52 protein-coding genes (2 of these 52 running past the window's edge) are annotated in these 55679 nt (G+C 73.2%); 30 read left to right on the top strand and 22 right to left on the bottom strand.

Annotation, left to right across the window (positions count from 1 at the left end):
* Together ACXET9_RS10400 and ACXET9_RS10395 are read right to left on the bottom strand one after the other, a co-directional pair.
* Window positions 1–565 carry the 5' portion of an alpha-ketoacid dehydrogenase subunit beta gene (locus tag ACXET9_RS10400; RefSeq protein WP_457886516.1) on the bottom strand. The gene continues 428 nt to the left of window position 1, outside the view, so only the first 565 of its 993 coding nucleotides appear in the window; its start codon is at window positions 563–565; the stop codon falls past the left edge of the window.
* The gene (locus ACXET9_RS10395) at window positions 562–1695 is read right to left on the bottom strand and encodes a thiamine pyrophosphate-dependent dehydrogenase E1 component subunit alpha (RefSeq protein WP_457886593.1); all 1134 of its coding nucleotides are present in this window, start codon (window positions 1693–1695) and stop codon (window positions 562–564) included. Before ACXET9_RS10395 ends, ACXET9_RS10400 begins: the two co-directional genes overlap by 4 nt.
* A gap of 302 nt (window positions 1696–1997) precedes the next feature.
* Between ACXET9_RS10395 and ACXET9_RS10390 the strand changes: the two genes are divergently transcribed.
* Window positions 1998–3008: a CPBP family glutamic-type intramembrane protease gene (locus tag ACXET9_RS10390; RefSeq protein WP_457886515.1), complete on the top strand. Its 1011-nt coding sequence runs from the start codon at window positions 1998–2000 to the stop codon at window positions 3006–3008.
* A gap of 51 nt (window positions 3009–3059) precedes the next feature.
* Here the strand turns inward: ACXET9_RS10390 and ACXET9_RS10385 are convergent, their stop codons facing one another.
* Window positions 3060–4358, bottom strand: a complete 1299-nt coding sequence (locus tag ACXET9_RS10385) for a Gfo/Idh/MocA family oxidoreductase (protein ID WP_457886514.1) — start codon at window positions 4356–4358, stop codon at window positions 3060–3062.
* A 124-nt stretch (window positions 4359–4482) separates the two neighbouring features.
* Window positions 4483–5865: an MFS transporter gene (locus ACXET9_RS10380; RefSeq protein ID WP_457886513.1), complete on the bottom strand. Its 1383-nt coding sequence runs from the start codon at window positions 5863–5865 to the stop codon at window positions 4483–4485.
* 334 nt (window positions 5866–6199) lie between these two features.
* Between ACXET9_RS10380 and trpB the strand changes: the two genes are divergently transcribed.
* A complete protein-coding gene (gene trpB, locus ACXET9_RS10375; protein ID WP_457886512.1) occupies window positions 6200–7540 on the top strand; it encodes a tryptophan synthase subunit beta in 1341 nt (446 codons plus the stop codon).
* A gap of 14 nt (window positions 7541–7554) precedes the next feature.
* On the opposite strand, the gene ACXET9_RS10370 is transcribed toward trpB, so the two are convergent.
* Complete coding sequence (locus ACXET9_RS10370) at window positions 7555–8661, bottom strand: histidinol-phosphate transaminase (RefSeq protein ID WP_457886511.1); 1107 nt, start codon at window positions 8659–8661, stop codon at window positions 7555–7557.
* A gap of 146 nt (window positions 8662–8807) precedes the next feature.
* Between ACXET9_RS10370 and ACXET9_RS10365 the strand changes: the two genes are divergently transcribed.
* The 3 genes from ACXET9_RS10365 to ACXET9_RS10355 all read left to right on the top strand — a co-directional run bounded on the left by ACXET9_RS10365 (window position 8808) and on the right by ACXET9_RS10355 (window position 11090).
* Window positions 8808–9200 (top strand): phage holin family protein, encoded by a 393-nt coding sequence (locus ACXET9_RS10365; protein ID WP_457886510.1) that lies wholly within the window; start codon window positions 8808–8810, stop codon window positions 9198–9200.
* A 67-nt stretch (window positions 9201–9267) separates the two neighbouring features.
* Window positions 9268–10686: an adenylosuccinate lyase gene (gene purB / locus ACXET9_RS10360; protein ID WP_457886509.1), complete on the top strand. Its 1419-nt coding sequence runs from the start codon at window positions 9268–9270 to the stop codon at window positions 10684–10686.
* A gap of 2 nt (window positions 10687–10688) precedes the next feature.
* Complete coding sequence (locus ACXET9_RS10355) at window positions 10689–11090, top strand: metal-sensitive transcriptional regulator (RefSeq protein ID WP_457886508.1); 402 nt, start codon at window positions 10689–10691, stop codon at window positions 11088–11090.
* 31 nt (window positions 11091–11121) lie between these two features.
* On the opposite strand, the gene ACXET9_RS10350 is transcribed toward ACXET9_RS10355, so the two are convergent.
* On the bottom strand, window positions 11122–11898 hold the full coding sequence (locus ACXET9_RS10350; protein WP_457886507.1) for an SDR family oxidoreductase: 777 nt from the start codon (window positions 11896–11898) through the stop codon (window positions 11122–11124).
* A 63-nt stretch (window positions 11899–11961) separates the two neighbouring features.
* Between ACXET9_RS10350 and ACXET9_RS10345 the strand changes: the two genes are divergently transcribed.
* Complete coding sequence (locus ACXET9_RS10345; RefSeq protein WP_457886506.1) at window positions 11962–12813, top strand: CPBP family intramembrane glutamic endopeptidase; 852 nt, start codon at window positions 11962–11964, stop codon at window positions 12811–12813.
* Window positions 12814–12850: 37 nt separating this feature from the next.
* Here the strand turns inward: ACXET9_RS10345 and ACXET9_RS10340 are convergent, their stop codons facing one another.
* The 10 genes from ACXET9_RS10340 to mshD form a co-directional block, all read right to left on the bottom strand.
* A complete protein-coding gene (locus ACXET9_RS10340; protein ID WP_457886505.1) occupies window positions 12851–13174 on the bottom strand; it encodes a rhodanese-like domain-containing protein in 324 nt (107 codons plus the stop codon).
* Between the two features lie 25 nt (window positions 13175–13199).
* Entirely contained in the window at window positions 13200–14552 is a 1353-nt protein-coding gene (locus tag ACXET9_RS10335; protein ID WP_457886504.1) for a permease, read from the bottom strand.
* Window positions 14549–15439, bottom strand: a complete 891-nt coding sequence (locus ACXET9_RS10330) for an ABC transporter ATP-binding protein (protein ID WP_457886503.1) — start codon at window positions 15437–15439, stop codon at window positions 14549–14551. The genes ACXET9_RS10335 and ACXET9_RS10330 overlap by 4 nt, the downstream gene beginning before the upstream one ends.
* Window positions 15440–15762: 323 nt before the next feature.
* Window positions 15763–16548: a phosphate ABC transporter ATP-binding protein PstB gene (gene pstB / locus ACXET9_RS10325; protein ID WP_457886502.1), complete on the bottom strand. Its 786-nt coding sequence runs from the start codon at window positions 16546–16548 to the stop codon at window positions 15763–15765.
* 123 nt (window positions 16549–16671) lie between these two features.
* Window positions 16672–17889: a phosphate ABC transporter permease PstA gene (gene pstA / locus ACXET9_RS10320; protein ID WP_457886501.1), complete on the bottom strand. Its 1218-nt coding sequence runs from the start codon at window positions 17887–17889 to the stop codon at window positions 16672–16674.
* A gap of 5 nt (window positions 17890–17894) precedes the next feature.
* On the bottom strand, window positions 17895–18935 hold the full coding sequence (gene pstC, locus ACXET9_RS10315; protein WP_457886500.1) for a phosphate ABC transporter permease subunit PstC: 1041 nt from the start codon (window positions 18933–18935) through the stop codon (window positions 17895–17897).
* Window positions 18936–19055: 120 nt separating this feature from the next.
* Window positions 19056–20204, bottom strand: coding sequence for a phosphate ABC transporter substrate-binding protein PstS (pstS, locus tag ACXET9_RS10310; protein WP_457886499.1), 1149 nt, complete (start codon window positions 20202–20204; stop codon window positions 19056–19058).
* 337 nt (window positions 20205–20541) lie between these two features.
* Entirely contained in the window at window positions 20542–21222 is a 681-nt protein-coding gene (locus tag ACXET9_RS10305; protein WP_457886498.1) for a DUF4190 domain-containing protein, read from the bottom strand.
* A 167-nt stretch (window positions 21223–21389) separates the two neighbouring features.
* Complete coding sequence (locus tag ACXET9_RS10300; protein WP_457886497.1) at window positions 21390–22334, bottom strand: NUDIX hydrolase; 945 nt, start codon at window positions 22332–22334, stop codon at window positions 21390–21392.
* 2 nt (window positions 22335–22336) lie between these two features.
* Complete coding sequence (gene mshD / locus ACXET9_RS10295; protein ID WP_457886496.1) at window positions 22337–23260, bottom strand: mycothiol synthase; 924 nt, start codon at window positions 23258–23260, stop codon at window positions 22337–22339.
* A gap of 127 nt (window positions 23261–23387) precedes the next feature.
* On the opposite strand from mshD, the gene ACXET9_RS10290 reads away from it, so the two are divergent.
* From ACXET9_RS10290 to ACXET9_RS10265, 6 genes are all read left to right on the top strand, one after another.
* Entirely contained in the window at window positions 23388–24137 is a 750-nt protein-coding gene (locus ACXET9_RS10290; protein WP_457886495.1) for a hypothetical protein, read from the top strand.
* Window positions 24138–24358: 221 nt separating this feature from the next.
* Window positions 24359–25024 carry an FABP family protein gene (locus ACXET9_RS10285; RefSeq protein WP_457886494.1) on the top strand — a complete coding sequence of 222 codons (666 nt, stop codon included), beginning with the start codon at window positions 24359–24361 and terminating at the stop codon, window positions 25022–25024.
* Complete coding sequence (gene ygfZ, locus ACXET9_RS10280; protein ID WP_457886493.1) at window positions 25017–26237, top strand: CAF17-like 4Fe-4S cluster assembly/insertion protein YgfZ; 1221 nt, start codon at window positions 25017–25019, stop codon at window positions 26235–26237. The genes ACXET9_RS10285 and ygfZ overlap by 8 nt, the downstream gene beginning before the upstream one ends.
* A gap of 57 nt (window positions 26238–26294) precedes the next feature.
* Window positions 26295–26807 (top strand): hypothetical protein, encoded by a 513-nt coding sequence (locus tag ACXET9_RS10275; RefSeq protein WP_457886492.1) that lies wholly within the window; start codon window positions 26295–26297, stop codon window positions 26805–26807.
* Complete coding sequence (locus ACXET9_RS10270) at window positions 26804–28081, top strand: FUSC family protein (RefSeq protein WP_457886491.1); 1278 nt, start codon at window positions 26804–26806, stop codon at window positions 28079–28081. Before ACXET9_RS10275 ends, ACXET9_RS10270 begins: the two co-directional genes overlap by 4 nt.
* 23 nt (window positions 28082–28104) lie before the next feature.
* Window positions 28105–28425: a DUF2516 family protein gene (locus ACXET9_RS10265; RefSeq protein ID WP_457886490.1), complete on the top strand. Its 321-nt coding sequence runs from the start codon at window positions 28105–28107 to the stop codon at window positions 28423–28425.
* Between the two features lie 200 nt (window positions 28426–28625).
* Here ACXET9_RS10265 and fbaA read toward each other — a convergent pair whose 3' ends face one another.
* The 3 genes from fbaA to ACXET9_RS10250 all read right to left on the bottom strand — a co-directional run bounded on the left by fbaA (window position 28626) and on the right by ACXET9_RS10250 (window position 31336).
* The gene (gene fbaA / locus ACXET9_RS10260; RefSeq protein ID WP_457886489.1) at window positions 28626–29654 is read right to left on the bottom strand and encodes a class II fructose-bisphosphate aldolase; all 1029 of its coding nucleotides are present in this window, start codon (window positions 29652–29654) and stop codon (window positions 28626–28628) included.
* Window positions 29655–29894: 240 nt separating this feature from the next.
* Window positions 29895–30542, bottom strand: a complete 648-nt coding sequence (locus ACXET9_RS10255) for a TrmH family RNA methyltransferase (protein WP_457886488.1) — start codon at window positions 30540–30542, stop codon at window positions 29895–29897.
* 44 nt (window positions 30543–30586) lie between these two features.
* A complete protein-coding gene (locus ACXET9_RS10250) occupies window positions 30587–31336 on the bottom strand; it encodes a DedA family protein (RefSeq protein ID WP_457886487.1) in 750 nt (249 codons plus the stop codon).
* Window positions 31337–31463: 127 nt separating this feature from the next.
* Between ACXET9_RS10250 and ypfJ the strand changes: the two genes are divergently transcribed.
* Window positions 31464–32411, top strand: coding sequence for a KPN_02809 family neutral zinc metallopeptidase (gene ypfJ / locus ACXET9_RS10245; protein ID WP_457886486.1), 948 nt, complete (start codon window positions 31464–31466; stop codon window positions 32409–32411).
* A 55-nt stretch (window positions 32412–32466) separates the two neighbouring features.
* Here ypfJ and ACXET9_RS10240 read toward each other — a convergent pair whose 3' ends face one another.
* Both ACXET9_RS10240 and ACXET9_RS10235 read right to left on the bottom strand, forming a co-directional pair.
* A complete protein-coding gene (locus ACXET9_RS10240; RefSeq protein WP_457886485.1) occupies window positions 32467–33078 on the bottom strand; it encodes an orotate phosphoribosyltransferase in 612 nt (203 codons plus the stop codon).
* Between the two features lie 49 nt (window positions 33079–33127).
* Entirely contained in the window at window positions 33128–33976 is an 849-nt protein-coding gene (locus tag ACXET9_RS10235; protein ID WP_457886484.1) for an SDR family NAD(P)-dependent oxidoreductase, read from the bottom strand.
* Between the two features lie 127 nt (window positions 33977–34103).
* Here ACXET9_RS10235 and ACXET9_RS10230 point away from each other — a divergent pair, with 127 nt between their 5' ends.
* The 8 genes from ACXET9_RS10230 (at window position 34104) to ACXET9_RS10195 (ending at window position 40860) form a co-directional block, all read left to right on the top strand.
* Window positions 34104–34904, top strand: a complete 801-nt coding sequence (locus ACXET9_RS10230) for an exodeoxyribonuclease III (protein WP_457886483.1) — start codon at window positions 34104–34106, stop codon at window positions 34902–34904.
* 414 nt (window positions 34905–35318) lie between these two features.
* Entirely contained in the window at window positions 35319–36596 is a 1278-nt protein-coding gene (ssd, locus tag ACXET9_RS10225) for a septum site-determining protein Ssd (RefSeq protein WP_457886482.1), read from the top strand.
* On the top strand, window positions 36593–37831 hold the full coding sequence (locus tag ACXET9_RS10220; protein ID WP_457886481.1) for a TadA family conjugal transfer-associated ATPase: 1239 nt from the start codon (window positions 36593–36595) through the stop codon (window positions 37829–37831). Before ssd ends, ACXET9_RS10220 begins: the two co-directional genes overlap by 4 nt.
* Window positions 37828–38928, top strand: a complete 1101-nt coding sequence (locus ACXET9_RS10215) for a type II secretion system F family protein (protein WP_457886480.1) — start codon at window positions 37828–37830, stop codon at window positions 38926–38928. Before ACXET9_RS10220 ends, ACXET9_RS10215 begins: the two co-directional genes overlap by 4 nt.
* Before the next feature lie 186 nt (window positions 38929–39114).
* Window positions 39115–39315 (top strand): DUF4244 domain-containing protein, encoded by a 201-nt coding sequence (locus ACXET9_RS10210; RefSeq protein ID WP_457886479.1) that lies wholly within the window; start codon window positions 39115–39117, stop codon window positions 39313–39315.
* Window positions 39315–39746 (top strand): TadE family type IV pilus minor pilin, encoded by a 432-nt coding sequence (locus ACXET9_RS10205; RefSeq protein WP_457886478.1) that lies wholly within the window; start codon window positions 39315–39317, stop codon window positions 39744–39746. Before ACXET9_RS10210 ends, ACXET9_RS10205 begins: the two co-directional genes overlap by 1 nt.
* Window positions 39743–40132, top strand: coding sequence for an Rv3654c family TadE-like protein (locus tag ACXET9_RS10200; RefSeq protein WP_457886477.1), 390 nt, complete (start codon window positions 39743–39745; stop codon window positions 40130–40132). The genes ACXET9_RS10205 and ACXET9_RS10200 overlap by 4 nt, the downstream gene beginning before the upstream one ends.
* A gap of 155 nt (window positions 40133–40287) precedes the next feature.
* A complete protein-coding gene (locus ACXET9_RS10195; RefSeq protein WP_457886476.1) occupies window positions 40288–40860 on the top strand; it encodes a universal stress protein in 573 nt (190 codons plus the stop codon).
* A 96-nt stretch (window positions 40861–40956) separates the two neighbouring features.
* Here the strand turns inward: ACXET9_RS10195 and ACXET9_RS10190 are convergent, their stop codons facing one another.
* Window positions 40957–43410 carry a DEAD/DEAH box helicase gene (locus tag ACXET9_RS10190; RefSeq protein WP_457886475.1) on the bottom strand — a complete coding sequence of 818 codons (2454 nt, stop codon included), beginning with the start codon at window positions 43408–43410 and terminating at the stop codon, window positions 40957–40959.
* A 132-nt stretch (window positions 43411–43542) separates the two neighbouring features.
* Here ACXET9_RS10190 and ACXET9_RS10185 point away from each other — a divergent pair, with 132 nt between their 5' ends.
* The 9 genes from ACXET9_RS10185 to ACXET9_RS10145 form a co-directional block, all read left to right on the top strand.
* Window positions 43543–45207: a DUF7059 domain-containing protein gene (locus ACXET9_RS10185; protein WP_457886474.1), complete on the top strand. Its 1665-nt coding sequence runs from the start codon at window positions 43543–43545 to the stop codon at window positions 45205–45207.
* The gene (locus ACXET9_RS10180; protein WP_457886473.1) at window positions 45204–46283 is read left to right on the top strand and encodes a phosphatase PAP2 family protein; all 1080 of its coding nucleotides are present in this window, start codon (window positions 45204–45206) and stop codon (window positions 46281–46283) included. The genes ACXET9_RS10185 and ACXET9_RS10180 overlap by 4 nt, the downstream gene beginning before the upstream one ends.
* Before the next feature lie 135 nt (window positions 46284–46418).
* A complete protein-coding gene (topA, locus tag ACXET9_RS10175) occupies window positions 46419–49139 on the top strand; it encodes a type I DNA topoisomerase (RefSeq protein ID WP_457886472.1) in 2721 nt (906 codons plus the stop codon).
* Between the two features lie 254 nt (window positions 49140–49393).
* Window positions 49394–50737, top strand: coding sequence for an ABC transporter substrate-binding protein (locus ACXET9_RS10170; protein ID WP_457886471.1), 1344 nt, complete (start codon window positions 49394–49396; stop codon window positions 50735–50737).
* The gene (locus ACXET9_RS10165) at window positions 50734–51912 is read left to right on the top strand and encodes a carbohydrate ABC transporter permease (protein WP_457886470.1); all 1179 of its coding nucleotides are present in this window, start codon (window positions 50734–50736) and stop codon (window positions 51910–51912) included. Before ACXET9_RS10170 ends, ACXET9_RS10165 begins: the two co-directional genes overlap by 4 nt.
* Entirely contained in the window at window positions 51909–52772 is an 864-nt protein-coding gene (locus ACXET9_RS10160; protein WP_457886469.1) for a carbohydrate ABC transporter permease, read from the top strand. The genes ACXET9_RS10165 and ACXET9_RS10160 overlap by 4 nt, the downstream gene beginning before the upstream one ends.
* Window positions 52773–52922: 150 nt before the next feature.
* The gene (locus ACXET9_RS10155; protein ID WP_457886468.1) at window positions 52923–54014 is read left to right on the top strand and encodes a Gfo/Idh/MocA family protein; all 1092 of its coding nucleotides are present in this window, start codon (window positions 52923–52925) and stop codon (window positions 54012–54014) included.
* Complete coding sequence (gene tmk, locus ACXET9_RS10150) at window positions 54011–54787, top strand: dTMP kinase (RefSeq protein ID WP_457886467.1); 777 nt, start codon at window positions 54011–54013, stop codon at window positions 54785–54787. Before ACXET9_RS10155 ends, tmk begins: the two co-directional genes overlap by 4 nt.
* Window positions 54784–55679, top strand: partial view of a DNA polymerase III subunit delta' gene (locus ACXET9_RS10145; protein ID WP_457886466.1) — the 5' portion only. Its footprint extends 253 nt past the window's final position; the window shows 896 of its 1149 coding nt (coding positions 1–896); its start codon is at window positions 54784–54786; its stop codon lies off the right edge, out of view. Before tmk ends, ACXET9_RS10145 begins: the two co-directional genes overlap by 4 nt.

The following is a 55679-nucleotide window of genomic DNA, read 5'->3' as shown; positions in this document are numbered from 1 at the left end:
CGACGTCGCCCTTGACCCAGTAGCGGCGCTTGGGCTCGAGCATGATCACCGGGTCCTCGCACTCGATGGCCTGGCGGGTCATCCAGTAGGCGTCCTGCGCGGTCGACGGCGCGAGGATCCGCAGGCCCGCGGTGTGCGCGAACAGCGCCTCGGGGCTCTCGGAGTGGTGCTCGACCGCGCCGATGCCGCCGCCGTGGGGGATGCGGATGACCATCGGGAGGTTCACGCGGCCCGAGGTGCGGTTGTGCATCTTGGCGACCTGCGTGGTGATCTGGTTGTACGCCGGGTAGACGAAGCCGTCGAACTGGATCTCGACGATCGGCCGGTAGCCGCGCACGGCGAGGCCGACGGCGGTGCCGACGATCCCGGCCTCCGCGAGCGGCGTGTCGACCACGCGCTGGCCGCCGAACTCGGCGTGCAGGCCGTCGGTGACGCGGAAGACGCCGCCGAGCACGCCGACGTCCTCGCCCATGATGAGGACCTTGTCGTCCGCGTGCATCGCATCGCGCAGCCCCGCGGTGATCGCCTTGGCGATCGGCAGGGTCATGGAGGTGGTGGAGCTCATCGGCCCGCTCCTTCGTTCTGGTCGTCGTCGGTCGCGAACTGGGCCGTGTACTCGAGGTAGGCGGCGCGCTCGGCGTCGACGACGGGATGGGGCTCGGCGTAGACGTGCTCGAACATCCCCACGGGGTCCGGGTCCTCCATGCCGTGGATGTGATGGTGCAGCTGCATGGCGAGGTCGTGAGCCTCCTCGTCGCAGCGGGCGATGAAGGCGTCGTCGATCTCGCCGAGCTGCTCGAGGTGCCGGCGCAGGCGCAGGATCGGGTCCTTCGCCGCCCACTCCTCCTCCTCGGAGGCGGGGCGGTAGCGGGAGGCGTCGTCGCTCGTGGTGTGCGCGGCCATGCGATAGGTGACGGCCTCGATGAACCGGGGCCCCTCGCCGGCGCGGGCGGCGTCGAGGGCGGAGCGGACCACGGCCATCACGGCGAGCACGTCGTTGCCGTCGACCCGGACCGAGGGGATGCCCCAGCCGCGGGAGCGCTGCGCGAGCGGCACGCGGGTCTGCACCGACGTCGGCACCGAGATCGCCCACTGGTTGTTCTGCGTGTAGAACACGACGGGCGCCTGGAACGACGCCGCGAAGGTGAAGGACTCGGAGACCTCGCCCTCGCTCGAGGCGCCGTCGCCGAAGAGCGCGAGGACCGCGGTGTCGGACTCGACGTCGCCGGTGCCGACGAGCCCGTCGCGCTGCAGGCCCATCGCATAGCCCACCGCATGCGGGGCCTGCGAGCCCAGCACGATCATGTACGGGTGCGTGCGCAGCTCGTTGGGGTCCCAGCCGCCGTGGCTGATGCCGCGGAACAGCTCGAGCAGGCGCCACGGCTCGATGCCGCGCGCCCAGGCGATCCCGTGCTCCCGATAGGTCGGCACCAGGTAGTCCTGGGTCCGGGAGGCATGTCCTGCGCCGATCTGCGCGGCCTCCTGGCCGAGCGCGCTCGCCCACAGGCCCAGCTGGCCCTGGCGCTGCAGGCTCGTGGCCTCGAGGTCCGCCGCGCGGATCATCACCATGTCGCGGTAGTAGCCGCGCAGGCGTTCCGGGGAGGCGAGGTCGTCGGCCCCGCCGGACCCGGCCAGCACGGCGTCCAGCTCGGGATGGGGGGTACGGGTGCCGTCGGGCGCGAGGAGGCCGATCATCGGCTCCTGGTCCGCGACGGGCGGGATGCTCGTGGAGAAGACGCTCACGACGGGGAGACTAACCTACGGTGCCGTAAGTTCCAAGCGGTGATGCGGCGATCACCACGCCGGCGGGCACAGCCCCGCGGTGCCGCAGGACCGTCGCTGCAGACCGACGAACCCCCTCCTGACCCCTCCCTCCGACCGCTTCGTCGCACCCCCGACCGCCCGGCGGCGCGACCATCGTCGAGGATCTCCCGACCGAGGTCGACCCTCCCCCATGGCCCGTTGACCTGCAGGGTCGCCGGGCGGACGGTGGAGTCATGAGCTCCTCGACCCCCGCCGCGTCCCCCGCCTCAACCCCCGCGCCTCCCGCGTCCTCCTCCCCCTCGCCTGCGTCGGCCCCCGCGCCCGCACCGCCCGGCCGGGCCGTCCCCTCCGCGCGCCGCGTGCTCCTCTTCGCGGCGATCGCCCTGGCGATCATGGCCGCCTGCGCCGCGCCCTTCTGGGTGCTCGACGAGGGCATCGCGCATCCTCTGTACACGCCCCTGATCGCGGTCGCGATGCTCGCGCCGACGGTCGCCTCGGTGATCGTCGCGAAGGCCGTCGACCGCACCTCCTGGCGCGATGCCGTCGGCCTCCGCTTCCGCGGGCGCTGGGGGCGGATCCTGCTGTGGGCGCCGCTCGCGCTGCTGATCATGCTCGGGATCAACCTGGCGAGCGCCGTGATCATGGTGCTGCGCGGCGTGCCGGGCGACCTCAGCGGCGGCACCTGGGCGGCGGAGATCACCCGTGTCTACGCCGACGCCGGTCTCGAGATGCCGACCGCGGCCGCCGTCGGCCTGACCCTCGCGATCTCGCTCGTCGGCGTGCTCATCACGGTCGTCCCCGCGCTCGGCGAGGAGATCGGCTGGCGCGGCTGGCTGTGGCGGGAGCTGCGACCGCTGGGGGCGCCGACGGCGATCGTGCTCGGCGGGACGATCTGGTCCCTCTGGCATCTGCCGATCGTCCTGATCGGGCACAACTACACCGGGTCCCCGCGCTGGGCGGCGGTGCTCATGTTCATCCCGGCCTGCATCGCGCTGAACCACCTCTTCGTCGCGATCACCCGCCGGGCGGGCGGGAATCCGATCCCCGCCGCGTTCGCGCACGCGACGCTGAACTCGACCGTCGGCCTCGCCCTCAGCATCGTGGCGACCTCCGCGACCGCCGACCGTCTGAACATGTTCATCGACACCCCGCTGGGAGTCATCGGCATCGCGCTCGTGGCGCTGGCCGGGTTCCTCGTATGGCCGCGGCGGGCCGTGGCGGAGGACGATGCGCGCGAGGCGTGACCCCGCGCTCGCGACGCACCGTCCTCCGGGACCGGGTCGGCCCGCTCCGGCTCAGACGGCCGCGGCGGCCTTCCGCTTCTCCTGCTCCTCCCAGAGCAGCTCGACGTCCAGGGGCGCCTGGTCGGCGTCGAGGTCCTGGACCTCGAGCGGGCAGTCGCCGAGGTCGTCGATCGCCAGGCGCTCCCCGCCCTGCAGCATCGAGCGGTGGGCGACGACGCCGGGGAGGGTGTAGCGGGCGGCCTGCCAGGCGTTGACCTGCGGCTGCTTCCCGTCGACGACGGCGCGGGCGAAGTCGTCGACGAGGAAGTGGTGGGCGCCCTCGTGGCCGTTGGGCATGCCCTGGAACTCCTGGGGCAGGCGGGCCATGTTGTGGGCGGCCGCGGAGCCGGCGACGAAGGCGTCGCGGAGCGTCGGGGAGACGTCGGCGAGGCGCGGGTCGTCGAGGCTCATGGTGGCGCCGGTGCGGATGAGCTCGGTGAGCTCGAGGACGCGCTCCTTGTCGTGCCAGTAGGTGACGTCGACGGTCTCCTCGAAGCTGGACTCCTCGCCGAAGAAGCGGAAGCGGGACTCGCGCTTGTGGCTCGGGTAGCCGACGCGGCGCAGCTCGTTGGTGCGGAAGGCGCCGCCGTTGTCCATCCCGAAGAGGGCGAAGGCGTTGGAGACGTCGTTGGCGAACATCGAGACGTCCTTGTCGAAGACGCCGTCGCCGCGGGTGTCGGGCCGACCGAGCGCCGAGACCGAGACGGCGTGGCGCGGGATCACGCCGAGGATGCCGCCGATCGAGTGCGTCGGGTACAGCAGGGGCGGGTAGGAGGCGGTGGACTTCCACTGCTCGCCGCCGGAGTACTTGTAGGCGTCGTAGAAGCCGAGGTCCATGTCGTGGACGTAGTCGCCCTCGGCGTAGAACACCTCGCCGAAGACGCCGCTGCGGTGCAGGCGGCGGGCGGCGACGACGGCGGCGTTGTACTGGCTGGTCTCGCCCATCATGTAGACGAGCCCGGTCTCGGCGACGAGGCGGGTGATCTCGCGGATCTCCTCCTCGTCGATGGACATGGGCACGGCGGAGTACACGTGCTTGCCGGCCTGCAGCGCCTGGATGGCGATCTGCCCGTGGGTCCAGCGCTGCGTGAAGATGGCGACCGCGTCGACGTCGGAGGCCAGCAGCTCCTCCACGGTCGAGAAGCGGCCGGCGAAGCGGACGGGGTGGCTCTCGCGCTGCTCGATCGCGTCGATGCGCTCGGCGACGGAGTCGACCGCGTAGACGGCGTCGATCTCGGGATGGGCGGCGAAGAGCTCGGCGAAGTGGGAGCCGAACTGGCCGATCCCGACGATCCCCAGGGTGAACGACATATTTCCTCCTTGAAATTAATGCTCGGGAGGAACGCTACGGGACACCGGGGCCGCAATGCAAGGGGGTGCGCCGCCCCCGGTGCGCGGGGGAGGCGCCGAGCAGGTCCGACGGGGGCGGACGTCCTCAGATCCGGCGCCAGCGGCCGTTGCGCCACACCTCGCGCCACGAGGGCACGGCCTCGCCGCGGGCGGCCATCCGGCGGCGCAGGGCCCGCCGCGACAGCAGCATCCCCACCACGCCGATCGCGAGCAGGGGCAGCTGCACGGCGAAGGCGACGCGGAAGGCGTGCAGGTCGTAGACGCCGTCGGGCCGCATGCCGTCCAGGACGACGCCGATCAGCAGGATCGCGACGAGACCGCCGACGAAGCCGCCCATGATGACCACGCCCGTCGCCGTCCCCAGCCGATGCTTGGCGAGGTCCGTGCGCGGGAAGTCGAAGCCGACGGAGGAGGCCGGGCCGCCGATCGAGAAGCCGGCGACGAGCACCAGCAGCAGCCACATCGGCGCCTTCCCGGGCCACAGCACGAGCGCGACCAGGGGCACCACGATCGTCAGCAGGATCAGCAGCACGAGCGTCGAGCGGCGCAGCGGATGCCGCTGGGTGAGGGCGCCGACGAGCGGTCCGCCGACGATCGACACGACCACCAGCACCGTCATGACGGAGGAGGCGGCCGCCTGGCTGAGCCCCTCCCCCGCGGTGAGATACGGGTAGCCCCACATCATCGCGAAGACGATGCCGGGGAAGCCCGCGGTGAAGTGCGTGAAGAAGCCCAGCAGCGTCGCCGGATGCCGCACGATGCGGCCGACGACCAGCGGGATCCTACGGATGTCCTGCCGGCTCGCGGCGCGGCTCGCGCCCGCGGGGGCGGCCCGCACGATCAGCAGCACGAGCACCGCGGCGCAGGCGGCGACCCCCGCGGAGGTGCGGAAGGCGGTGCCCCAGCCGGCGATGCCGAGGATGATCACGAAGGGCACCGCCGAGGCGATCTGGCCGACCTGTCCGAGGATGCCCGTCAGCTGCGTCAGCAGCGGAACGCGGGAGGCGGGGAACCAGGCGGGGACGAGCCGGATCGCGCTGGAGAAGGTCAGCGCATCACCGGCGCCGACGATGACGCGGGCGAGCATCGCCAGCGCGATGGTGTCCGTCGTCGACAGCAGCAGCTGGCCGAGCGTCATGAGGATCGCCCCGCAGGTCAGCGTCACGCGGGAGCCGTAGCGGTCGAGCAGCAGGCCCGCGGGGATCTGCGAGAGCGCATAGACGAGCAGCTGCAGCACCACGAAGGTGGAGACGATGGTCGCCGAGGCCCCGAAGCGCTCGGTCGCCTCCAGGCCCGCCACACCCATCGTGGTGCGCTGCATGACCGCGGAGGCATAGGCGAGGATCGCGGCGACCCAGACGATGTACGCCCGTGCGCCGCCGAGGACCGGGGTATGCCGGGGCGTCGTGCGGGACTCGTCGGCTCCTGATGCGTCGGCTCCTGATGCGGCCGCGTCGCGCCCTGCCATGCGTCATCCTTCTGCTCGTGCGAGCGCCTCGGACGGACCCGGGACGCTCGACTCCCCCAGCGTAGTCGGGCCGCGCCGCGGGCCCCGACCGTTGCCGCGCGGTGTCCGCCACGGAGCACCGCAGCGAGGCCGACGCAGGTCGGCGCGAGGCCGACTCAGGGCCGGCGCGCGGTGTACAGTCCTCCTCATGCGCATGTCGACGATGAGCTGGTGGACCGCCTGAGGGCGGTCCCCTGTCACCTGCGCTGACACCGAAGCCGCCCGTCCACCCGGGCGGCTTCTCGCTTTCGCGGAACCTCCCTCGGACGGCCCCACCCCGAAGGATGATCAGACCATGACCGCGAACCCCGCTTCCCCCACCGCCTCCGCCGCCGCGTCCGACGACGCCGCGGCCGCTGCTCCCCGCACCGCCTCCCGCGAGCCCCGCACGCTCGCCGAGGCGACGGACCTGGTGCGCGCCGCCGATCTCGGCCGCAGCGTCGAGGGCTCCTTCGGCGCCTACGGCGGCGCCGTGCTGCCTCCGCCGCTCGTCGGCCCGATGGCCGAGGCCGCCGCGGCCTACGAGGAGGCCCGCCACGACGAGGCCTTCTACGCCGAGTACTCCCGTCTGCTGCGGGACTACGTGGGCCGGCCCTCCCCGATCTCGTCGGCCGACCGGCTGAGCGCCGAGCTCGGCGGCGCCCGCATCCTCCTCAAGCGCGAGGACCTCAACCACACCGGCGCCCACAAGATCAACCACACCCTCGGCGAGGCCCTGCTCGCGAAGCGGATGGGCAAGCGCACGCTGATCGCCGAGACCGGCGCCGGCCAGCACGGCGTCGCGCTCGCGACCGCGGCGGCGCTCGTCGGCCTCGAATGCGAGATCCACATGGGCGCGGTCGACGTCGCCAAGCAGCACCCGAACGTGGTGCGGATGCGGATGCTCGGCGCCCGGGTGGTCGCCGTCGAGACCGGCGGGGCGACCCTCAAGGAGGCCGTCGACTCGGCCTTCGGCGTCTACGCCGCGGATCCCGAGCGGTACCTCTTCGCGATCGGCTCCGTCGTCGGCCCGGCGCCGTTCCCGGATCTCGTGCGGGACTTCCAGAGCGTCGTCGGCCGCGAGGCGCGGGCCCAGCTGCTCGCGGCGCACGGGCGCCTGCCGGAGGCGGTCGTCGCGTCCGTCGGCGGCGGCTCCAACGCGCTCGGCGCCTTCACCGCCTTCCTCGACGACGCCGAGGTGCGCCTGATCGGGGTCGAGCCCGGAGGCCGCGGCGACGGCGCCGGCGAGCACGCGGCGACGATGACCTTCGGCACCGACGGCGTCCTGCACGGCATGGCCACGCGCGTCCTCCAGGACGAGGCCGGGGAGCCGGCGCCCGTGCACTCCATCGCCTCGGGCCTCGACTACCCGGGCGTCGGGCCGCAGCATGTGCGCCTGGCCGAGCTCGGCCGCGTCGAGTACGTGAAGGTCTCCGACGAGGAGGTCCTCGAGGCGTTCCTCCGCCTCAGCCGCACCGAGGGTATCATCCCCGCCCTCGAGTCCGCCCACGCCCTCGCCCACGCGATCCGTCTCGCCCCCGAGCTCGGCGCGGGCGCGGACCTGCTGGTGAACCTCTCGGGCCGCGGCGACAAGGACATCGACTACGTCGCCGAGCGCATCGGCATGGGCGGCGAGCCCGACGCCGTCGTCCGCTGAGGCGGGGTGGCTGGTCAGTCGCGGTGGCCGGCCAGCCACTCCCCGGCGACCTCGATGAGCAGGTCGGAGGCCTCCTCCTCGGCGATCGACGCGCGGACGCCGTCGGTCCCGTAGCCGCGCAGGACCAGCCCGCGCGCGTCGGCGGCGGCGAGGAACTCGGCGCTGCGCTCCCCGAGCGGGAAGTACACGAAGTTGGCCTGCGAGACGGGCAGCTCCCAGCCCTGCGCGGCGAGCGCCGCGGCGACCCGGTCGCGCTCCGAGCGGATCCACGCGGCCTGCTCCTCGAGGGTCGCGCGGACCTCGGGGCGCAGGGTCGCGAGCGCCGCCGACTGCGCCAGGAGGTTCGAGCCGAAGGGCACCGTCACCTGGCTCAGCGCCGCCGCGAGGCGCGGGTGCGCGATCGCGTAGCCGACGCGGAGGCCGGCGAGGCCCTGCATCTTCGAGAAGGTCCGCAGGATCACGACGTTGCCGTGGCGGGCGAAGAGGGAGGCGCTGTCGAGCACCGTCGCGGGATCGTGGAACTCGCGGTAGGCCTCGTCGATCGCGACGACGACATCCGCGGGCACCTTCGCGAGGAAGGCCTCGATCTGCGCCGTCGACAGCGACGGACCGGTCGGGTTGTTCGGCGTGCACAGGACGACCAGGCGCGTGCGCTCGGTAATCGCCGCGGCCATCGCGTCGAGGTCGTGCTCGAAGCCGGCCGTGAGCGGCACGGGGACGGGGACGCCGCCGTGGGAGCCGACGAGGATCGGGTACGCCTCGAAGGACCGCCAGGCGTAGACGACCTCGTCGCCCTCGCCGACGACCGCGCGCACGAGATCCCCGGCGACGGCGACCGCGCCGGTGGACAGGCAGATCTGCGCGGGCTCGACGCCGTGCTCGGCGCCGAGCGCCTCCCGCAGCTCGAGCGAGGCCATGTCCGGGTAGCGGTTCGCGCCCTCGAGCGCGGCGATCGCGGCCTCGCGCACCGCCGGCAGCGGCGGGAACGGCGACTCGTTCGAGGAGATCTTGAAGCGCCGCATCCCGTCGTCGGCCGCCCGGCGCCCGGCGACATACGCGGGCAGCCTCTCCAGCGCGGGGCGCAGGCGGACGGACTCGACAGGATGCTGCGGGGTGGTCATGCCCTCAGGGTATGCCCGCCCGTCGGGCGCCGACGGCCGTGCTCGGGCCCCGGACCTCGCTCAGCGGGCGCGGGCCCGGGCCCGCCGGGTGCAGGCCGTCCGGTTCGGGCCTGTCCTGCGACGGCGCCGGGTGGAAGGATGGGGCCATGCGATATCTCGGACATGTCATCGTCACCGGCCTGGCGCTGTGGCTGACCGCACTGATCCTGCCCGGGATGCACCTGGGCGACGACAGCGCGCGCCTGGTCACCCAGCTGATCACGATCGGCGTGATCGCGCTGATCGTCGCGCTCATCAACACGATCGTCCACCCGGTCCTGTCCTTCCTCGCCTTCCCCATCACGTGCCTGACCCTGGGACTGTTCCAGCTGGTCGTGAACACGCTGATGCTGCTGCTGGCGAGCTGGGTGTGCAGCATCTTCGACCTGACGCTCGCCTTCGACTCCTTCTGGTGGGCGCTCCTGGCGGGCATCATCATCGGCATCCTGTCCTCGATCGTCGAGGCCGTCACCGGCCTCGGCAAGGAGTCCGAGGCCTGAGCGGCCGGGGCTCCGGCGTCTGAGACACGGGGCCCGGGCCCTCGCGGCGGATGGGATGATGGTCCTCATGGCTCACTCCTTCGCGGACATCACCCCGCCCATCGCCCTGACCCCGCTGGACGGGCGCTACCGCTCGCAGGTCGCGCCGCTGGTCGATCACCTCTCCGAGGCCGCGCTGAACCGTGCGCGCCTCGTGGTGGAGACCGAGTGGGTCATCCACCTGCTCGACGGCGAGGTCATCCCCGGCCTGCGCACCCTCACCGACGACGAGCGCGCGCTGCTGCGCTCGATCCCCGAGGACTTCGGCGCCGACGGCATCGCCGAGCACGCGGAGATCGAGAAGGAGACGGTGCACGACGTCAAGGCCGTCGAGTACTACATCAAGCGCCGCCTCGCCGGCACCTCCCTCGAGCCGCTCGCGGAGATCGTGCACATCTACTGCACCTCCGAGGACGTCAACAACCTCTCCTACGCGCTCATGGTCAAGGGCGCCGTCGAGGACGTGTGGCTGCCGGCGCTCGTCGGCGTCACCGATCAGCTCGCCGATCTCGCCCGCGAGACCGCCGAGGTGCCGATGCTCTCGCGCACCCACGGCCAGCCGGCGACCCCGACCACCCTCGGCAAGGAGCTCGCGGTGTTCGTCCACCGCCTGCGCCGCCAGGTCCGCCGCATCGGCGCCGACGAGATCCTCGGCAAGATCAACGGCGCGACCGGCACCTATGCCGCGCACGCCATCTCCGTCCCGTCGGCCGACTGGCAGGAGGTCTCGCGGACCTTCGTCGAGCACCTGGGCCTGACCTGGAACCCGATCACCACGCAGATCGAGTCCCACGACTGGCAGGCCGAGCTGTATGCGGACGTCGCCCGCGCCGGCCGCATCCTCCACAACCTCTCGACCGATGTGTGGACGTACATCTCGCTGGGCTACTTCCGCCAGCGCCTGTCCGCGCAGGGCGGCACCGGCTCCTCGACGATGCCGCACAAGGTCAACCCGATCCGCTTCGAGAACGCCGAGGCGAACCTCGAGATCTCCGGCGCCCTCTTCGACGTGCTCGGCCAGACGCTCGTGACCTCGCGCCTGCAGCGCGACCTCACCGACTCCACCACGCAGCGCAACGTCGGCCCCGCCTTCGGCCACTCGCTGCTGGCGATCTCGAACATCGTCCGGGGCCTCGCGGGCCTCGACGTCGACGCCGACGCCATGGCCGCCGACCTCGACGGCAACTGGGAGGTCCTCGGCGAGGCCGTCCAGTCGGTCATGCGCACCCTCGGCGTGCAGGGCCACGAGGGCCTGGACAACCCCTACGAGCGCCTCAAGGAGCTCACCCGCGGCCACCGCGTCACGGGCGAGGGCATGCGCGAGTTCATCGAGGGCCTGGGCCTGCCGGAGGCCGAGGAGGAGCGCCTGCTCGCGCTGTCCCCCGCGACCTACATCGGCTACGCCGCCGACATCGTCGGCCGCCTGGACGAGAACGCGCAGGCCTGAGCATGACCGAGCACGGGGCCGCGGCGTCGGCGTCCGACGCCGCGGCCCTGCCGTCGTCGGAGCCGGTGCCGACGCCCGAGACGGCCGAGGCCTGCGCGCACGGCGATCACGGCACGCAGGGCGACCCCGGCTACCGCGACGGCAAGGCCGCGTACCTGCGACGGCTGAAGCTCGTCGAGGGCCAGGTGCGGGGCGTGCAGCGGATGGTCGAGGCGGACACCTACTGCGTCGACGTGCTCACGCAGATCTCCGCCGTCACCAAGGCGCTGCAGTCGGTGGCGACGGGCCTCGTCGACGACCACATCCACCACTGCGTGCACGATGCGGCCGCCTCGGGCGACCGCGAGGAGCTCGACCGCAAGATGGACGAGATCATGGCGGCGGTCAAGCGGCTCATGAAGTGAGCCCCGGTCGCGGCCGACGGCCGACCGCCGATCAGCGGGGCCGGACCGACAGCGCGTCGATCGCGGCGTCGGCCGGCAGGCGCAGGGCGAGGCCGACGGTCGCCGCGACCGTCGCCGGATCCATGTAGTCGCCGACGCGGTACTCCCCGCCCTCGAAGGAGCGCAGCTCCCGCTGCATGTCCGTCGCAGTGCGGCCGGGATGGACGGAGCTGACCCGCACCCCGTGCTCGCGCTCCTCGGCGCGCAGCGCATCGGTCAGCGCCCGCAGCGCGAACTTCGAGGCGCTGTAGGCGCCGCCCCCGGGCCCGGCGGTGTAGCCGGAGCCCGAGTTGATCGTGACGACGGTGCCGCGGGCGCGCCGCAGCGACGGCAGCAGCAGACGGGTCAGGTCCGCGACCGCCGTGACGTTGACGGCGAAAGACCGGGCCCAGTCCTCGGGGGCGAGCTCGTCGACGCGCCCGCTGACGAGGATCCCCGCCGAGTGCACGACCCCGGCGAGCCCCTCCGGTCGCGCCTCCAGCTCGAGAGCGCCGACGGCGGCGGCGAGCGCCTCATGATCGGTGAGCTCGGCGACGAGGGGCTCGGCCGACGGCAGCTCCTCGACCAGAGCGGCGAGGTCCTCGCCGCGGCGTCCGCCGAGGATCAGATGATGGTCGGCGGCGAGCTCGCGGGCGACGGCGAGGCCGATCCCGCGCGTGGCGCCGGTGATGAGGACGGTGGGACGGTCGGCGGCGGGGCGGCCGGCGGGGCGGCCGGCGGGGCGGTCGGCGGCAGGATGGCCGGAGGAGGAGGGCGTCGAGGAGGTCATGACCTCGAGTGTTTCACGGCGAACGTTCCACGGGCGCCCGGCCAGGGATGGGAGCATGCGGCCATGGACTCCCCCTCAGACCCGGCAGCGGACCCGGCCGCGAACCCGGCCGCCGGCGCAGCAGCAGGCTCCCCCGCCGCCCCGACGACTGCAGGGCTCGTCTGGCGGGTGTCCCGCCGCTGGCTGTATGCGGAGATCCTGGTGGTGCTGGGGCTGTCGCTCGGCCGCAGCGCGATCTACTCGCTGATCTCGCTGGTGCAGGCGCTGCTCGCGGGGCCGCTGTCGGAGCAGAGCGCCGCGCTGAACAGCTCCCTCAGCGACACCCCGTGGACCGATCTGATGTACCAGCTGCTGTCGATCGGCTTCGCACTCGTGTCGGTCGCCCTGGTGGTGCTGCTGCTCGCGGCGACCGCGGGCGGCCTGCGCGAGGCCCTCGCGGAGCTCGGCATGGATCTCGCGCGCCCGGGGAGGGACCTGCTGCAGGGGCTTGCGCTCACCGCCGCGATCGGCATCCCCGGTCTCGCGTTCTACCTGTTCGGGCGCGCGATCGGCATCACCGTCGACGTGGTCGCCGCGGGCCTGGACGCCTACTGGTGGACGGTGCCCGTGCTGATCCTCGCGGCGCTGAAGAACGGTCTGCTCGAGGAGGTCATCGTCGTCGGCTACCTGACCCGGCGGCTGGAGGCGCTGGGCTGGTCGGGACGCCGCATCGTCGTCGCCTCCGCCGTGCTGCGCGGGGCGTACCACACGTACCAGGGCATCGGACCGGGGCTCGCGAACCTGGTGATGGGCCTCGTCTTCGCCGAGTGGTACCGGCGCACCCGTCGGACGATGCCGCTGGTCATCGCCCACACCGTGATCGACGTGTTCGCCTTCGTCGGCTACGCCCTGCTCAAGGACGTGCTGGGGCTCTGACCCGACGGGGCGCGTCAGCGCCCCGTCGGGGCGAGCGTCAGAGGACGTAGGCCTCGGCGTCGCCGTCGGAGACGATCGGCAGCCCGGACTCGAACCACAGGTCCATGCCGCCGACGACGTTGATGGCCTCGTAGCCGTTGGCGTTGAGCCACTGGGAGACCTGGGCGCTGCGCCCGCCGGAGCGGCAGACGATGTACAGCTCGCCGTCCTCGGGCAGCTCGTCGAGGTGCTCCATCAGGGTGGAGGCCGGCACGTGGCGGGCGGATGCGGCGTGGCCGGCGTCCCATTCGTCCTGCTCGCGCACGTCGATCAGCTGGGCGCCCTCGGGCAGCTCGGTCGGGGCGATGCTCTCGAAGTTCATGCCTCCAGCCTAGCGTCGGCCGCGGTCACGCCGCAGCCTGCAGCGCCTCCCGCCGCACGAGCGGCGCCGAGGCCAGCATGCCGCCGATCACCAGCGCGTAGGCGGCGAGCACGCACGCCACGTACATGATCAGCCCGGCCGGATCCGAGGAGACGCCCCCGAGGACCGCGAGGAAGACCAGCATCGCGGTGCCGGTGGCGAGGATCGAGCTGAGCACCACCGGGATCGCGATCTCGGCGAGGCGGGCGCGGTGCAGCTGGCCGACCTGCGCGCCGGAGATGTGCTGGGAGCGCAGAACCGGTCCCTGGTCGATCACCCGGGCGGTCTGGGTGACGCCCACGGAGACGCCCGCGAGCACAGCCGCGATCGCGAGGGTCAGCAGCCCGCCGGTGGTCATCGCGGTGAACATCATCGCCTCCTCCGGGTTCGTCGCCTCCCCCAGGCTCGTGATGATCGTCAGCAGCCCGGCGACCACGAGCGCGAAGGTGATCCCGGAGACCGCGCGCCAGCCGGCCCGGGGGTCGGCCGCGAGCCGGCGGGCGCCGACGAGCAGCGCGGGCCGACGGGTCGTGCGGGCGAGTCCGCGTGCGACCAGCCACACCGTCAGCGGTCCGATGATGTTCACGCCGGCGACGACGGCCCCGATCAGGATGATGATCATGCCGATGGCGACGGCGGTGCTGGCATAGGCGATGGCCGTGATCACCTGCATGACGCCGAACAGCAGCACCACGATGCCGCCGAACACGGCCGCACGCAGCAGGGACATGCGGGTGGTCCGCGAGGCGCGGGCGACCCCGAGCGGGCTCAGCACGATGTTCGTCAGCGCCACGGCCGCGGAGCCGACGGCGACGAGCACGAGCCCGACGACGACCAGCGGGTACGCCCACCAGGCCATCATCAGCTCGGTCGCGGTGAAGGGCGTGATGCCGAAGTCGAGCAGCGTCAGCGCGGGCACGACGGCGAGGTGCACGCCGACGCCGAGGATCCCGCCGAGGAGCGCCTGGCCGGCGACGTCGGCCAGCGCGATGCCGCCGACCTGCGCGGTGGTCCCGCCGACGAGCCGCATCGCCGCGAGGTCCTTCTCGCGGCGCGACAGCGACAGCCGGGCGGCGGCGCCGCCGAAGGACACGGCGCTCGGCACCAGCAGCGCGGTCGCGACCATCGCGCAGGTGACCAGGAAGCCGATGACGGAGTCCTCGCCGGTGAGGGGGCCGGAGCCGGAGCCCTCGGGCAGACGGCCGACGAAGGCGAGGGCGCCGCCGAGGACGGTCGCGATGATCGCGGAGGAGGCGGCGAAGGCGATCACGGGCAGCGCGTCGGCGAGGGCCGCGCGCCGGCGCAGCAGCAGCGGCGCCGCGGACAGCAGGCTGTTCATCGCGCACCGCCCTGCGCGGTCGCGACGGGCGCCGCCTGCGCGTCGGGGCGGTGGAACTCGCGGTCGATGCGGCCGTCGCGCATGGCGACGGTGCGTCGGCAGACGGAGGCGACCGCCGCGTCGTGGGTGACCATCACGAGGCTCGCCCCGGTGCCGCGGCAGGCCTCGACGAGCACCTGGAGGACCTGCTGACCGGTGGTCTGGTCGAGCGCCCCGGTGGGCTCGTCGGCGAAGACCACCTGCGGGTTCCCCGCGAGCGCGCGGGCGATCGCGACGCGCTGCGCCTGACCGCCGGAGAGCTGTCCCGGCCGACGGTCGTGCATCCCGGCGAGCCCCAGGCTGTCCAGCCGCATGCGGGCCTCGGCGGTGGCGCTGCGGCGGGAGACGCCCGCGAGCATCCGCGGGAGGATCACGTTCTCGAGGGCCGTGAGCTCCGGCAGCAGCTGGCCGTCCTGGAAGACGAAGCCGAAGTCGCTGCGGCGCAGCCGGGTGCGCTCGCGGTCCTTGAGCGCCGACAGGTCCCGTCCGTCGTGCCGCACGACGCCGCTCGTCGGCTGCAGGATCCCGGCGAGGACGTGCAGCAGCGTCGTCTTCCCGCAGCCCGACGGGCCCATGATCGCGACCGAATCGGCACGCGCGATGTCGAGGTCGACGCCGTTCAGCGCACGCGTGAGGGCGTCGGCGCTGCGCGCCTTCTCGTCGCCGTAGTCCTTGACGAGGCCGCGGGCGCTGAGCACCGCGACCGGCGCGGACGGGGCGAGCGCGGCCTGCGGTGCGGGCGCGGCCGACGGGGCGAGCCCGCCCGCGGGAGTCGGCGCGGCCGACGAGGCGGACGAGGCGGATGACGAGGCCGGATGAGGGTTCTGGGCGGGCAGTGTGCTGGTCATGCCTCGAGGATCCGCCCGCCGGACCCCCGGCCGCGTCGGACCGGGGAGCGATCCTCGTCCGGTTCCGTCATCCCCTGGTCGGATCTTCGACAGGGCGGGGCGAAGCACGGTCCGGAGTGCAGCGCGGAGCGCAAGCTGGAACGCGAGCCGGAACGCAGCCGGGAACGGGACGAGCCGGCCGACTGCCCGGGATCCTCACGGATCCTCGGTCAGGCGGTCGGCTCGGCAGCCCAGCGGCCCTGCAGCCCTCGAGGGTCGCTCCCCGGCGGCATGCCCCCAGCGGCCGGTCCGGGGCGCAGCGCCCGTCGGACCGACCTGCGGGATCACCCGAAGCGGCCGGAGATGTAGTCCTCGGTCTGCTTGTTCTCGGGGTTCGTGAACATCTTCTCGGTGTCGTCGAACTCGATGAGGTGGCCGGGCTTGCCGGTGCCGGCGATGTTGAAGAAGCCGGTCTTGTCCGAGACGCGCGAGGCCTGCTGCATGTTGTGCGTCACGATGACGATCGTGAAGGACTCCTTCATCTCGTGGATGAGGTCCTCGATCGCGAGCGTGGAGATCGGGTCCAGGGCGGAGCAGGGCTCGTCCATGAGGACGACCTCGGGCTTGACCGCGATGGTGCGGGCGATGCAGAGGCGCTGCTGCTGACCGCCGGAGAGGCCCAGGCCGGGCTTGTCGAGGCGGTCCTTGACCTCGTTCCAGAGGTTGGCGCCGCGCAGCGAGGTCTCGACGAGCTCGTCGGCCTCCTTCTTCCCGATGCGGCGGTTGTTGAGCTTGACGCCGGCCAGGACGTTGTCCTGGATCGACATGGTCGGGAAGGGGTTGGGCTTCTGGAAGACCATGCCGACGCGGCGGCGGACGTTCACCGGGTCGACACCGCTGCCGTAGATGTCCTGGCCGTCGATCTCGACGGTGCCCTCGGCGCGCGCGCCCGGGATGACCTCGTGCATGCGGTTCAGGGTGCGCAGGAAGGTCGACTTGCCGCAGCCGGAGGGGCCGATCAGGGCGGTCACGGAGCGGGGAGCGATCTGGACGTTGACGTTCTCCACGGCGAGGAAGTCGCCGTAGTAGATGTTCAGATCCTCGACGGTGATGGGCTGGGGGGCTGCCATCTGGGGTCCTTTCGGAAGATGCGTCTCGGGAAGCTCGGAGAGCCGGTGCCCGGACCTGTGGGTCGTGTGCCGGAGTGCCTGCGGGCCGGAGGACCGGACGGCGGATGCCGTCCGGTCCCGCGGTCAGCGCTTGAGCTTCGGGGAGAAGTGGTAGCTGATGAGACGGGCGACGATGTTCAGGATCATGACGATCAGGATCAGCGTCAGTGCGGCCGCCCAGGCGCGGTCGAGGTTGGTGGAGATCGAGCAGGCGTACACGTCGCCGTTGATCGGATTCGTCACCGTATCGCTCATGCAGTTGGCGTTGCCGTTGCGGTACTGCTGGTTGATGAAGGTCGGCAGCGTCGCCATGCGGCCGTCGAACATGTTCCAGTTGATCGACGTGACCATGCCGACCGTCAGCAGCAGGGGCGCGGTCTCGCCGATGACGCGGGCGATGGCGAGGGTGATGCCGGTGGTGAGACCGGCGATCGAGGTGCGCAGCACGACGCGGACGATGGTCAGCCACTTCGGCACGCCGAGGGCGTAGGCGGCCTCGCGCAGGTCCAGCGGGACCAGGCGCAGCATCTCCTCGCTCGAGCGCACGACCGTCGGGATCATCAGCAGCGACAGGGCGACGGAGCCCATGATGCCCATGCGCACGCTCTGGTCCGGGAGGAACACGAGGAACAGCGAGAGGCCGAAGAGGCCCGCGACGATCGACGGGATGCCGGTCATGACGTCGACCAGGAAGGTGACGCCCTTGCCGAGCATGCGCTTCCAGCCGGTGTCCGCGTACTCCACCAGGAAGATCGCGGTGAACAGGCCGACCGGGATGGAGATCAGCGACGCCCACAGGGTGATCAGCAGGGTGCCGACGGTGGCGTGCAGGACGCCGCCGGCGTCGGCGCCGCCGATGATGCCGGACATGTCGGTGGTCCAGAACGCGAAGGGCGTCGGGGCGGCCTTCACGATCCGGATGAGGCCGCGGCCGACGACCTCCCACAGCAGCGACAGCAGCGGGAACATCGCGATGGCGAAGGCGCCGACGACGGCCAGGGTCATCACGCGGTCGGCGGCCCAGCGCCGACCCTCGCGGATCCGCGAGTACAGGTAGGCGACGATCAGGTGCAGGACGTAGCCGAGCAGCAGCAGGCCGAAGATGCTCAGCGACCCGAAGGCCGAGAGGATCACCGCGGCGAGGGCGAGCGCGATGAGCGCGGTGATGAGCGCGTGGAAGAGCGGCAGACGACGCTCGTCGGTGCTGCGCTCCGCGCGGCGGCCGGACGGACCGCCGGCGGGACCGGCGGGACCGGAGGGATCCGCGGATCCGACGGCGGGGACGGAGGACGAGGTGCTCATGGGGATCAGCTCCTGACGCCGCTGCGCGCGACGATCCAACGGGCGATCGCGTTGATGATGAACGTCAGGACGAACAGCACCAACCCGGTGAAGATCAGCAGGGACATGTCGACGCCGGAGGCCTCCGCCTGACGGGAGGCGATGTTCGCGGCGATGGACTGGTGGCGGCCGACCTCGAGGATGTGCCAGGAGAACGTCGCGCCGGGGGCGAGGATCATGAGCACGGCCATGGTCTCGCCGAGCGCGCGGCCGAGGCCGAGCATCGACGCGGCGACCACGCCGCTGCGGCCGAAGGGCAGCACGACGGTCTTGATGACCTCGTACTGGGTGGCGCCGAGGGCGAGCGCGGCCTCCTCCTGGAGGCGCGGGGTCTGCAGGAACACCTCGCGGGAGACCGCGGTGATGATCGGCAGCACCATGACGGCGAGCACGACGGAGGCCGAGGCGAGGTTGCGCATCGGCGCGGTGGGATCGCCGGCGAACAGGGCGATCACGGGCTCGCCGCCCACCCACGGGATGAACGAGGGCCAGACCGGGAAGCTGCCGAGCGTGTCGTTGAGCAGGACGTACACCGGCTCCAGCTTGGGCACCAGCCAGACACCGCCCCACAGGCCGTAGACGACCGAGGGAACCGCGGCCAGCAGGTCGATCATGTAGCCGAGGGCGGTGGCGAGCTTGCGGGGCGCGTAGTGCGAGATGAACAGCGCGATGCCGACGGCGACGGGGATCGCGATCACCAGGGCGAGGGCCGCAGCGAGGATCGTGCCGAAGATCAGCGGGACCGTGTAGTCGATCAGCGAGAACGCAGGCTCGGCGACGCCGAAGATCCCGGACAGCTCGGTGCTGGCCTGGATGGCGGGCCACGACTCGGCGGAGAGGAAGATCGCGACCGCGGCGAGCGTCGCGAAGATCAGGAATCCGGAGCCGATGCTGAGGACGGAGAAGATCGTGTCGCCGAAACGGCGGCCGCCGGAGGCGAAGCCGCCGGGCTCCTCACCCTCCGGCGTGGGCGCGGACGTGTCGTCCGCCGCGTCGATGGTGCTCACTGGGGGCCTTCCTCGGGGATCACGAGAGAGTCAGCAGGTGTCGGACGATGGTGCGGGCGGACCGAGGCCGTCGGGCCCTTGCGGGCCCGACGGCGCATCGGTGTCGCGTCGTGGATCAGGTCAGCCGACCGTGATCGCGTCGATCGCGGCCTGCGCCTCCTCCTGGAGGGACTCGGACAGCGGCGCGGAGCCGGCGTTCTCGGCGGCGACCTGCTGGCCCTCGCTCGAGACGATGTACGAGGCGTAGGCCTTCACGTTGTTGCCCACGGCCTCGTCGGCGTAGGAGCCGCAGAGCGCGAGGTAGGACACGAGGACGATCGGGTAGGCGCCGGCCTCGGTCGTGGTGCGGTCGAGCTCCACGACGATGTCGTTGTCGGCGCGGCCCTCGGCGCGGGGGGAGACCTCGACGGCCTTGGCGGCGGCCTCGGCGGAGTAGGTCACGAACTCGTCGCCGACCTGGATGGCGGCGATCGAGAGGTTGCCGGCCTGCGAGGCGTCGGCGTAGCCGATGGTGCCGTTGCCGCCCTCGACCGTGGAGATCATGCCGGAGGTGCCGTCGCCGGACTGACCGCCGTCGATCGGCCAGGTCTCGATCTCGCCGTAGGTCCAGGCCTCGGGGGCGTTCGCCGAGAGGTAGTCGGTGAAGTTCTCGGTGGTGCCCGAGTCGTCGGAGCGGTGGACCGGCACGATCGCCAGGTCGGGGAGCTCGACATCGGGGTTCGACTCGGCGATGGCCGCGTCGTTCCAGTTGGTGATGGTGCCCGCGAAGATCCCGCCGATGACCTCGGGGGTGAGGTTCAGGTTGTCGACGCCCTCGAGGTTGAAGACGACCGCGATCGGGGAGATGTAGATCGGCAGGTCGAAGGCCTGCTCGCCGTTGCAGACCTCGGTGGAGGCCGCGAGCTCCTCCTCGGTCAGCGCCGCGTCGGTGCCGGCGAACTGCACCTGGCTGCTGAGGAACTGCTCACGGCCGGTGCCGGAGCCGGTGGGGTCGTAGGTGACCGTGACGTCGCCGCCCTGGGCCTGGACGAGGCCCATGAAGGTCTCGGACCAGGCGGTCTGAGCGTTCTGCGCGGAGGAGGCGCCGGAGCCGGCGAGGCTGCCGGAGAGGGCCGCGTAGTCGGCGCTGCTGGCCGCGGTGTCGCCGGAGCCGTTGTCCGAGCTCGAGGACGAGGAGGAGTCGGTGCTGCCGCCGCAGGCGGTGAGGGCGAGGCCACCGACGAGGCCCATGGCGGCCAGGGCGACGAGCTTGTTCTTGCGAACGTTCACTGCGAGTCCTTTCCGGGGCCGGGGCCCGCGGGGGAAATCCTTCGGGATGTCTTTCGCAGTGGACGCTAAGGATCAGAGGTGACCTGCCGCCCGCCCGGGCGTGAACGAATGGTGAACTCCCCCTGGCGCGGGATGAACTGCCAGGCCAGACGCTCGAATGGGACAGATCACAGCTTGGTCGCGGACGGGCTCCGAGGCCGATCTGAGGACCGGCGGGCGACGCGCGGGTGTCCGTCGGAGGACGGCGGGCGAACATCCGGCGTCCGCATGGCGGGACGGCGACGAGCAGCCGCCGACAGGCCGCCGCCGTCGGCCTGTCGCCGGTCGACGGAGCGGGTCAGTAGCTGCCGGTCGAGGCGGTCACGCCGAGCATGATGATGATGAAGACGAAGTACGCGATGATCGCGAGCAGGGAGAGCGAGCCGAGGATCGACAGCACCAGCCCGGCGATCGCGAAGCCGCGGCCGCTGAGCGGCGGCTGGGCGCCGGGCGCCGTCTCCTTCATGCCCATGATCGAGAGGACGAGGCCGACGGGCGAGGTCAGCCCGCCGCAGGCGAGGAGCCCGGCCAGCGCCAGGATGAAGCCGACGAGGCTCTTCGAGGACTGCGGCGGCGGCGCGATGTAGACGGGGGTGCCGTAGCCTCCGCCGCTGTATCCCGGTGCGCCGTAGGCCGGAGCACCGTAGGCCTGCCCCCCGAGTGCCGGGTCCCCGTAGCCGGCGCTCTGCGACGCCGAGGAGCCCGCCGCATAGGGGTCGACGTCCGAGCTGAACTCGGGGCCCGCCCCGTAGGGATCGGAGACCCCGTACGGATCTGCGCTCGCGGGCGCCGCGGAGCTCGCGTACGGATCCGTGCTCGCGTACGGGTCCGAGCTCGCAGACGAGTCCGAGCCCGCATACGGATCCGTGCTCGCGTACGCGTCAGGACTCCCGTACGTGTCCTGGCTCCCGTACAGGTCCTGCGACCGGTACACCTCGGCGGGCGTGTAGCCGCCCTGGTCGTTCGTCGAGTCGTTCATCGTTCGTCCTCCCTCTCCTGCACCCCTGTGCGTCCTGCTCCTGCGTCCCCCGTCGCATCCCCTGCGCGCCCGAGCCGCCGCCGACCGGACCATGCGCCCCGATCGGTGTTCCACGATCGGCGCGCCCCGGCCGGGGCGTTCCGGCCGGGGCGTCCCGGCCGTCGGCCTCAGCCGATGTTCGGCAGATGCCGCTCTATAGCGACGGCGCGGCCCGCCGGCGTCGTGTGCACCACGAGCGCCTCGCCCGCGACGAGGAACGGGTCCTCCCGCGGCAGCTCGAGCGCCGTGCTGCGGTCCGCGACCTCGCGGATCGCCTCGACGATCGTCGGCAGCACCGGACGGTGGGTGCACACGACCGTCGGCCGCGCCTCCGCCATCACCCGCTCCATGATCGCAGCGGTCTTCGACGGGCGCTCGGCGTGTCCGGCCTCCGTCAGCGCATCCTTGCGGGAGACGTCCAGCCCCCCGGTCTTCGCGAACCGCGAGATCGTGGCGGTGCAGCGCTCCCACGGGCTCGAGAGCACGCGCTCGGGATCGTAGGCGTCGATCAGCGGGGGCAGGGCCTTGGCCTGCTTCTTCCCCTTGCTGTTGAGCGGGCGCGTCCGCTCCCCCTTGCGCCACTTGGAGCGCGACAGCGCCGCCGCGTGGCGCTGCACGATGATCGGGACGGTGCGCAGCTCGTCGGCCTCCAGGAAGCGGCGCAGCGTCGCGATCAGCACCTGGTCGCCCTGGCGGGACAGCAGCGACTCGGCGGCGTCGAGGCTGATCCAGCGGGTCTCATCGATCTCCGCCGCGTTCTCCGGTCCCGCCGCGACCTTCGCGCGCACCGTCGCCGCCCAGTACTGGACGATCTTCGTGCGGCCGTCGGGCAGCAGGTACACCGAGGCCGGCAGCGGACGGGCCAGGCGGATCCGATAGCCGGTCTCCTCGGCGACCTCGCGGACGGCGGCCGCGGGGAAGGTCTCGCCCTTGTCGAGCTTCCCCTTGGGCACGGACCAGTCGTCGTAGCGGGGGCGATGCACCAGCAGGACCTGGATGCCGTCGCCGCGCTCGCGCCAGACGAGGGCGCCGGCGGCGAGGACGGGCGGCGGGGTGCCGGGAGCGGCGCGCATGCTCAGCCCTCCGCGGACCGGCGCAGCTGCGCGTGGATGCCGACGGTCGCGAAGCCCCAGCGCTCGTACAGCGCGATCGCCCCGGTGTTGTCGCCCTCGACGTACAGCTCGACGGCGGCGACGCCGTCGGCCGCGAGACGGGTGAGGGACTCGCCGAGCAGCTGCCCGGCGACGCCGCGGCCCTGGACCGCCGGGGACGTCGCCACGACGTAGACCTCGGCGGTCTCAGACGTCGCAGCGGTCTCGGAGGCCACGACCGCCGCGCCTCGGCTCTCGCGCTTGACCCACACGAAGCCGACGAGCTCGCCCTCGCCCGCGCGCGCGAGCAGCAGGTCGGACGCCTCGAACCAGGGCTCCGCCATCCGTCGCTCGAGATCGGCGAGGGTCAGCGCCCCCTGCTCGGGATGGGCGGCGAAGGCGGCGGCGTTCAGGGCCACCCAGTCCGCGGCGTCGCGCGCGGGATCGAAGGTCCGCAGCTCCAGCCCCGGCAGGTCGGACGGGCGCACGGCCGGGAGCGGCCGCGCATCGGGGCCGACGAGCGCGCGCCCCATGATCAGCAGCCGACGGGTCTCGTGCAGGCCGCGGCCGGTGAGCATCGCGATCGCCTCGGGCAGCGCGCCATGGGCCCACACGCCTGCATCGGGGCGCGCCGCGAGCGCGGCCTCGAGCAGGGCGGTGCCGTGGCCGCGCCGACGGTGCGCGGGATCGACCATGCCCTGGACGGTGCCGTCGGGCAGGATCGAGGCGTAGCCCATGACGGCGTCCGTCGGCGGCGCGAGGACGAGCAGGTGCTGCGCATCGCCGCCGCTCAGGGCGAGGCGGGCGGCCTCGTCCAGCGGGGTCTCGCCGTCGTGCGCGACGGCGGTCGCCAGGAGCTCGTCGACGCCGCGTCGCTGCGCGGCGGACAGGGCGTCCGTCGTGATCATGGAGTCCTTCCGGTGCACACGATGAGGCCTCCACCTGCGGGCGCTCGTAGACTGCCACTGTAACGCTCATCCGACGTCCCGTCGGAGCCCCGCGAGCACGTGGACGACGACCGGCGATGGAGGCCCCATGACAGCTCCCGAGCGCGCCCCGCTCGGTGCCGCCCTGGCGCTCCTGCTCGCGGTGATCTCCCTGACCGGTCCGGCCGCCCCCGCCCTCATGGCCGCCGAGGTCATGCTCATCTCCTTCATCATCGGCGTCTCCTGGTCCGACCTGCTCGAGCTGCCGAGCAGGCAGGGCACCCGCCTGGTCGTCGGAGGCTCCGGCTTCCTCGGCGCGCTCGCCGCACTGGTCGCCCCCGCGCGCGTGGACCCGGTCACCGCGATCCTCATCGTGTGCGCGCTCGGGGTCTTCGCCTCCTTCGTCCACCAGATGCTGCGACCGCGCCGCTACGACCTCACGACGTCCCTGACCGGGACGGTCGCCGGTGTGTTCGTCACCACGGTCGCCGCCTCCTGGGTCCTCGCCCAGGACAGCGCGGCCGACGCCCAGCACACCTCCCTCATCACCGCCATCGGCATGGGCCTGGCGGCGACGCTGCTGCTGAACACGATCCCGCAGCGGATCCGCGTGCGCCTGCCGATCGCGATCGTCGTCGGCACCGTCGTGACGACGCTGCTCGCCGTCGTCCTCACCGGGCTCACGCCGCTCGCCGCGATCGCCGTCGGCGTGGTCGTCTCCGTGTCGGGCGCATGCACGCACCTGCTGCTGGGCTCCTCGCTGACCGCGCGCGAGCCCGCCGCGGCGCTGGCCGTGGCCGCCGGACCGGTCGCGACCGTCGGCGTGGTCGCCTACATCGCGGTGACGATGCTCTTCTGACGGGCTCCGCTCGTCAGACGCCGGTCCGACGCCGGTCCGACGCCCGTCCGACGATGCCTCCCGCGGCCCCCTCCGCGGGCGTCCGCGGGCGCTAGACTCGAGGCCATGTCCTTCCTGTCTGTGTTCTTCATCGCCCTGGTGGTCCTCGTCGGCCTGGGCACCCTCGCGTTCACCGCGCTGGTGCTCACCCGCCTCTTCGACCGCTGAGCGGGCCGGCGCCGATGCCCATCCCGCTCGACCCCTCGCTCCCCGCCTCCCTCTACCCGCTGGCCTGGCTCGTCGGCTCGTGGTCCGGGTCCGGCGCGCTGCACCGTCCCGGCGACGACGCCGGCGACCGTCGCATCGAGCAGACCCTGGAGTGCTCCCCTCGTGAGGACGGCACCCTCGCCTGGACCTCGACCGTCCATGTGATCGACCGGCCCGCCCCGCTGCCGCCGACGAGCGCCTTCGCCAAGGAGAGCGCGCCCGAGCCCGTCGGCGGCTCCGGCGCCCGCTCCCTGCTGATGCATGAGAGCGGCATCTGGACCGTCGGCGACCCCCTCCCCGGCCAGGACGTCGAGCGCGCCCGCCGGGCGAAGCCCGGCTCCCCCGAGTCGATCGTGTCCTATGCGCTCACGGCGTCCTTCGAGGCCTCCGCGCGCGGCGAGCTCGCCGCCGATGCGGCCGCCGCGGACGGCGTCTGGGCCGGCGAGGTCCGGGGGCCTCGCATCCAGCTCGCCGCCCGCGACGCGCAGGCCGACGGCGGCGCCTCCGCGGCGATCGCCCAGACCCGCATGTTCGGGTACGTCGCCGGCCGCCTCATGTGGCTGTGGGAGCGCCATGCCCCCGGCGGGTCCTTCGCCGAGGATCCGATCCCCTACCTCTCCGTGGAGCTCGACCGTGTCTGATCCCGTGCCGTCCGCGGCCGCGCCTGCCGCGACCGCCCGTCGCGTGCGCCCGCTGCTGGGCTCGCGCTCCGCCGTGCTCGGCGAGGGCCCCGATGCGGCGGTGCCCGCGCACTACGGCGCCCCGCTGCGCGAGCAGCGGCGCCTGCTGCGCGGCCGCGCCGTCGTCGACCTCGGCCAGTTCGAGGTGCTCGAGGTCTCCGGCCCCGACGCCCGCAGCTGGCTGACGACGATCACCTCGCAGGTGCTGACCTCCGTGCCCGTCGGCACCGGCTCGAGCCTGACGGTGCTCTCCCCGCAGGGGCGCGTCGAGCATCTCGCCGCCGCGGTGGTCTCCGCCGAGGAGACCGTGCTGCTCGTGCTCGATGCGGGCGGTCGCGCCGGCATCCGCCGCTATCTCGAGATGATGCGCTTCGCCGCGCGCGTCGAGATTCGCGACCGCGACGACCTGCGGGTCCTCGGGGCCCTCGTCCCGGCCGCCGAGGCGCTCCCCGAGCTGGGGCTCCCCGAGCCCGTCGCCGTGTGGTCCGACGGCTGGCCGCAGGTCGCCGTCGGCGGGATCGCCTACGGGCCCGACCCGTCGGATGCCGTCGGCTCCGTGCTGACCATCGCCGACGCCGCCGCCCTCGAGGCCCTCCCCTGGCAGGTCGACCAGCTCGCCGGGACCCTCGCCTGGGAGGCCCTGCGGATCGCCGACCACCGGCCGCGCGCGGCCACCGAGATCGATGAGCGCACGATCCCCCACGAGCTCGACCTGCTGCGCACCGCCGTGCACACCGACAAGGGCTGCTATCGCGGCCAGGAGACCGTCGCGAAGGTCCTGAACCTCGGCCAGCCGCCGCGACGCCTGGTCATGCTCCACCTCGACGGCTCGCAGGACGTCCCCGTCGCCGCCGGCGGGCAGGTCCGCCTGGGCGGGCACGACGGCAAGGTCGTCGGCACCGTCACGAGCGTCGGCATGCACGCGGACCTGGGGCCGATCGCGCTCGCGGTCGTCCGCCGCGCCGTCCCCGTGGACGCCCCGCTGACCGTGCAGGTCCCGCTCGGCCGAGCCGACGACGCAGCCGGGACCGACGACGCGGCCGACGGCTCGACCGATGCCGTCGGGGCCGACGCCGCGGCGGGCGAGCAGGAGTCCGCCTGGCTGGATGCGACGCAGGAGCCGATCGTCCTCACGCGGGAGCACGGCGCGCGCCCGCCCACGGCGAAGCTCTGACGCGCACGGTCCGGGTCTCCCCCGCGGCTCTCGGACGGACCTGGAATGATGGACGCCATGGTCGTCGAGAGCAGCAGTGCCGAGCATCAGGACCGTCATGCGCCCGGGAGCGCTCCGACCGGCGGGTCCTCGCCCGCCGCGTCCCCGTCGGCGCAGGACGACTGGACCCGTCATCGCCATGAGGTCTTCGCCGTGCAGGAGGAGGGGCTGCGCCGCGCACGGCAGGCCGAGCACGAGCGCGCGACCGAGAAGATCCTCGCCGCCATCGCCGAGTACCGCGCCGCCGGCATCGACCCCCTCCCGCTGCGCGCGAAGCCGTACACCGGCGGCGGCACCATCCGCACGACGCTGACCGGCTGGTACCTGAAGAAGGACTGCTCGATCGCCGTCGACGTCGACGGCCGCTTCTACATCCTGCGCGTCGACGGCGGGCTGCGCTCGCGGCTGCGCGGGGCGACCCCCGAGCCCTCGCTCGCCCCGCTGGTCGTCGGCCGCGGCGCCCGCGACGGCGAGACGTTCACGATCGACGAGCTGCTGCAGATGCGTCTCGAGGATCCGGTGCGGCCATGACCGCTCCGATCCCCCTGCCGCGCCGGGTCGGCGAGGCGCTCGGCCGACGGGTGCGGGAGGGCACCGTCCGCGGCCGGCTCGAGGCGATGTCGGTGGCCCGCGCCGCGCTCGCCTCGGCGCTGTCGTATTTCATCAGCGGGCATCTCCTCGGGCACCCGCAGCCGTTCTACGCGGCGATCGTCGGCTTCATGATCGTGGGCTTCACGGTCGAGAAGAAGATGCGCAAGATGCTCGAGATCTGCGCGGGCGTGATGCTCGGCGTGCTGATCGGCGAGCTCGCCCGCACCACGATCGGCCCCGGGACCTGGCAGATCCTCGTGGTCGTGTTCGTCTCGGGGATGGCCGCGCGACTCATCGACAAGAGCGTCGTGATGGGCTTCCAGATGGCCATCCAGTCGCTGCTGGTGATGATCATGCCCGCGGCCGTGTCGATCGCCCCGGGCGCCCGGGTGCTCGAGGCGATGACGGGGCTCGTCGTCGGCATGATCGTCCACCTGCTGCTGTCCGGGGACCCGCGCCGGAACCAGCGTCGGGCCGCGCTGTCGTTCTACACCGAGCTCGAGGACACGCTCGTCTCCCTCGCGCTCGCGGCGCGGGCCGGCGACGCCGAGGTCGCCCGGGCCGCCCTGAAGGGCATCCGCGACTCCTCCCAGAAGCACACCGACGAATGGCGGATCGCCAACGACGCCGCCGACGAGATGGCCTCCTACTCCCCCAGCGGCCTGATGCACGCCGACGACATCCAGCGCCTGCGCCACCTGCTCGTCGGCTCCGACCGCGCGATGCGGAACATCCGGGTGATCGCCCGCACCGAGGTCGACTTCCTCGTCGCCGTCGGCGGGGATCCGCACTCGTCGCTCGCCGACGCGCTCGGCGCCGCCCGCGACGCCGTCGCCGGGATCCGTTCGGGCGTCGGGCACACGGAGGTCGACTTCACCGACGCCCGCCGCTCGCTGCGCCTGTTCTGCTCCTACCTCACGCCCGAGCTGCTGCTGCGCAACGACAACGGCGTGCGCCTGGGCCGCGCCGGGCACTTCGAGGGCGTCACGCTGGTGATCCAGCTGCGCTCGCTCGCCATGGACCTGCTGCAGGCCACGGGCCTGGAGGCGTCGGAGTCCAAGAGGTTCCTGCCGAGCCTGCTCATCGCGGGCGACGGCGACGCCATCGGTCCGCGCCCGCTGACGCAGGAGATCCGGGCCGTCGAGCCCCCCGCCACGACGGAGGCGCTCGAGATCCTCATCGCAGACCGTTCGGATCCTTCCCGGCGACGCTGAGGACGCACCGTTATCCTGGCGCGATGATCGCCACCATCCAGATGTGGATCTTCGCCGTGCTCGCCGTGATCCTGTTCGCCGTCGAGGTCTGGGCCTTCGTCAACGCCCTCCGCTTCCGCCCCGATGCGTACGTCGCCGCGAGCAAGCGCACCAAGACGTTCTGGGCCGTGCTCACCGGCGTCGCGATGCTCCTCGGATTCCTGTCGCTGCCCTATCCGATCGGCGGCGGCTCGACCCGCCTCCTGATGCTCATCGGCATCGTCATCGCCGGCGTCTTCCTGGCCGACGTGCTGCCCGCCCTCAAGCAGGTCATGGGGCGCGCCTCGGGCAACCGCTGGCGCTGATCGCCGCGCGCTGACGGTGACCGCGCCGACCGTCGGCCCGTCGGCCCGTCGCCGGTCCTTGCGCCGCCCCGGACGCGGACGACCCCCGGAGCATGCGCTCCGGGGGTCGTCGTCGCTCGGGGCCCGGCCCGATCGGCTGCGCTCAGAGCTCAGAGCTCAAAGCTCAGCGCGATCGGGTCAGGACCTCAGCGGTGCTCGTCTCAGGCGTGGGTGCCGGCCGAGCGGAGGTTCTCGCAGGCCTCGACGATGCGAGCGGCCATGCCGGCCTCGGACTTCTTGCCCCAGGCGCGGGGGTCGTAGGCCTTCTTGTTGCCGACCTCGCCGTCGACCTTCAGGACGCCGTCGTAGTTCTCGAACATGTGCGAGACCGCGGGGCGGGTGAAGGCGTACTGGGTGTCGGTGTCGATGTTCATCTTGATGACGCCGTTGTCGACCGCCTCGCGGATCTCCTCGAGGGTCGAGCCGGAGCCGCCGTGCATGACCAGGTCGAAGGGCATGTCCTTGCCGTGCTTCTCGCCGACGGCCTTCTGGATGTCCAGGAGGATCGACGGGGTGAGCTTCACGTTGCCCGGCTTGTACACGCCGTGCACGTTGCCGAAGGTGAGGGCCGTGAGGTAGCGGCCCTTCTCGCCCAGGCCCAGCGCGTCGACGGTCTTCATGCCGTCCTCGACGGTGGAGAAGAGCTTGGAGCGGTCCGAGGTGTCCGCCTCGACGCCGTCCTCCTCGCCGCCGACGACGCCGACCTCGATCTCGAGGATCTTCTGGGCGGCGCTGGTCTTCTCGAGCAGGCGCGCGGCGATCTCGAGGTTCTCGTCGACCGGCACGGCGGAGCCGTCCCACATGTGCGACTGGAACAGCGGGTTCAGGCCCTTGCTCACGCGGTTCTCGAGGTCCCACTCGATGAGGGGCTCGACCCAGGTGGGCAGAACCTCCTTCGCGCAGTGGTCCGTGTGCAGCGCGACGGTGATCGGGTAGTTCTTCGCCACGGCGTGGACGTACTCGGCGAGCGCGATCGAACCGGCGACGCGGTCCTTGACCGTGGAGCCGGAGAGGTACTCGGCGCCGCCGACGGACACCTGGATGATGCCGTCGGAGCCCGCCTCGGCGAAGCCCTGGAGCGCCGCGGTGGCCGTCTGGGAGCTCGAGACGTTGACGGCCGGGTAGGCGAACTTGCCCGCCTTGGCGCGATCGATCATCTCGGCATACTGATCAGGGGTTGCGACTGCCATGGGGCATTCTCCTTCGCAGACTTCGGGGTATCGGACGCACCGGTGCGGCGCGGTGCGCCGATCTCGGTCGTTCGTCCGGGCCCATTGTTCCACAGGACGCCGGAGTGCCTCCTGACGGAGGTCCCCGCTGGACGGGGCTGGGCGGCGGACGGCGGCGGCGCAGGTCAGGGGCCGCACGCGCCGCCGCCCGCGGGTCTCGGCGCAGCGGCCCGAGGGCCCCGGCGCAGCGGCCGGAGGGCCTCAGCGCAGCGGCCCCGCGGGGAACTCGGCATGCTGCAGCACCCAGCCGTGCATGGCGATCGCGGCGGCGGCCGCGACGTTGATCGAGCGGGTCGAGCCGAACTGCGTGATGCCGACGACCAGGTCGGCGGCCTCCAGCAGCGCGGGGCTGAGCCCGGGGCCCTCCTGGCCGAAGACCATCAGGGCGCGCTCGGGCAGAGCGCAGCGCTCGAGCGGGAGGGCGCCCGGGACGAGGTCGACGGCGATGATCGGCCGATCGTGCTCGCGGGCCCAGGCCACCAGGTGCGCGGCGTCGGGATGGTGGATCTCGTGCTGGTAGCGGTCGGTGACCATGGCGCCGCGGCGGTTCCAGCGGCGGCGTCCGACGATGTGGAAGGCGCCGACGGAGAAGGCGTTCGCGGTGCGGACGATGGAGCCGATGTTGGCGTCGTGCTCGATGTTCTCGATCGCCACGTGGAGGGCGTGCCTGCCGGTGTCGAGCTCGGCGACGATCGCCTCCCGGCGCCAGTAGCGGAAGCGGTCCTCGACGTTGCGCCGATCCCCTTCGGCCAGCAGGCGCGGGTCCAGCCGCGGGTCCTCGGGCCAGGGCAGCGGATGCGGGCCGACGCCGACGGGCCGCTCGTCCGCGGTCGCGCCGTCGGCGGTCATGCCGTCGACGGTCGCCCCATCGGCGGGTTCCCCGTCGGCGGACGTCACCGTCCGGCCCCGGGCTCCGGCCCGTCGGCGGACGCCCGACCGTCGGCCTGCTCCGCGCCGATCTGCTCCGCACCGGCGTGCTCCGCGCCGGCGTGCTCCCGGGCGCGGATCGCGTCGTCCGGGTCGGGCAGGCCCTCGCGGCGGCGACGGAGCTCGCGCCGCACCAGGCGCACGAACCAGACGATCAGGATGATCGCGATGATCGCGTAGACGACGTTGGAGAAGACGTCGGTATAGGGCTCGATGAGCACCCAGTTCGCGCCGAGGATGTATCCGAAGGTCACGAAGATCGTGTTCCAGATCGTCGATCCGATCGCCGTGAGCAGCGTGAACATCCAGAACGGCATGGCGTACAGGCCTGCGGGGATCGACACCAGCGAGCGCACGCCGGGGACCATCCGCCCCAGCAGGACGCCCTTGCGGCCGTGGCGCTCCATCCATTCGACGGTGCGGTCGTAGTCCTCGACGTGGATGAGGGGCATCCGCAGGAAGATCGCCCGCAGGCGCACCGGTCCCAGCAGGCGGCCCAGCCCGTACAGCACCCAGGCGCCGGTGAGGGAGCCCACCACGGACCAGGCGAGCATCCCGAGGAAGCTATGGCCCTCGCCGGCGGCGGTCACCCCGGCCAGCGGCAGGATCACCTCCGAGGGGATCGGCGGGAACAGGTTCTCCAGGAAGATCAGCAGCGCGACGCCGGGACCTCCGAGCTGCTGCATGGTGGAGACGGCCCACTCGACGATGTTCATCCGCTGGTTCCTCGTGATCTCTCGTGGTCAGAGCCCGGCCACGGGCGGGGAAGGACACGGACCATCGTACGGGCGCGACCTGGCGGGATCCGGTGACCGCGGGACCGCCGCGGACTACGCTTCGGCCATGACCTTCACCCCTGATGCGGAGATCCGCTCCAGCAACACCCGGCGCGCGGGCGGCCGGGGCGGCGGCGGCATGCTGCCGGGCGGCATGCTCCCCGGCGGCGGGAGCCGCGGCGGCAAGGGCGTGGCGATCGGCGGCGGCGGAGGCTGCCTGCTGCTCGTGATCGTCATCGTCTACGCGCTGATGGGCGGGAACCCGCTGACGCTGCTGTCCGGATCCGAGTCCGACGGCGGCTCGATCGCCGCGGAGGGCGGCGCGCTGGAGAGCTGCCAGACCGGCGCCGACGCCAATGCGCGCGACGACTGCCTGGTGCAGGCGACCGTCGAGTCCGCGGACTCGCTGTGGTCGCAGCTCGCCCCGGCATCCGGGATCCCCTTCACCGAGCCGCAGGCGGTGCTCTTCGAGGACTCGGTGCAGACCGGCTGCGGGCCGGCGACCAGCGCCGTCGGCCCCTTCTACTGCCCGGCCGACGCGACCATCTACCTCGACGTGTCCTTCTACTCCTCGCTCGCCTCGCAGTACGGTGCCGACGGCGGCCAGCTCGCGAAGATGTATGTGGTCGCCCACGAGTACGGCCATCACATCCAGTCCCTCGCCGGGACGTCCGACGGGATCGACTACTCGAGCACCGGCCCGCAGTCCCCCGCGGTGCGGATGGAGCTGCAGGCCGACTGCTACGCGGGCGTGTGGGCCCATCACGCATCCTCGACGACCGACGACGCCGGGATCGCGATGCTCGAGCCGCTCACCGAGGAGGACATCGCCTCGGCGCTGTCGGCGGCCTCCGCCGTCGGCGACGACCACATCCAGGGCGAGGTCGCGGGCGGCTCCGTGACGCCGGAATCCTGGACCCACGGCTCCTCGGAGCAGCGCCGCACCTGGTTCACGACGGGCTACGAGCAGGGCACCGTCGCCTCCTGCGACACCTTCGGCGCCGCGACCGTCTGACGGCGCCGGCCGTTCCGGCGGTCCGTCGGCTCGGGCCCGCCCGCGCCCGCCCGGCTCAGATCTCCAGCTCGGAGATGTCGAAGGCGGCGAGGTAGCGGTAGCCGGCCTTCTCGACGGCTTCGCGGGAGGCGTCGGAGCGGTGGACGATGACGGCGACGGCGGCGATCTCGGCGCCGGCCTCCTCGAGCGCCTCGCACGCGGTCAGCACGCTTCCGCCGGTGGTGGAGGTGTCCTCGACGGCGACGACACGGCGGCCCTCGACGTCCGGGCCCTCGATGCGGCGCTGCAGGCCATGGGCCTTGTTGGCCTTGCGCACGACGAAGGCGTCCAGCGGATCGCCCGCGAGGCGGCCGGCCGCGGACTCGGCGGCCGAGGCATGCATGATCGAGGTCGCCACCGGATCCGCGCCGAGCGTGAGGCCGCCGGTCGCGACGACACCGGGGACCAGTCCCTCGCGCTGCAGCAGGTCCAGCATGATGCGGCCGACGAGCGGGGCCGCCTCGTGATGCAGGGTGATGCGGCGCAGGTCGACGTAGTGGTCCGCCTCCGCGCCCGAGGACAGCACGACATGGCCGCGCACGACGGCGAGATCGCGGATCAGGACCCGCAGCCGCTCACGGGAGGCGGCGAGATCGGAGGACGGGGCGGCAGGGGTGGCAGTCGACATGCGCCCCAGGATAAGGGAGCGGCTGCGAGCTCTCGGAGCGGGGACGGGCTCAGCTCTCGGCGCCGCGCTGCCAGGACGCCCGCAGCTTGCGGCGCGAGGCCTTGCGGCGGGCCCGCAGCACCGCGCCCCGGCGCAGGCGCTGGTACCAGTCCGGCGAGGTGAGGGCCCGCACCAGGGGGCGCGGGGCGAGCCGCGAGACCTCCCCGGCGGTGCGGTACTTCACCGAGGGGATCGACAGCACGACGCCGCGGGAGGCGTCCCGCAGCGCCTGCTCGACGACGAAGGGCGCCTTCAGCCAGGTGATCCGCGGCAGCCCTTCCATGTTCATGCAGGCCCGCTCGTGGAACTCGGTCTGCACGAAGCCGGGCAGCAGCGCGGTCGCGGTCACGCCCGTGCCCTTGAGCTCCATCGCGAGGGACTCGGTGAACACCGTCACCCAGCTCTTCGAGGCCGCGTAGGGGCCGGAGGTCGTGTAGCCCGCGAGGGAGCTGACGTTGATGATCGCGCCGCGCCGGCGCTGGACCATGGCGCTCGCGGCCGCGTGCGAGAGGACCATGACGGCGCGCATGAGAGTGTCCATCTGCCGCTCGTGGTCGGAGACGCCGATCTCCAGGAATCCGCCGCGCAGGCCGTAGCCGGCGTTGTTGACGAGCAGGTCGACGGGCTCGACCGGGTCGGTCAGCCGCACGGCGACCCTCTCGAGCCGGGGACGGTCGGAGAGGTCGGCGGCGAGGACCTCGATCTGCACGTCGTGGACGTCGCGGATCTGGTCGGCGACGGCCTGCAGCCGGTCCTCGTCGCGCGAGACCAGCACGAGGTCGTGCCCGGTCCCGGCCAGCTGCCAGGCGAACTCCAGGCCCAGACCCGTGGTCGATCCGGTGACGAGTGCGCGCGCCATGACGGGATTCTACGTCTCTCCGGGAGGACCGGCGGACCGCAGAGGTCCTGGTCGGCGCGTCCTCGGGCCCGCACGGGGGTCCCTCGTCGCGGACCGCCCGACGGGCCCGCCCCGTAGGATCGTCGCCATGCGCATCGCGACCTGGAACATCAACTCGCTGCGGGCCCGCATGGACCGTGTGGCCGCCTTCCTCGAGCGGCACGACGTCGACGTGCTGGCCCTGCAGGAGATCAAGGCCAAGCCCGCCCAGCTCGACCTGACGGTCCTCGAGGAGGCCGGCTACGACGTCGCCGCCCATGGCCTGAACCAGTGGAACGGCGTCGCGGTGATCTCCCGCGTCGGCCTCGAGGACGTGCGCACGCAGCTGCCCGACGTCCCCACCTGGCCGGAGGACGAGACCGGCGTCGTCGAGGCCCGCGCCCTGGGCGCGATCGTCGGCGACGGCCTGCGGATCTGGTCGCTCTACGTGCCCAACGGCCGCGAGCTCGACCATCCGCACTACCCGTACAAGCTGCGCTGGCTGGAGGCGCTGCGCGCCGAGGGCGCCCGCGAGCTCGCGGCCGATGCCGAGGCGCGCTCCGTGCTCGTCGGCGACTTCAACGTCGCGCCGGAGGACGACGATGTCTGGGATCTCGCGGCGTTCGAGGGCAAGACCCATGTGACCGAGCCCGAGCGCGCGGCCTTCCGCGCCGTCGTCGACGCGGGCTTCGCGGACGTGGTCCGTCCCGACCATCCGGGCCCCGGGGTCTACACCTACTGGGACTACCAGAAGCTGCGCTTCCCCAAGCGCGAGGGCATGCGGATCGACTTCGTGCTCGGCTCCCCCGCCGTGCAGAAGGCGGTGACCGGATCCTTCATCGATCGCGAGGAGCGCAAGGGCAAGGGCGCCTCGGACCACGCACCGGTCGTCGTCGACCTCGAGTTCTGAGGGGCCGGCCCCGGCGCCGAGGGGCCGCCGAGGGCGGACATGGCGGAACGGCGGTGCGCATCGCACCGCCGTTCCCGACGAACCGTCTGCACCGGGATCAGGCGTGTAAACGTGATAGCTGCGGTGGTGCTGTCGACACCTCGCAGCCGGTCCGTTGCGGGGACCAGTCGCACGTGGGTTCCGTTGCCGGTATTCGTCGTTGTGCAGATCACACTACCCCGGGCCCCAGGGGCCCGCAAGCACCCTCGCGGAGCTACCTGACGGGAACCGCGAAGGGCCCGGTCGGCGCCCCGACACCGCGCCCGATCGCCCGAGACCACCCGGGAGAGGGCGACCTCTCCTCCCCAGAGCACCGTCGTCCACATCTCGCCGGCACCGCTGGTCGCACCCGCCGGGGATCTCCACGATGGGCGCATGACCAGCGCTTCCACCGCCCCGCCGCTCCGCCTCTCCCTCGTCGCCTCCCCGGAGGAGGCCGTCGCCGGCGCTCCCGGCACCCGGCCGCCCGCGCGCTTCCCGCGGCCCGCTCGGACCACGGTCGCGGCTCCGACGCGCTCCTCCCCCGCCGCCTCCGCCCCGCTGGTCTTCGACGGCCCCGACGGTTCCCTGAAGGACCTCGTCCGGGACCGGGCCGCGGCCGTCGGCCTCGCCCTCGTCGACGGCCCGGAGCGCCTCGCCGGCCTCGCACCGGGCCCGACGGGCGGCACGCTCCTCGGCCTCGGGGCGGCCGCGCAGGCGCCCCTCCTCGCACGCATCCTCACCGCCGATTCCCTGAGGAGCGGTCCGGCGGACCGCCTGCCGCGAGGGCCGGGTGCCGCCGCCCTCGACGGATCCGCCGCCGACGGCCCCTCCCCCGGCGGGGCACCGCCGACGCTCGTCGTCCTCGAGGACGGCGAGGTCCCCGAGGAGCTCTGGCGGGCCGCCCTCGCGAGCGGTGCGTGGGCGGTGCTGCGTCTGCCCTCCGAGTCCACGCTCCTGCTCGAGCATCTCGCCGCCCTGCACCGCCCGGAGCGCCGCGGGCTCGTGATCGGCGTCGTCGGCGGCTGCGGCGGCGCCGGAGCCTCGAGCTTCGCCGCCCGCCTCGCCGGCGCGCTGCGCCAGCACGGCCCGGTCGCCCTCCTGGACGCCGACCCGCAGGGCGGCGGTCTCGACCTGCTCGTCGAGGCGCCCGACCTCGACGGCGTGCGCTGGGACGATCTCGCGGCGATCGGCCCCGACGACGCCCAGGCCCTGCACGAGGGGCTCCCGGAGGTCGACGGCGTGCGCCTGCTGGTCTCCGACGGCGGCGACGGCCCCTCCCCCGATCCCGACCTCCTCTCGCGGGTCCTCGCGGCGAGCGCGGCCGGCGCCGGCAGCACCGTCGTCGATCTGGCGGGGTCCCTCGTCCCCGCGGTCCGGGAGCAGCTCGATCTGGTGCTCGCGGTCGTGCCGACCACCGTCCTCGGGGTGCGCGCCGCCTCCCGTCGTCTGCGGGCCTGGTCCCTCCCCTCCGCGCAGGTCCGGATCGTCGTGCGGCGCACCGGGCCGTTGGAGGCCCGCGATGTCGTCGACCGGCTCGGGGTGCCCGCGGTCGCCGTGTTCCGCGACGGCCCGGGCCGGGCGGTCCCCCTGCTCGACGTCCGGCGCCGCGGCGCCGACCGCGCCTGCCGCGATCTCGCCCGCGCGCTCGCCCCCGCGGAGGCCGTCCGATGAGCGGGCGACCGTCGGACGGGCGAGCGCTGGACCGCCGTCCGGCGGCCTCCGCCGATCTGGGACCGCTCCTCGACCTCGTGCGCACCGACCTGGTCCGCACGCCCGGACCCGTCGACGTGGTCCGCATGGCCCGCCTGCTCCGCGAGCAGGGCAGGGTGCTCGGCGCCTCGGCGCTGCTCGAGCTCACCGACCTCGTCCGCGATCATGTCGACGGTCTCGGTCCCCTGCAGGGACTCGTCGGCCCCGGCGTCACCGATCTGATGGTGAACCCCGACGGCGAGGTCTGGGTGGACGACGCCGACGGGCTCCGCAGCGCCGGGATCCGCCTGCGCCCGCTCCAGGCGCGTGAGCTCGCCGTCCGCCTCGCCACCGCCGGCGGGCGCCGTCTCGACGACGCGGCCCCGTACGCCGACGCCCGTCTCCCCTCCGGGATCCGCCTGCACGCCCTCCTGCCGCCGCTGTCGACGGGCGGGGCGACGATCTCCCTGCGCCTGCCCTCCCGAGCGGCCTGGGACCTCGCGGAGCTCGAGCGCTCGGGCGCCTTCGCCCCGGAGACCGGTCGGCTGCTGCGACGGATCATCGCCGCCGGGGTCCCCTTCCTCGTCACCGGCGGCACCGGGACCGGGAAGACCACCCTGCTCGCCGCGATGCTCGCCGAGGTCCCCGCCGACGAGCGCATCATCGTCGTCGAGGACGTCCAGGAGCTCGATCCCGACCATCCGCACGTCGTGCGCCTGCAGTCCCGCCATGCCAATGCCGAGGGCGCCGGGTCCGTGGACCTCACGGCGCTCGTGCGCCAGAGCCTGCGGATGCGCCCCGATCGCATCGTCCTCGGCGAATGCCGCGGCGGCGAGCTGCGGGAGCTGCTGCAGGCGCTGAACACCGGTCACGAGGGCGGCTGCGGGACCGTCCATGCGAACACGGCGGCCGACGTCCCCGCCCGGCTCGAGGCCCTCGGGGCGCTCGGCGGGCTCGATCGGGCCGTGCTCACCGCCCAGGTCGCGAGCGCCCTCGAGGTCGTCGTCCATCTGGGCCGGGTCCGGGGCCGGCGCAGCGTCGAGGAGATCGCCCTGCTGCGGCCGTCGGAGGACGGCCCCCTGCAGGCCGTCACGGCGCTGCGCGCCGACGGCGACCGGCTCGTCGAGGGCCCCGGCGCCGCCGATCTCGCCGCCCGTCTCGACGAGCGCCTGCGCGACCCGCGGCCGGTCCGTGCGAGCGGCCGGAGAGCGGCATGACCCGGGCCACCTGCATCCCGCTGCTGCTCGCTCTGCTGGCCGCCGCCGCGCTGCTGTGGACGCGCACCCCTCCCGACGAGAGGCCTCCCTCCGCCCCGTCGAGCGCGCATCGGCGGCGCCGGGAGCGCACCGGGCCGCTCGACATCGCCCGCATGGTCGAGCGCCTCGCGACCGTTCTCGGCACCGGCGCGGGGCTGCGCGGCGCCTGGGACGCCGTCGCCCGTTCCCTCCCCGACGGGGAGCTCACCGATCTCTCGCGCGCCGCCGCGGCCGGCGCGGAGCCCGGACGCGCCTGTCCCGAGCCGCTGCGCTCGAGCGAGGCGATCCGCTCCCTGGACGCCGCCCTGCGGGTCTGCGAGCGCTCGGGCGCACCCGCCGCCGGGGTCCTGCATGCCCTCGCCGACGCCCTCCGCGACCTGCACGACGGCGCGCTCGAGCGGCGCAGCGCCTTCGCCGGCCCCCGGTCCACCGCGCGGATCCTCCTGGTCCTCCCGCTGGCGGGCCTCGGACTGGGCATGCTGCTGGGCGGCGACCCCCTGCGCCTGCTCGTCGAGACCGGCGGCGGACGCCTGCTGCTCATCCTCGGCATCGCGCTGACGCTGCTGGGCTGGTGGTGGATGCGCCGGATGCTCGAGCGCGCCGACCCGCCCCACCGCTGGCAGGTCGACCCCTCCGTGCTGCTCGAGCTCATCGCCGGCGTCCTCTCCTCCGGGCTCCCCCTCGCCGGAGCGATCGACGTGGTCGCCAGCGCCCTCGACCCCGGCGACGAGGCCGAGGCGCTCGCCCGCACCTCCCGCGCCCTGGCCGCCGGCGTGCCCGCCCCGCAGGCGGTGTCGGTGCTGCCCGAGGAGCTCGGAGCCCTCGGGGAGTCCGCGCTGCTCGCGGAGACCTCGGGCGCGGACCTCTCGGCCGTGCTGCGGTCGGCCGCCCGGGATGTCCGGCGCGGGCAGGTCCGCGACGCGCAGGAGCGCTCCGCGAAGCTCGCCGTCGCCCTGGTCCTGCCCACCGGTGTCGCCCTGCTGCCCGCCTTCGTCGTGCTCGGGATCATCCCGACCGTCGTCTCGCTGCTCGGCGGCGCCGTCGCCCTCGCCGGCTGATCTCTGCCCTGGCCTGACCTGGCCTGACCTGCTGATCCGCACCCGGCCGTCCTCGGCCGCGCGCCCCTCGACCACCGGGCTCCGTCCCGGTGGACGGGACCCGACCGGGTCCCGTCCCGCGGCCCTCGCGCCGCATCCCCGCCCGACCGGCCGTCCGGCCCGCGGGCACGACAGAAGGAGACGCCCATGTCCATCACCCTCATCCGGCTCCGGTCCCGCCTCGAGAGCACCCTGCGCGACGACACCGGCGCGTCCACCGCCGAGTACGCGATCACCGTCCTCGCCGCCTGCGGCTTCGCGGCGGTGCTCGTCGCCCTGCTGGCCTCCGGCGAGGTCCGCGGGATCCTGCTCGGCATCATCACCACCGCGCTGTCCAAGGGGCAGTGATGACGCGGTCCGCCCGGTCGTCCCGCCTCCGGGACGACCGGGGGTCCGCCACCGCGGAGACGGCGATCGTGCTCCCCGTGGTGGTCGTGATGGTGCTCCTGATCCTCGTCGTCGGGACCGGGATGAGCATGCAGGTCCGCCTCGAGAGCGCCGCCCGCACCGCGGCCCGCGAGCTCGCCCGCGGCGAGGACCCCGCCGTCGCCGCCGCGGCCGCCCAGCGCGTCGCCGGGGACGACGCCCGGGTGAGCATCGCCGGGGACGGGGCCTGGGTCGTCGTCACCGTCTCGCGGGAGCTGCGCGTCGCCGACGGCCCCCTCGCCGGCGGCAGCTGGACCCTCGATGCCGACGCCGCCGCGCGCCTCGAGCCCCAGCTGCTCGGCTCCCCCGCCGAGGAGGGTCCGCCCTCCACGGCCCCTGAGGGCTCGGCATGAGCACCGGGGCCGCGAGCGTCCTCGCCTGGACCGGCGCCGCCACCACGGCCGTCGCTGCCGTCGCCCTCGTCGGCTCGGCGATGATCGCCCAGGCCCGCGCCGACACCGCCGCCGATCTCGCGGCGCTCGCGGGGGCCGACGCCCTCGCCGTCGCCGCGGGCGAGCCCTGCGCCGTCGCCTCCGAGGTCGCAGGGCGCAACAGCACCCGCCTCGTCTCCTGCACCGTGACGACCGAGGACGTGCTGGTCCGGGTCGAGGCCTCCTCCCCCGGCCCCTTCACAGTCACGGCGCGGGCCCGCGCCGGCCCCGGCCCGATCCCGGAGGGAGCAGAGGCGGAGGCAGCGGATGCGGAGGCAGCGGATGCGGAGGCAGCGAGCGCAGCGTGAGGAGGGGCGGAGGGCGCGGGCGGGGAAGGCACGGACACGGCCATCACGGATCTGCGGGGCGCAGACCGGCCCGCGGCGTGGCATGCTGACGCCACGCATCCGATGTGATGCCGCGCACTCCCCGCGGTGCCGCATCCCGACGACAGGAGACGACCATGTCCGGCAGCCCCTCCACCCCCAGCACGCCGGCCCCGGTCCTGGTCGCGGTGGTGCCGGGCCAGCCCGATGCCGTGGTCCGCACCGCCGCGTCCTATGCCGACCGGCTGGGCACGCACCTCGTCTGCGCCTGGGTCGACACCACGCGGTACACGCTCAGCCAGCTGCCCGACGGCTCCATGATGGCGATCCCGCTGGACCCGGACCCCGCGCTCGACGAGCCCGTCGCCTTCGACCCCGACCTCGAGCACCAGATCTCGCGCGCCCTCGACGGCCGCGGCGTGCGCTGGGTGACGCGCGCGCTCTCCGGCGCCGCGGCCCAGGAGCTCAGCGGCCTCGCCGAGGAGATCGGCGCCGAGATGATCGTCGTCGGCACCCGCGAGGCCGGCTGGAAGGAGTCGCTGCGCGAGTTCCTCACCGGCTCCGTCGCCGTGCAGCTCTCCCACCGCCAGCATCGCCCCGTGGTCATCGTGCCGCTGGATCCGGTGTGCATCGCCGCCGGCGAGACCTGGGAGCCCTCCGACGCGAAGCGCGAGCGTCGCGGCGAGCGCTCCCGCGGCGACGGGGCCTGAGGCTCCGCCCGTCCGCGCGCCGCCCGCGGCTCCCGTCCGCCCGCGGCCCTCGCCCGTCGCCGCCTCCCGCCCGCGGCTCTCGTCCGTCGGCGGCCCTCACGCCTCCGGCAGCGGCCGCAGCAGGTCCAGCAGCCGCGCCGCCCCGGCCTTCGACAGCGGCTCGTTGCCGTTGCCGCACTTCGGGGACACCACGCAGGCGGGGCAGCCGGCCGCACAGGCGCACTCGCCGATCATGTCGGCCGTCGCCCGCACCCAGGCGGCGGCGTCGTCGGCCCCGCGCTCGGCGAAGCCGGCCCCGCCGGGCGCGCCGTCGTAGACGAAGATCGTCGGCTCGTCGGTGTCCTCGTGGAGCGCCGTCGAGACGCCGCCGATGTCCCAGCGGTCGCAGGTGGCCAGCAGCGGCAGCATCGAGATCGCGGCATGCTCGGCGCCATGGAGGGCTCCGGGCAGCTCGGCGGGCTCGATCCCGGCGTCGCGGGCGGTGTCCGCGGGGATCGCCCACCACACCGCCTTCGTGGTCAGCGTGCGGGCCGGCAGGTCGAGGGGATGCTGCGCGAGCACCGCCTGCGTGTACACGTCCCGGACCTGGTAGCCGGTGACCTGGTCGGTGACGTCGACGGTGCCGAAGCAGAGGCGGACCCCGTGCTCCCAGGCGATCTCGCGATCGGTCTGGCGGATGCGGATCGTGGAGGCCGTCTGCGGATGCGTCGAATGCAGGGGGTCCTCGCGGTGGACGAAGGCGACGGCCTGCTCGACGTCGAGCCGGTCCACGACGAAGCTGCGCCCCTGATGCAGGTAGACGGCGCCGTCGTGCACCTGGGTGTGGGCGCTCGCGGCATCGACGGTGCCCAGCAGCGCGCCGCTGCCGGCCTCGACGATCCGCACGGGCTCGCCGCCGCTGCCGCGCAGGTCCGTGAGGTCGTGCGCCGACTCCGTCATCGTCCAGTACCAGCCCGTCGGCCGCGCGCGCAGCACGCCGCGCGCCGCCAGGGTGGTCAGCAGCTCGCGGGCGGTGGGCCCGAAGATGCCCTCCTCCCCGTCACGGATCGCGAGCTCCGAGGCCGCCGCGCACAGGTGCGGGGTCATCACGTACGGGTTCGCGGGATCGAACACGGCCGCCTCGACCTCGACCCCGAAGACCGTCTCCGGATGACGGACGACATAGGTGTCCAGAGGATCCTCCCGGGCGATGAACAGGGCGAGCGCCCCGCCGTCGGCGTCCTGCCGGCGGCCCGCCCGGCCGAACTGCTGCCACAGGGAGGCGCGGGTGCCGGGCCAGCCGGCGATGACCACCGCGTCGAGCCCGGCGATGTCGATGCCGAGCTCGAGCGCGTTGGTGGACGCCAGAGCCCGCAGCTCGCCCGAGCGCAGGTCGTCCTCGAGCCGGCGCCGCTCCTCGGCAAGATAGCCGCCGCGATAGGCCGCCACCCGCGGGACCAGGTCCGCGAGCGCCCCCGACCCCGTGGCCTCGGCCTTCTGGGAGAGAAGCCGTCGCGCGCCGGAGGCGATGAGCTCCGCACCGCGGCGGGAGCGGGCGAAGACGAGGGTCTGGACGTCCTCGCCGACGAGGTCCGCGAGCAGGGCGCCCGCCTCCACCGTCGCCGAGCGCCGCAGCGGCTCCTCGGAGCGCCGGCCGTCCGACGGCCCGTCGTCGTCGGCCCGTTCTTCGCCGGACCGGCCGCCCGACGACCGCCCGCCGTCGGCCCGTCGGCCGTCGACCGCGGTGTCGCGGGTCCCGGGCTCCCAGAGCCCGACGGTGAGGCCGGCCCGCGGGGAGCCGTCCTCGGTGACGGCCTCGACGTCGAGGCCGACGAGGCGCGAGGCGGAGAGCTCGGGGTTCGCGGTGGTGGCGGAGGCGAGGACGAACGTCGGCTCGGCGTGGTAGCGGGCGGCGATGCGGCGCAGACGGCGGATCACCATCGCCACGTGGCTGCCGAAGACGCCCCGGTAGCTGTGGCATTCGTCGATCACCACGAACTTCAGGGCCCGGAAGAATCCGGCCCACTGCTCATGGCCGGGGAGGATCCCGAAATGGAGCATGTCGGGGTTGGTCAGGACGATGCTCGCGTGGCGGCGGATCCAGCGCCGCTGCTCGCTGGGGGTGTCGCCGTCGTAGACCGCGGGCCGGGCGTCGCGGATGCCGGCGCCCTCCGCCATCGCGGCGATGTTCGTGAGCTGGTCCGCGGCGAGCGCCTTCGTGGGCGAGAGGTAGAGCGCGGTGGCGCGCGGGGACGCGGGATCGAGCTCGCGGGCGCCGATCGCGCTGAGCACGGGCAGGAGATAGGCGAGGGACTTGCCGGAGGCGGTCGCGGTGGCCAGCACGACGCTGCGGCCCGCGCGGGCGAGCTCCGCGGCCTGCTGCTGATGCGTCCACGGGGCGGTGATGCCGCGGGTCGCGAGGTGCTCCACGAGCCGGGGATCCGTCCAGGCGGGGAACTCTCCGCGACGGCCCTCGCGGGCGGGGACGTGCTCGACGTGCGTGAGGCAGTCCCGCCGCAGCAGCGGGGTCCCGAGGTCCCGCAGCAGACGGTCCGCCTCCCCAGCGCGCATCGTGCTCCTCCCGGCGATCTCGTGCTCCCCGGCCCGAGAACGCCGTCGATCCGGGTCCATAGGCCTGTGGCCAGCCCTCTCATGCTCCGTCGGGTGCTCGAGCTCTCGGGCGGCTGGTGCACAATCGTAGTCATGCAGTCCGATGCCCCCGCGGCTCCGCCGCGCGTGATCCTTCCGCTGGTCGAGCGCCTGCGCACCGATCTGCTCACCGCCGACTACACGGTCGAGGCGGTCGACGCCCTGCTCGGCGAGGTCGCCGCGGCGGCCCTGCGCCGCGAGAACCCCGTGCCCGCGCGCCGCGTCCTCGCCCGCGACGGCTCGCCGCTCGCGACCCTCCTGGGTGTGCTCACGCTCGGCGAGGTCGCCCCGCGCTCGCGCGTCGAGGCGGCGCTGCCGACGCTCGGCGCCGACGGCGCGATCGCGCTCGGCCTCCTCGCTCCGGCCGACGGCACCGACGCCGCAGCGGGCGTGGCCGACGGCGCCGACGCCGACGCCGACGCCGACGCAGCAGCCGACGCAGCCGACGAGGCGGGCGCTCCCGCCCTCGGTCCCGATGCACCGCTGCGCTCGACGGTCGACCTCTCCCCCTACAGCGCGCAGGACGATCTCGGGGAGATCCGCTGGTGGATCGCCTCCGACCCGTCGGAGCTCGCCACCGGGCGGGCCCTGCACCCCGAGCATGTGCTCGGCGTCGGCGGCGCCTCGCTGACGCTGGCCCGGATCACCCCGCGCGACCGCGTCGGCAGCGTCCTCGACCTCGGATGCGGGGGCGGCGTCCAGGCGCTGCATGCCGCGCGCCACGCGGATCGCGTCGTCGCGACGGACCTCTCCGAGCGCGCGCTGGCCTTCGCCGCCTTCAACGCGGCGCTCAACGAGGTCGAGATCGAGCTCCGGCAGGGCTCGCTCCTCGAGCCGGTCGTCGGCGAGGCCTTCGACCTGATCGTCTCGAACCCGCCCTTCGTCATCACCCCGCGCACCCGCCCCGCCGCGGGCGAAGACGACGTGATGACCTACCGCGACGGCGGCCGCGCCGGCGACTCCCTTCTGGCCGAGCTGCTCGCCGCGATCCCCGCGCATCTCGCCCCCGGCGGCCGCAGCGTGATGCTGGGCAACTGGGAGATCGCCGATGTCGAGGACCCGCTCGCGCATCCGCGCGCCTGGCTCGCGGACGCGGTCGCGGACGGCGTCGACGCCTGGGTGATCCAGCGCGAGAGCGAGGATCCGGCCCGCTATGCGGAGACCTGGGCCCGCGACGGCGGCGTGACCGACCGCGACGCGCGCTGGGCCGACCTCCAGGAGGCCTGGCTCGACGACTTCGCCTCCCGTCGGGTCGCCGAGATCGGATTCGGCTATCTGCTGCTGCGCCGTCGGCCGACGACCGGGCCGGAGCGGCCGGGCGTCCTGCGCACGGAGATCGCCGCCGGCACCGGCAGCGGCACCCTGTCCACCCATCTGACCGCCGCGCTCGCGATGATCGGGACGCTCGGCGCGCTGGACGACGAGGCCCTGCTGGCCTCCCGTCCCGTGCGCGCCGAGGACGTCGTCGAGCGCCGCCACCTCACCCCCGGGGAGTGGGATCCGATGCTCATCGAGATCGTGCAGGGCGCCGGCTTCGCCCGCTCGATGCCCGCCGATCAGATGCTCGCCGCGACCGTCGGCGCGCTCGACGGCACCCTCACGCTCGACCAGACGATCTCTGCGATCTGCGCGCTGACCGGCGACGACGTCGACGAAGCGCGCACCCGGACGCTCCCGCGCCTGCGCGAGGCGCTCGTCGGCGGGATGCTCGCCCTATGAGCGCCGCGAGCTCCGACGACACGGCGAGCCCGACCACGCCGACGGCAGAGCCGACGGGTCCCACGGAGCCGACGGGCCCGACGGGCGCCGCGCGGCCATCGGGCCTGAGCACCTCGCGGGTGAGCGCCGTCTCGGCCGCCGTCGCCGTCGGCCGCGTGCGGCCCTGGATCGCGCTGGCGGTGGCCGCGCTGTGCACGGCGGGCGTCGTCGTGTGCGCGCGCTTCGCCGTCGGCACCGCGAGCGGGCAGCGGCTCGACCAGCTGATCCTCTCGGGCGCGAAGACCGACGAGGGACGCCTGGCGACCTGGGCGGAGATCGCCGTCGGCAGCGTGAGCATGCCCGTGATCGCCGCCGTCCTCGTGCTCGCGACGCTGATCGCGCTGCTGCGGCGCCGCCCCGGGACGCTCATCCCGCTCGCGATCCTGGTCGCGGGCTCGAACGTGACCACGCAGGTGATCAAGCACCTGATCCTCGGCCGCGAGGTGCTGGGCCCGGGCATCGACATCACCCCCAACTCCTTCCCCTCGGGCCATACGGCGCTCGCGGCCTCGGCCGTCATCGCGATCGTGCTCGCCGCGGGCCGGGGCCGCTGGGTCTTCGCGATCCTCGGCACGCTGTGGACGGCCGGCGCGGGCGTCGGCACCCTGGTGGTCGGCTGGCACCGGCCCAGCGACGTCGTCGGCGCGATCCTCGTGGTCGCGGCCTGGACCTTCGCGGTGCTCGCGCTCGACGGCCTGCATGCCCGGCGCCGCGCGGTCCGCGCCCTGCAGCGGATCCGCGAGCGGCAGGCGGCCGACGCCGCCCAGGGGGTGCGCCCCCTGCGGGTGCGCCCCGAGCCCGCCCCGCGCGTCTCCGCCGCGGACACCGCGACCGCGGTGATGCTCGCCATGCTGGGCCTGTTCGCGGTCGCGGCGGGCGTCACATCCTTCGCCGCTCTCCGGCTCCCGATCGTGCTCGACGACATCGCCCAGCAGCAGACCGCCTTCCTCGCGACCTCCGGGCTGATCATCGGCGGCACGGCGCTGTGGCTCGCGCTCGTGCTGCTTCTCAGGGTCCCGAGGGTCCGTCGGGCGTGACCTCGTGAGCGTGTACCGTGAGCGGACGTCGGCGTCGAACAGGCGACCGAGCACTCCGATCTCCCTCATCACGGCCCCCACCGGGGGCTCCGAGGGCGGGCCGCGACGACGCGCGGCAGGGAAGGACTAGGCAACGTGACTGGTGGACGGCATCTGGTGATCGTCGAGTCCCCGGCGAAGGCACGGACCATCGGGCGCTATCTGGGGGACGACTACATCGTCCTGGCGTCCGTCGGGCACATCCGGGACATCCCGGTCCCGCGCGACCTCCCTGCCGAGATGAAGAAGGGCCCCTTCGGCAAGTTCGGGGTCGACGTCGAGCACGACTTCGCGCCGTACTACATCGTCAGTCCCGACAAGAAGAAGACCGTCGCGGACCTGAAGAAGGCCCTCAAGGACGCCGACACCCTCTACCTCGCCACCGATGAGGACCGCGAGGGGGAGGCCATCGCCTGGCACCTCCTGGAGACGCTGAAGCCGAAGAAGTCGCTGCCGGTCAAGCGCATGGTGTTCCACGAGATCACCAAGGACGCGATCCTCGGCGCCCTCGAGAGCACCCGCGAGATCGACTCCCACCTCGTCGACGCGCAGGAGACCCGCCGCATCCTCGACCGCCTGGTCGGCTTCGAGCTCTCCCCCGTGCTGTGGCGCAAGATCAAGCCCTCGCTGTCCGCCGGCCGCGTGCAGTCGGTCGCGACCCGCCTGGTGGTCGAGCGCGAGCGCGAGCGCATGGCCTTCGTCGCCGCGGACTACTGGGACGTCACCGGCACCTTCGCGACCGAGGAGAGCGCGTTCACCGCCCGCATCTCCACCGTCGACGGCGCCCGCGTGGCGACCGGCAGTGACTTCGCCGACGACGGCCGCCTCAAGCCCCGCTCGCAGGGCGCGGCCGTGCTCACCGAGGAGACCTCGAAGGTCCTCATCGAGGCGCTGACCGGCGCCCCCGCCGAGGTCACGAACCTCGAGTCGAAGCCGTACACGCGTCGGCCCGCCCCGCCGTTCACGACCTCCTCGCTGCAGCAGGAGGCCTCGCGCAAGCTCCGCCTCGGCGCCCGCCAGGCCATGCGCGTCGCGCAGTCGCTCTACGAGAACGGCTACATCACCTACATGCGCACCGACTCGGTGGCGCTGTCGGGCGAGGCCGTGAAGGCCTCCCGCGCGCAGGCCGCCGAGCTGTACGGCGCGCAGTACGTACCGGACAGGCCCCGCGCCTACCAGACGAAGTCCCAGAACGCGCAGGAGGCGCACGAGGCGATCCGTCCCGCGGGCGATCGCTTCCGCACCCCCGCCGAGGTCGCCGGCTCCCTCAGCGGCGACGAGTTCCGCCTCTACGAGCTGATCTGGAAGCGCACCGTCGCCTCGCAGATGGCCGATGCGAAGGGCACCACCTCGACCGTCGAGCTGACGCTGGCGCAGGCCGGGCGCACCGCGACCTTCCGCGCGGCCGGCACCGTGATCACCTTCCGCGGCTTCCTCGCCGCCTACGAGGAGGGCCGCGACGCCACCCGCTACGGGGCCGACGACGAGAAGTCCGACGACAAGCGCCTGCCGCAGATGACCGAGGGCCAGCGCCTCGACACCCGCGAGCTCGTGCCCGACGGCCACACCACCACGCCGCCGCCGCGCTTCACGGAGGCCTCGCTCGTGCGCGCGCTCGAGGAGCGCGGCATCGGCCGCCCCTCGACCTACGCCTCGACGGTCGCGACCATCCAGGACCGCGGCTACGTGCTGCGCCGCGGCACGGCGCTCGTGCCCAGCTGGGTCGCCTTCGCCGTGGTGCGCCTGCTCGAGGAGCACTTCGAGACCTACGTCGACTACGACTTCACCGCCCAGATGGAGCAGCAGCTGGACCGCATGGCCCGCGGCGAGCTGGGCCGCGAGGACTACCTGCGCGACTTCTACCTCGGCGACGGCGAGGACGGCCACCCCATGGGCCTGAAGCCGATGGTCGACTCCCTCGGCGACATCGACGCCCGCGCCATCAACTCGATCGAGATCGGCGACGGGATCACGCTGCGCGTCGGCCGCTACGGCGCCTACGTCGAGCGCGCCGCCCGCGACGAGTCCGGCGCCGAGATCGAGGACGCTCCCCCGCAGCGCGCCAACGTCTCCGACGAGGTCGCCCCCGACGAGCTGACCGTCGAGAAGGCCCTCGAGATGCTCGAGCGCGCCAAGGACGACGGCCGCGTGCTCGGCACCGACCCCGTCACCGGCCACGAGATCATCGCCAAGGACGGCCGCTTCGGCCCCTACGTCACCGAGGTCCTCCCCGAGCCCGCCGAGGGCGAGAAGAAGGTCCCCAAGTCCAAGCAGCCCAAGCCCCGCACGGGCTCGCTGCTGAAGTCCATGGACCTCTCGACGATCACCCTCGAGGACGCGCTGAAGCTGCTGAGCCTGCCGCGCGTGGTCGGCACCACCGCCGACGGCACGGAGATCACCGCGCAGAACGGCCGCTACGGCCCGTACCTGAAGAAGGGCACGGACTCCCGCTCCCTCGAGTCCGAGGAGCAGATGTTCACCATCACCCTCGAGGAGGCGGAGAAGCTCTACGCGCAGCCGAAGACCCGGGGTCGCGCGGCCGCGAAGCCGCCGCTGAAGGAGCTCGGCACGGATCCGACGAGCGAGAAACCGATCGTGATCAAGGACGGCCGCTTCGGCCCGTACATCACCGACGGCACCACGAACGTCTCGCTGCGCTCCACCGAGAAGGTCGAGGACATCACCCCCGAGATCGCCGTCGAGAAGCTCGCCGAGAAGCGCGCCAAGGGCCCGGCCCCGAAGCGTGCCCCCGCCCGCCGCACGACGACCGCGAAGAAGACGACCACGACCCGGAAGCCCGCGGCGAAGAAGAGCTGACCCGTCGGCGCCCGCCGGCACGCCCGGCGCCCGCCGGCACGCCCGACACGCCGACCCCCGGCACCCGGCCCCGGGCCTCCTGCGAGGACCTGCGACGACCCGGCACCTGCGACGGTGCCGGGTCGTCGCGCGTCCTGGACGCCCCTCCGTCACCGCTTCGCAATGTGCCACCCGTCACAGTCGGTCTACAGTGGCTGACGAGGCATCCTGTGCCTTTCCTGAACGAGCACCCCCGGGTCTACGAAGGAGTGACCATGGACAGACGCGTCACACGGCGGGCGGCCCTCACCGGAGCCGCCGCCACAGCGGCCGTCGGCCTCGCCGGCTGCCTGCAGAACCCCAGCCCCTCCGGTGCCTCCGGCGGCGGCTCCGAGCGCTACACGATGGGCGACACCCCCGGCACCGGCACCGTCACCATCCTCGGCAACTTCGGAGGCCAGGAGCGCGACGGCTTCGTCGCCTCCCTCGAGGACTTCCAGGCGGAGTCCGGCATCGAGATCCAGTACACGCCCGACTCGGACTTCACGAACATCGTCCAGCAGCGCGCGAACGCCGGCGACGCCCCCGACATCGCGCTGTTCCCGCAGCCCGGCGGCCTCTTCGACCTCGCCGAGAAGGGGCTCGTCGTCCCGATCGACGTGTTCCTCGACTACGACGCGCTGGCCTCGACGCTCATCCCCGGCTTCCTCGACTCGGCCCGGCTGCAGGGCCGCGTCTACGGGGCGCCGATGCGCATGGCCTGCAAGTCCCTCATCTGGTACCCGAAGAAGGCGTACCAGGAGGGCGGCTGGTCGGAGTCGCCCGCGACCATGCAGGAGCTCGGCGAGATCACCGACGCCATCAAGGCCACCGGCATCGCGCCCTGGTCCGACGGCTGGGGCGCCGAGCAGTCCACCGGCTGGGTCGGCACCGACTGGATCGAGGAGCTCATGCTCCGCGTGCACGGTCCGACGGTCTACGACGACTGGGTCAAGCACCGCATCCCCTTCAACTCCGAGGAGGTCGTGCAGGTCTTCGACATCCTCGGGGATCTGCTGAAGACCGAGGGCAACGTCCTGGGCGGCACGACCGCGATCCTCAACACCCCGTTCGGCGAGGCCACGCTCCCGCTGTTCGAGGACCCGCCGACGGCGATGCTGCTGCGGCAGGGCAACTTCGTCACCGGCTTCCTGCCCGACGACGTGCTCGCGAACATGGACGAGGAGGTCGGGGTGTACGCCATGCCGACCTGGGAGGGCGGCTTCGACGGCCAGCCGATCCTCGGCGGCGGCGATCTCGCGGCCCTGTTCACCCTCAACGACGACACCGTGAAGGTCATGGAGTTCCTGACCTCGGACGCCTTCGGCGGCGCCTGGGCCGGCGCGGGCGGCTGGCTCAGCCCGCATCGCACCTTCGACCTCGACCTGTACGCCGACGAGACCACCCGGCGGGTCGCCGAGATCGCCGCGGGCGCACAGGTGTTCCGCTACGACGGCTCCGACCTCATGCCGACGGCCGTCGGCGCCGGCTCCTTCTGGACCGGGATGGTCGAGTGGCTGCAGGGCACGAAGACCTCGCAGGAGGTCTGCGACGACATCGAAGCGGGGTGGCCGGCGTGAGCGTCGACGCCTCCGTGCAGGCCGCTCCTGCGCCCGACGCCCCCGGCGGCGGGGACGAGGCCGGCCCGGCGACCCGGGGAGGCACCTCCGCGCGTCCGCTGCGGGCGCTGCTCGGCCTCGTCGGCATGATCGTCACGGCCTGGTTCGTGTGCAACGCCTTCCTCGCCTTCGCGTACTACCCGCAGTGGTTCGCGAACTCCGGGCTCCTGATCGGCGCCCTCGGCCTCGTCGTCGGCATCGGTGGGGCGATGGTGTTCTTCTGGTTCCTCAACCTGTGCGTCGAGGGCTTCCCGACCCGCTTCTCCGAGGGCCTGATCCCCTACGCGTTCCTGCTGCCGTGCTTCGCGCTGATCACGATCTTCCTGCTGTACCCGACGGTGCAGACGGTCGTGTACTCCTTCGCGAACGACGACTCCACCGCCTGGACGGGGCTGGACAACTACCGGGCGATCTTCGCCAGCGGCGGGTTCTGGTCGGCGCTGCTGAACAACCTGCTGTGGATCCTCATCGTCCCGATCGTGACGGTGTCCTTCGGCCTCGCGGTCGCCGTCCTCGCCGACAAGCTCGGCTCCGGCGGCGAGAAGGCCGCGAAGTCGCTGATCTTCCTCCCCATGGCGATCAGCTTCGTGGGCGCCGCGACGATCTGGTCGCTCGTGTACGCCTACAGCAGCCCCGGCTCCGCGCAGACGGGCCTGCTCAACGCGATCGTCGTCGCCCTCGGCGGGGATCCGCAGCCCTGGTACCAGATCGACGCCGCCCGCCTGAACTCGATCCTGCTGATGGTGATCCTGATCTGGCTGCAGACGGGCTTCGCGATGGTGCTGCTGAGCTCGGCGATCAAGGCGGTCCCCGAGGACACCGTCGAGGCCGGCCGCATGGACGGGGCCGGCGAGATGCGGATCTTCTGGCAGATCGTCTTCCCGCAGGTGCGGCCGACGCTCGTGGCCGTGTTCATCACGGTGCTGATCCTGGTCCTGAAGGTCTTCGACATCATCTACGTCACGACCAACGGGCTCTACAGCACCGATGTGATCGCGAACCTGTTCTTCCGCAAGCTGTTCACCGACCAGCAGGCCGGCCAGGCCTCCGCGGTCGTCGTCGTGCTGCTGATCCTGGTCCTCCCGATCCTCGTGTACCAGGTGCGCAGCTTCCGTCAGCAGGAGGCGAACCGATGAGCATCCTGACCGGGACCATGAAGGACGGCCGCGCGCGATCCCCGCTCGCGATCATCGCGATGCCGATCCTGGCGCTGCTGTGGACCATCCCCACCCTGGGCCTGCTGGTCACCAGCTTCCGCAGCCGCGAGGCCGCCGCCTCCACCGGCTGGTGGACGGCCCTGTGGGAGGGCGGATGGACCCTCGACAACTACGCGCAGGTGCTCGGCGACCCCGGGATCTCCGGATCGCTGATCAACTCGGTGGTGGTGGCGGTGCCCGCGACGGTGCTGCCGATCATGTTCGCCGCCTTCGCCGCCTACGCCTTCGCGTTCATCTCGTTCCGTGCGAAGGACCTGCTGTTCATCATCATCGTCGCGCTGATGGTGGTGCCGATCCAGGTGGCCTTCCAGCCGATGCTGGATCTCCTGGGTCCGCGCGGGCTCGGGATCAACGGCCAGTTCGTCGCCGTGTGGCTGCTGCACACGGGCTTCGGCATGCCGCTGGCGGTCTACACGCTGCGCAACTACATGACCACCCTGCCGGGCTCGGTCGTGGAGAGCGCGAAGATCGACGGGGCCTCCCACTTCCAGACGTTCTGGAGGCTGATCGCCCCGATGTCCTCGCCCGCGATCGCCGCCTTCGCGACGCTGCAGTTCCTGTGGGTGTGGAACGACCTGCTCATCGCCAAGCTGTTCCTCGGCGGCGGCGCGAACCGCACGATCATCGTGAGCCTGCAGCAGATGCTCGGCACGCAGGGCCAGGGCGCCGAGCTGCTGACCGCGGGCGCGTTCGTCTCGATGATCATCCCGATGCTCGTGTTCTTCGGCCTGCAGCGCTTCCTCGTGCGCGGCATGACGGCAGGCTCGGTCAAGGGCTGAGCCGCGGGCTGGGCCGAGGGCTGAGGCGGGCGGGCCTGCACCGTCCGCGGAGCCCGACGGGCGTCCGCAGCACTCCTCCCCATCGCCGTCGGTCCCCAGGGGCCGACGGCGATGCTCTGCGCGACGGCCCGGCCCGATAGATTGGTTCCCATGAACGCGAGCGACGACGCACCCCTTCCGGGCGACGACGGGCAGCTGCTGCTCCCGACCCCCGCGACCCCCGATCCGGCGACCGCGCCGGGCCTGCGCTGGGCGGTGATCTCCCCCGGCCACATCGCCGGCCAGTTCACCGCGACCGCGCACCGCGCCACAGCCTCGCGCGTCGTCTCCGTGGTCTCGCGCTCGCAGGAGCGTGCGGAGGCCTTCGCCGCCGAGCACGGCATCGAGCGCGCCTTCGCCTCGGTCCCCGAGATGCTCGCCGCCGGCGGGATCGACGCGGTCTACATCGCCTCCCCGCACGCGCAGCATCACGAGCTCACCCGTCCGGTCCTCGAGGCGGGGATCCCGGCGCTCGTCGAGAAGGCCTTCACGCTGAACGGCGAGCAGGCCCGCGATCTCATCGGTCTCGCCGGCGAGAAGGGCGTCTTCCTCATGGAGGCGATGTGGGCGCGCTTCCTGCCGCACTACGACGTCCTGCGCCAGGTGCTCGCCTCCGGGATCCTCGGGGACGTCGTCGAGGTCGTCGCCGAGCACTCCCAGCACTTCCCCGCCGACCCCTCGCACCGCATGTATGCGCCGGCCCTCGGCGGCGGCGCCCTGCTGGATCTCGGCGTCTACCCGATCTCGTTCGCCCAGATGGTCCTCGGCGACCTCGATGACCTCGCGGTGCGCGGCGAGCGCACCTCCACCGGCGTCGACGCGACCGTGCAGCTGCTCGCCCGGGGCTCCCGCGGCGACGGCGCGGCCCGCGGCCGGGCCCGCCTCGGCTCGAGCCTGCTGACCCGCATGCCCAACGCCGCGCTCGTCGCCGGCACCGAGGGCACCGCCCGCCTCGACGGCACCTTCTTCGCGCCGACGGACCTCACCGTCTCGCTCTTCGACGGCCGCGAGGCCCGCTTCGCCTACCCGGGCGAGCGCGGCGACGGCATGGCCTACGAGATCGCCGAGGCCGCCCGCCGCATCACCGCCGGGGACCTCGAGTCGCCGCTGATGAGCTGGGCGGACACCCTCAGCGTGATGGACACGATGGACGCCGTCCGCGGCGAGCTCGGCGTGGTCTACCCCGGGGAGCGCACCCGATGAGCCTGCCCGATCTGCCCGGCCTTCCCGACCTGCCCGGCCCGCCCGACCTCCCCGGCGTCCCGCCGGTCCTGCGCGCGCCGATCCCGCGCATCCCCCGCCGCGGCGTCTTCATCTCCTTCGAGGGCGGCGACGGCGCCGGCAAGTCCACGCAGATGAGGATGCTCCACGAGCATCTGGTCACCGACCGCCTCGTCGACGCGGACCTCATCCTCACCACCCGGGAGCCCGGCGGCACCTCCCTCGGCCGTTCCCTCCGCGAGCTCCTTCTGCACGGGCAGGACGTCACCCCGCGCGCCGAGGCGCTCCTGTACGCCGCGGACCGCGCCCACCATGTCGAGACGCTGATCCGGCCGCATCTGGCCCGCGGCGGCCTCGTCCTCGCCGACCGCTATCTCGACTCCTCGATCGCCTACCAGGGCGCCGGGCGGGATCTGGACTCCTCCGACATCGCCGCGCTGTCGCTCTGGGCGTCCGACGGGCTCCTGCCGCAGCGCACGATCCTGCTGGACGTGCCGCCGTCGGCCCTGGACGCCCGCCGCGCGACCGCGGAGCACGACCGCCTGGAGGCCGCCGGCCGGGAGTTCCACGAGGCCGTCCGCGAGCAGTTCCTGCGGCTCGCCGCCGAGGATCCGGAGCGCTTCGCCGTCATCGACGGCACCCTCTCCGAGACCGAGGTCCATGAGCAGGTCCTGGAGTCCGTCGGCGAGGTCCTGCACCTGTTCGACCCGACCTTCGAGCAGCCCCGACCGGTCTCCCACCGGGACGAGCTGTGACCGCTGCGGGGGTCTGGGCCGACGTCGTCGGCCAGGAGGCCGCGCTCGCGCAGTTCCGCCGCGCGGTCGACGGCACCGCTCCCCTCGCGCAGGCCTGGCTGATCACCGGTCCCCCGGGATCGGGGCGCTCGACCGCGGCGCGCGCCTTCGCGGCCGCGCTGCAGTGCGAGCTCGGCACCGGCTGCGGGCAGTGCCGCGCCTGCCGCACGGTCCTGGCGAACACCCACCCGGACGTCACCGTCGTCGCGACCGACAAGCTCTCGATCGCGAAGGAGGAGGTCCGTTCGCTCGTCATGACGGCGCAGCGGGCCCCCGCCACCGGCCGCCACCGCGTCCTGATCATCGAGGACGCCGACCGCATGAGCGCCGGCACCTTCAACGTGCTGCTGAAGTCGATCGAGGAGCCGCCGCCGGCGACCGTGTGGATGCTCTGCGCGCCCTCCGCCGAGGACCTCGCGCCGACGATCCGCTCCCGCTGCCGCCTGGTGACGCTGTCGGTGCCCTCCTCGGAGGTCGTCGCCGAGCTCCTGATGCGCCGCGACGGCATCGCCGAGGACCTCGCCGTGCGCTCCGCCCGCGCCGCTCAGGGCCACATCGGCCTGGCGCGACGCTATGCGACGCAGCCGGGCGCGCTCGAGACCCGCGAGGAGGCCGCCCGCGCGCTGCTCTCCCTGCGCGGCACCGGTCAGGCGGTCCTCGCGGCGCAGCAGCTCGTGGATCGTGCGACCGCGGAGGCGAAGGAGACGGCCGACGCCGTCGCGCAGCGGGAGAAGGAGCGCTTCCTGCGCTCCGCCGGCATCGAGGACGGCAAGGTGCCGCCGTCCCTGCGCTCGCAGGTCCGACAGCTGGAGGACGATGCCAAGCGTCGGCAGACGCGACTGGTCCGGGATGT

Source organism: Brachybacterium netajii (SeqCode) (genome assembly GCF_054114245.1).
The sequence above is the reverse complement of the archived record's forward strand: the minus strand, read 5'-3'. Positions and strand labels throughout refer to the sequence as shown.

Bases quoted from the DNA above. Each gene is read 5' to 3' on its own strand.
- ACXET9_RS10270 (WP_457886491.1), top strand. From the start codon at position 26,804: ATGACCGCTCCGATCCCCCTGCCGCGCCGGGTCGGCGAGGCGCTCGGC.
- pstA (WP_457886501.1), bottom strand. From the start codon at position 17,889: ATGAGCACCTCGTCCTCCGTCCCCGCCGTCGGATCCGCGGATCCCTCC.
- ACXET9_RS10305 (WP_457886498.1), bottom strand. From the start codon at position 21,222: ATGAACGACTCGACGAACGACCAGGGCGGCTACACGCCCGCCGAGGTG.
- ACXET9_RS10235 (WP_457886484.1), bottom strand. From the start codon at position 33,976: ATGGCGCGCGCACTCGTCACCGGATCGACCACGGGTCTGGGCCTGGAG.
- ACXET9_RS10220 (WP_457886481.1), top strand. From the start codon at position 36,593: ATGAGCGGGCGACCGTCGGACGGGCGAGCGCTGGACCGCCGTCCGGCG.
- ACXET9_RS10365 (WP_457886510.1), top strand. From the start codon at position 8,808: ATGCGATATCTCGGACATGTCATCGTCACCGGCCTGGCGCTGTGGCTG.
- mshD (WP_457886496.1), bottom strand. From the start codon at position 23,260: ATGATCACGACGGACGCCCTGTCCGCCGCGCAGCGACGCGGCGTCGAC.
- ACXET9_RS10355 (WP_457886508.1), top strand. From the start codon at position 10,689: ATGACCGAGCACGGGGCCGCGGCGTCGGCGTCCGACGCCGCGGCCCTG.
- ACXET9_RS10215 (WP_457886480.1), top strand. From the start codon at position 37,828: ATGACCCGGGCCACCTGCATCCCGCTGCTGCTCGCTCTGCTGGCCGCC.
- ACXET9_RS10335 (WP_457886504.1), bottom strand. From the start codon at position 14,552: ATGAACAGCCTGCTGTCCGCGGCGCCGCTGCTGCTGCGCCGGCGCGCG.
- ssd (WP_457886482.1), top strand. From the start codon at position 35,319: ATGACCAGCGCTTCCACCGCCCCGCCGCTCCGCCTCTCCCTCGTCGCC.
- ACXET9_RS10350 (WP_457886507.1), bottom strand. From the start codon at position 11,898: ATGACCTCCTCGACGCCCTCCTCCTCCGGCCATCCTGCCGCCGACCGC.
- ACXET9_RS10395 (WP_457886593.1), bottom strand. From the start codon at position 1,695: ATGATCGGCCTCCTCGCGCCCGACGGCACCCGTACCCCCCATCCCGAG.
- ACXET9_RS10265 (WP_457886490.1), top strand. From the start codon at position 28,105: ATGATCGCCACCATCCAGATGTGGATCTTCGCCGTGCTCGCCGTGATC.
- ACXET9_RS10250 (WP_457886487.1), bottom strand. From the start codon at position 31,336: ATGAACATCGTCGAGTGGGCCGTCTCCACCATGCAGCAGCTCGGAGGT.
- tmk (WP_457886467.1), top strand. From the start codon at position 54,011: ATGAGCCTGCCCGATCTGCCCGGCCTTCCCGACCTGCCCGGCCCGCCC.
- ACXET9_RS10345 (WP_457886506.1), top strand. From the start codon at position 11,962: ATGGACTCCCCCTCAGACCCGGCAGCGGACCCGGCCGCGAACCCGGCC.
- fbaA (WP_457886489.1), bottom strand. From the start codon at position 29,654: ATGGCAGTCGCAACCCCTGATCAGTATGCCGAGATGATCGATCGCGCC.
- purB (WP_457886509.1), top strand. From the start codon at position 9,268: ATGGCTCACTCCTTCGCGGACATCACCCCGCCCATCGCCCTGACCCCG.
- ACXET9_RS10370 (WP_457886511.1), bottom strand. From the start codon at position 8,661: ATGACCACCCCGCAGCATCCTGTCGAGTCCGTCCGCCTGCGCCCCGCG.
- ACXET9_RS10340 (WP_457886505.1), bottom strand. From the start codon at position 13,174: ATGAACTTCGAGAGCATCGCCCCGACCGAGCTGCCCGAGGGCGCCCAG.
- ACXET9_RS10255 (WP_457886488.1), bottom strand. From the start codon at position 30,542: ATGACCGCCGACGGCGCGACCGCGGACGAGCGGCCCGTCGGCGTCGGC.
- ACXET9_RS10330 (WP_457886503.1), bottom strand. From the start codon at position 15,439: ATGACCAGCACACTGCCCGCCCAGAACCCTCATCCGGCCTCGTCATCC.
- pstB (WP_457886502.1), bottom strand. From the start codon at position 16,548: ATGGCAGCCCCCCAGCCCATCACCGTCGAGGATCTGAACATCTACTAC.
- ACXET9_RS10290 (WP_457886495.1), top strand. From the start codon at position 23,388: ATGACAGCTCCCGAGCGCGCCCCGCTCGGTGCCGCCCTGGCGCTCCTG.
- ACXET9_RS10385 (WP_457886514.1), bottom strand. From the start codon at position 4,358: ATGTCGTTCACCCTGGGGATCGTCGGGATCGGCCAGTTCGGCTCCCAC.
- ACXET9_RS10205 (WP_457886478.1), top strand. From the start codon at position 39,315: ATGACGCGGTCCGCCCGGTCGTCCCGCCTCCGGGACGACCGGGGGTCC.
- ACXET9_RS10155 (WP_457886468.1), top strand. From the start codon at position 52,923: ATGAACGCGAGCGACGACGCACCCCTTCCGGGCGACGACGGGCAGCTG.
- ACXET9_RS10185 (WP_457886474.1), top strand. From the start codon at position 43,543: ATGCAGTCCGATGCCCCCGCGGCTCCGCCGCGCGTGATCCTTCCGCTG.
- trpB (WP_457886512.1), top strand. From the start codon at position 6,200: ATGACCGCGAACCCCGCTTCCCCCACCGCCTCCGCCGCCGCGTCCGAC.
- ACXET9_RS10190 (WP_457886475.1), bottom strand. From the start codon at position 43,410: ATGCGCGCTGGGGAGGCGGACCGTCTGCTGCGGGACCTCGGGACCCCG.
- ACXET9_RS10380 (WP_457886513.1), bottom strand. From the start codon at position 5,865: ATGGCAGGGCGCGACGCGGCCGCATCAGGAGCCGACGCATCAGGAGCC.
- ACXET9_RS10230 (WP_457886483.1), top strand. From the start codon at position 34,104: ATGCGCATCGCGACCTGGAACATCAACTCGCTGCGGGCCCGCATGGAC.
- ACXET9_RS10390 (WP_457886515.1), top strand. From the start codon at position 1,998: ATGAGCTCCTCGACCCCCGCCGCGTCCCCCGCCTCAACCCCCGCGCCT.
- ACXET9_RS10160 (WP_457886469.1), top strand. From the start codon at position 51,909: ATGAGCATCCTGACCGGGACCATGAAGGACGGCCGCGCGCGATCCCCG.
- ACXET9_RS10240 (WP_457886485.1), bottom strand. From the start codon at position 33,078: ATGTCGACTGCCACCCCTGCCGCCCCGTCCTCCGATCTCGCCGCCTCC.
- ACXET9_RS10200 (WP_457886477.1), top strand. From the start codon at position 39,743: ATGAGCACCGGGGCCGCGAGCGTCCTCGCCTGGACCGGCGCCGCCACC.
- ACXET9_RS10285 (WP_457886494.1), top strand. From the start codon at position 24,359: ATGCCCATCCCGCTCGACCCCTCGCTCCCCGCCTCCCTCTACCCGCTG.
- ACXET9_RS10170 (WP_457886471.1), top strand. From the start codon at position 49,394: ATGGACAGACGCGTCACACGGCGGGCGGCCCTCACCGGAGCCGCCGCC.
- ypfJ (WP_457886486.1), top strand. From the start codon at position 31,464: ATGACCTTCACCCCTGATGCGGAGATCCGCTCCAGCAACACCCGGCGC.
- ACXET9_RS10180 (WP_457886473.1), top strand. From the start codon at position 45,204: ATGAGCGCCGCGAGCTCCGACGACACGGCGAGCCCGACCACGCCGACG.
- ACXET9_RS10195 (WP_457886476.1), top strand. From the start codon at position 40,288: ATGTCCGGCAGCCCCTCCACCCCCAGCACGCCGGCCCCGGTCCTGGTC.
- ACXET9_RS10300 (WP_457886497.1), bottom strand. From the start codon at position 22,334: ATGCGCGCCGCTCCCGGCACCCCGCCGCCCGTCCTCGCCGCCGGCGCC.
- ACXET9_RS10210 (WP_457886479.1), top strand. From the start codon at position 39,115: ATGTCCATCACCCTCATCCGGCTCCGGTCCCGCCTCGAGAGCACCCTG.
- ACXET9_RS10275 (WP_457886492.1), top strand. From the start codon at position 26,295: ATGGTCGTCGAGAGCAGCAGTGCCGAGCATCAGGACCGTCATGCGCCC.